Below are 56,563 nucleotides of genomic sequence, written 5' to 3' on the forward strand. Positions count from 1 at the left end.
AACTGGGACGCTGCCGCTTATACAGAGCTGTGCCAAAAATTCGGTCTGCCGGACAAAAAGCAGTACAAGGACTACTCCACCGGCATGAAGATGAAGCTGTGCATCGCCGTGGCGCTGGCACACCACCCGAAGCTGCTGCTGTTGGACGAAGCCACCAACGGGCTGGACCCGGTGGTGCGGGATGAGGTGACCGACCTGCTGCTGGACTTTGCCCGGGACGAAAACCACTCCATCCTCATCTCCTCCCACATCGTCAGCGACTTGGAAAAGCTGTGCGATACCATCGCCTTTCTGCACAAGGGCAGGCTGCTGCTCTGTGAGGAAAAGGACGCCTTGCGGGAGGAATACGCCCTGTGGCACGGCACGGCGGCGCAGCTGGCGGCACTGGATGCACAGGTGTACGGCAAGCGGGTCACCCCCTACGGAGTCGAAGCGCTTGTGCGCCGGGACGCAATGCCCGCCGGGGCAGAGCTTACCCCGGTAAGCATTGAGGAATTGTTTGTACTGATGGTGAAAGGGGAAGATGTGCAATGAAAGGTCTGCTATTAAAGGATGCCTATCAGATGTGGTGCTATATCAGATGGATCATTCTGGTGTCGGTAGCCATGATGCTGATGGGGACGTTTTTCATGAAGGATGGCTCTAATTTCTTTATGCTGTACGGCGGGCTTATGCTGGGGATGTCGCCCATGACATTGCTGGCGTACGACCAGAACAGCCGGTTCAGCGCTTACAGCGCCGCCCTGCCGGTGACAAAAGGACAGATCGTGGGCGGCAAATACCTCATCGGCTTGTGCGGTATGGTGCTGGCGGAGCTGCTGAGTATGGCAGCGCTGGCAGCAGCACAGCTGCTCTGGGGCACGGTGACGGTGCAGCTCACCGTGGCGACCCTGCTTCAGGTGGCGATGCTGACCCTGCTGGGCAACATTATTTTGCTGCCGCTGATCTACCGCTTTGGCTACCAGAAAGCCCGGTATGTGTACTACCTGTGCATCGGTCTGCTTGCAAGCGTTATGGGCTATTTCGTTTCTTCGGGGGACAATGCTTTAAACAGCCTCTTGCCTGCGCAGGGCTCGCTGCTGGTGCTGGTGGTCGTGCTGGCGGCAGCGCTGGCGCTGTATGCTCTCTCGTGGCGGCTGTCCGTTGCATGGTACGGAAAGGCAGAGCAGTAAAATGAAGAAAAGTCAGGTCGCAGGCATCCTGTTCGGTGTTGCCATGGGCGCTGCGTTCAGTGTGTCGCTGGGAACAGTGGGTTTTGTGCTGGGTGCCAGTTTTGCAAGTCTGGGCATAGTGATGTTCAAAGGGCTGGATGACCCGCCGGATAAAAAGTGATAAAAAAGCAAGTGCACCACCTCTACACCAAAAGCGTTGGCTTTTGACGGGGTGGTGCACTTGCTTTTTGCTTTTTATTCTGCGCTGTACGCGCTGCCCATGATCCACGGGTTGCTTGCGGAATATTTTGCGTGGTTGCGCAGGTATGTGACCCATGCACCGTAGCCGTTGCCGGCCGAGAGGTGCACGCCGTCCGGTGCGGCAATCATCTCTTTCAGGTTGCCCTCGCCGTCAGCCAGCGCCTCCCACAGGTCCAGATAAACGCAGCCCTTGCTTGCAGCCAGCTGTGCCAGCTGCTCGTTCACGCCGCGCAGCACGTCCGAGGCAAGCCCCGGCTTCTTTTCCGCTGCCGCAGGCCGTACCGGCGGAATGGACTGTACATAAATAATGCAGTCGTCCCCCAGCGTCTGGCGCAGCTCGTCCAGCATCTGGCCGTAGTAGGCCAGAAAACGGTCAGATGCGCCCAAGGTGGTCAAGGTATTGGTGCCCAGCAGGATATACAGCTTTTTGGGCTGCGCCGCTGCCAGCACATCCAGTGCCACCTCCTGCCCGCGGGTGGGGCTCTTGACGGCGGCGCGGTTGACGATGGCGTCCGGCCCTACACCCGTATAGCCGCAGATGAGTGCGCCGCTCAGATTGATCTGATAGTCCGAGAAGCCCACCGTCAGACTGTCGCCCAGAAAAGCGGCGTCCGAAAAGTAGCTCAGGTCTACCTGACCGCAGGTCGGCTGCCGGATGACACTGGCGTCATACGCCTTAATGGTATAGGCCCCGTCGGTCTGCCGGGCGGGGCCGAAGTTCTCCAGCTGCACCGCCTGCGCCGTGCTGCTGCCGTCGGCTGTACTTTCGCTGCCGCTGCCGGAAGCCGCCTCGCCCTGCATGGGCAGCGGTGCCAGAATGTTCTGCGCAATACCGCCTGCGCCGGTCTGCGGGGTACTGTCCTCTTCAACGGTTCCTTTTTCCAAGATGGCGGTCACCGCATAGGCGACCAGCAGAATGGCCACAATGACCCCCGCCAGCCGCAGCTTGCCGCCGATGCCCCCGCGCGTGCGCCGCCGGGGTGCCGAATGATACTCGTGTGAAATGCCCATATTCTCTGTCCAGCTTTCTGCATTTATCCCAACAGGCAGGTGCTTCTGCCCGGTATTTTTGGAGTGCGCACCCATTTTATCATATTTTTTTTGCCTGCGCAACCAATTGGGTCTTGCATACAACAGGCAAAACGGGTACAATAGGATTGCAGCTTATTTTGCACATTTTACAAAAAGCGAATACACAAGCTGCAAATATTTTTGTGTCAGTTGCGGCAGGCGGCTGTTTTGCCGTCCCGGTCCGTTGGCAGTGCAGGGCCGACAGACCACTTTACCGGACGGTGCGGAAAGCCGTTTGCCCGGCAGCGGACACATTTTATATGATCTGAAGGAGGTTTCCATGGCCAAGAATATCATCATTGGTCAGAGCGGCGGCCCTACCGCCGTGATCAACTCCAGCCTTGCGGGCGTATACAAAGCTGCCCGCAGTCTGGGTGCAGACAAGGTGTACGGCATGAAGTACGGCATTGAGGGTCTGCTCAAGGAAGAGTTGCTGGAGCTCAACGTCCTGCTGGATGACCGCATGAGCATTGAACTGCTCAAGCGCACCCCGTCCAGCTATCTGGGCAGCTGCCGCTTCAAGCTGCCCGACCCGGACACCGATGCCACCCCGTTCGTCAAGCTGTTCACCCTGTTTGACAAGTACGACATCTGCGCCGTGTTCTACATCGGCGGCAACGACTCGATGGACACCATCGCAAAGTTGTCCCGCTACGGGCAGCGGGTGGACAGCAGTGTGCGGTTCATCGGTGTGCCCAAGACTATCGACAACGATCTGTGCCTCACCGACCATACCCCCGGCTACGGCTCTGCCGCAAAGTACATTGCCACCATCTTGAAGGAAGTCATCCGCGACTCTTCGGTGTACAACATCCGCAGCGTGACGGTGGCCGAGATCATGGGCCGCCACGCAGGCTGGCTGGCTGGTGCGGCCTGTCTGGCAGGCGGCGAGGACTGTGAAGGCCCCGACCTGATCCTGCTGCCGGAAGTGCCCTTTGATCAGGACAAGTTCCTTGCCCGGGTGGACGAGCTGCAGCGGGTGAAGTCCAACGTTATCATCGCAGCCAGCGAGGGCGTAAAGACCGCAGACGGCACCTACCTGTGCGATCTGGTTTCCACCGCCGGGCAGCTGGACGCCTTTGGTCACAAGGCCATCCTCAGCGGCACCAGCCGCTATCTTTCCGAGCTCATCCACGACAAGCTGCAGTGCAAGAGCCGCGCCATCGAGTTTTCCACCCTGCAGCGCTGCGCCAGCCATCTGGCCAGCCGCACGGATGTGAACGAGGCCTACGCCGTTGGCGGTGCCGCTGCCGCTGCTGCCTTTGCGGGCGAGAGCGGCCGCATGATCGCCCTCAAGCGGGTCTCTAACTACCCGTACCAGTGCATCACCGAGTCTGTGGATGTGCAGCAGGTGGCAAATCTGGAAAAGAAGGTCCCGCTGGAATGGATCACCCCGGACGGGATGCAGGTGACCGAAGCCTTTGAGGAGTACGCCCGTCCGCTGATCCTGGACGAGGTGACCCCCGTGTATGTGAACGGTACCCCCCGCCACATCCGTCTGTGATCCATTTTTCCCTTCCGCGTCTGTTTTCGTGCGACTGCACGTTTTTATAGCCGAAACAGAAAAAACAAAAAAGGAGAAATCATCATGGGAAAAAACGCAATCGTCGGTCAGTCCGGCGGCCCCACCTCTGTCATCAATGCCAGTTTGGCGGGTGTCTTTGAAAGCTGCAAGAACCGCGGCGCAGACGTTGTGTACGGTATGTGCAACGGTGTTGCCGGTCTGCTGGAGGAGCGGGTGGTGGATCTTTCCACCCTGCTGACCGATGACTTGGACATCGAGCTGCTCAAGCGCACCCCGTCCAGCTTTCTGGGCAGCTGCCGCTACAAGCTGCCCGACTGGCGGGATGACGAGGCGGTGTACAAAAAGCTGTTCGCCATTCTGGAAAAGCTGAACATCGGCTACTTCTTCTACATCGGCGGCAACGACTCCATGGACACCATCGGCAAGCTGGCTGACTATGGCCAGCGCATTGGCAGCGACATCCGCTTTATGGGTGTGCCCAAGACCATCGACAACGACCTGATGGTCACCGACCACACCCCCGGCTACGGCTCTGCGGCCAAGTACATCGGCGTTGTGATGAAGGAGATCATCCGCGACGCCACCGTGTACGGCACCAAGTACGTTACCGTGGTGGAAATCATGGGCCGCAATGCCGGCTGGCTGACCGCCGCCGCCGCACTGGCCAAGAGTGACGATTGCGAGGGCGTGGACATGATCTGCCTGCCCGAGGTTCCCTTCAATGTAGAGCGCTTTGTGGAAAAGGTGCGTGTGATGCAGGAAAAGAAGCCCAGCATCGTCATTGCCGTTTCCGAGGGCGTAAAGCTGGAGGATGGCCGCTATGTCTGTGAGCTGGCGGATGATGTGCACGCAGTGGATGCTTTCGGTCACAAGGCGCTGACCGGTACCGCACGGTATCTGGCCAACGTGGTGGCCCGCAATCTGGACACCAAGACCCGCTGCATCGAGCTTTCCACCCTGCAGCGCTGCGCCGGTCACCTGACCAGCCGCACCGATATCACCGAGGCTTATCAGGTGGGCGGTGCCGCCGCCAAGGCAGCCTTTGAGGGCGTTACCGGTCAGATGGTTGCCCTGAAGCGCATCTCCAACAACCCCTACCAGTGCACCACCGAGCTGCATCCCATCAGCGAGGTCGCCAATCTGGAAAAGAAGGTTCCCCTGAGCTGGATGAACAACAACCACACCCAGATGACCGAGGACTTCTTGGACTACGCCCGTCCCCTGATTCAGGCCGAACTGACCCCGCTGTACATCGCCGGTCTGCCGCACCACATCTACATGAAGAACCAGAAGTGATCTTCTCCTGATTTTTTGTCAGGCTGAAAAGCCCTCCTGCCCGGACGCTGTAAAGCATACCCGGATGGGAGGGCTTTTGTGATTGTTGTATATATTTTTGCCCTCAGCCCAAATTATGGGTTGACAAACCGCGTTTTCAGTGGTAACATATACAGGCAGTCCACGCGACTGTGAAAATGAATATGGGCGTGTTCCCGAGTGGCCAATGGGGACAGACTGTAAATCTGCTGCTTTCAGCTTCGGTGGTTCGAATCCACCCGCGCCCACCAAACAAGAAAAATCCGAACCTGTTTCCGATTGGAGAAGGGTTCGGATTTTTCGTTTTCTTCGGGTACAACAACGAAGGCTCCCGTGGACGGCGTAAAACTCCGATACCTTGTCATAGACCGTAAGCCAATAACAAGATTTGGAGGATGCGATTATGAAGTACGATGCAAGAGCCTGCCATTTCAACATGGACACTGGATGTGTGGAGCTGCGGCTCCGGGATGGGAGAAAAATCTCCATCGACTGTACCGGGGTCGAGGATGCGCTGGATGTGACCATGGCCCAGCAGACTGAACTGGACTACCTCATCTACAACGACCCACTGGGCTATGCGGATTTGATTCTGAACGGTGACCCGGAGGAGTATTTGAAAAACGTAGCCGGGAGCCATGGGTTAGAAGATTAAGGGCAAAAAAAATAAGAGGTGCGCCCAACTGGACACACCTCGGCGAGATACATCTATGTAAGGCAGGGCGTTCCCTTTACCGGGAGCGTCCTGCTGTTTTTATGCGGCAACAGGCAATGCTTGTAGAGCTTCCTGCTCTTTCAGCCATTCCTCATATTCACGCTGGCCTTCCTCGCTGTTGAAAAACTCAACCATGGAGGGATAAAAGCAACGTGCAAGGGTCTTGATTGCTTCATCCGGGTAGCCGGATTTGTTTGACTTCTTCTTTTTGTTCAAATAGTATCCTCCGAAACTCAAAGTTCCATATCCTGACCACGCTTGCGGTTTCGCTGCGGCACATTCATGGTGTGCTCCTGCTTGGGGGCAAGAATCTTTTCCAGAAAGCCACGCACCAGTTCGGGCGCACGGTGGAGAGCATCCAGATAGGGTTTCACGTCGTACCACAGGTCGTGGTACTTGTTGCTCCAACGAACGGCCTCTTTCTTGGCGGTGGAAAGTTCTTCTTTCAGGCGGCGGTTCTCCACATCCATCATATAGCCGTGGTCGGCTTGCTTTTTCAGCTTGGAAAACTCTTCTTCGGTCAGCGAATAGTTGCCGAGAAAGGTGCGCTTACCAATATAATCCAGATCGCGCGCATGAATGAGGGCTTCTTTCGTGAGCGTGGCCTTTTTCTGCACAGCGGCAAGTTCCTTCTCCTTTTTGGAGAGGGCCTGACTGGTTTTAGCAAGCGATTGTGCCTGCTGGTCGGCTTGGGTGGTCAGGGTGTCCAGCCGTTCCTGCTCCCGCTGGACTTTGAACTGCGTGACGGTCAGGTGTTCTTCGGTGCTGCCACGCTCGCCGCGCTCCACATCGGTGTACCCGGCAGTACGCATATAGTTGAAGAAATCGTCTTGCAGGACGCTGTACGACTTCTTCAGGACTGGCTTGCCGTTCTTTTGCAGCACGGGCTTTCCAGCATCGTCCAGCAGGGGCTTGGAAGCCCACTTCTTGCTTCGGCTGACCTGCATGACGGTCTCCTTGACGGTGCCGACCAGTGCCTTATCCTTGCAGCGTTTCGACCAGAGGATCTGCTTTTCTACCACAGGTACATAGACCACGTGGAGATGGTAGTGGTAGACCTCCCGGCCCAGTGCTTCGGTCATGGCACGGTTGATCTCATCGGCGTGCATGACAGCCGAGAGGATATACTGCTCACCGCCCACGATCTGAACGGCTGCTTTGTAGGCATCCTCATAGAACTGCTTGGCGAACTCGTAGCCACCGTGATTGTCAAAATAGGCCGAGTTGACATCAAAAATCAGCTCACAGTAGTGGGTGGCATCCGGCTTCAAACCACGGGTGGAGATCGTGCCGTTGGTTTCCATCTGGGCGAACAGGTCGGTATAACTGGCGGCAGGCTTCTTGAAATGGACGTTCCATGCAACGCGCTGGGGGATAATATCGGGGTTCCGATAGCTGTCCTTTTCACGCTCATTGTGCTGCTGGGTGTTGCCAACGGCCTTGTCCGAAACGGCGAGATTTCGGACACTGGTGCGGTCAATGCCATCGTTTCTTGCCAAAGGGCATCCCTCCTTTCAAGGTTCATCGGGAGGTGACGGGGAACGAAGATGCACTTCTTTGGAAGTGTAATAACCCACTATAACACTTTCATCCCTATGGGCTGCAAAGTGTAGTGGGCTCTTCGAGGACTCTCCGAGGGGGAACGTCTCCTGCGGGAGAGCTAATCGAGTTCACGTTTGCGAAGCAATGAAAGCCCCAGTGGGGCTTTTAAGTGACCGAACGGTCTTGCGCCAGCAAGATGGAGGGGCCTCGCCCCGACAAGTTCGCACAATGCGAACTTGATTGCTCCGTACGCATCTGAAAAAATTGCGTACGGAGTTCAAATAACCTGTACGGTTCGTACGGTGTACAGGCGAGCAAAATACAAGCGATAAAACGCTTGATTTTCTTAAAATCTACCGTACAGGTGCGTACAAGTACAGACCGTACAGGTTGTACGAACTTCTTCCGTAAAAAATGCACTTTTTACGGGCAGGGGTGGACAAGCGGTTCGATGCCGACAAAACCCCGCACCCTGCGGCCACCGGGCAGGTAGATGTTGTTGGTGGCTTCAAGGTTATAGCGGCGGTCATTCTGGCGCAGCTCTGCGCTGAAACGGATGGCCGATACGCTGTGACAGGCGTTGTCCTCACACCACTGCTTATAAATGTCGTAGAACTCCTTGGAGCTGATGGAGTAGTCCGCCTTGAAGCGGAAGTAGCCCTCGGACTCCATAAAGTCGATGACATTGTTGCTGCTGCGCTTGATGGTGTCCACGTTGGCGGCGGCTCGTTCGCTGACCGTGAAGCGGAAATCGTTCTGCACCAGCCGGTGCAGCCCTTCCAGACACCAGAGCAGGATGCCCTCCAATTCGGCGCACATCTTTTCGACAAGGAAAGGGTCATCCGTGCGGTCGGCAGGCTTGTCCTTGGTGGTCAGGATGAGTTGGCGGCGAAAGAAACCGTCCGAATGGTCGTATAGCGAGGTCAGCGCACCGTTGCCGAAACAGAGGAACCGGGCGTAAATGTCCCGCTGGTAGCTCTGGACACCTTTGCGCTCCAAGTCCAGCTTGGCTTCGGCGGTCACGATGGTCTTAATATAATTCGTCTTGGGTAGGGCGTTCATATCCATATCATCGTCGATCATCAGCAGGCGGCGTTCCAGATCGGCACGGGCAAAGCGGTTGTTCTCCACTTTCTGGACGCTGCCGTTGCTGGCGGCATCTCCCATGAGCCGCTTGAGCACCAGCCCGATGCGGGACTTTCCCTCGCCGCCTTTGCCAACAATGAGCATCATCTTCTGTCCCTTGGTGCTGGGGATCAGGCAGTAGCCCAGATATTCTTGTAAGGTGGGGATGTCGGCATCGTCCAGCAGCTCGTGCAGAAAGGTCAGCCAGCGGTCCGGGCTGGCGACTTTCGGGTCATACCTCACAGGCAGGCGGTTCTGGCAGAACAGGCGGCTCTCCTGAAAAGAGCCGTCCGGCAGATGGTACACGCCGTTCTGGAGGTGGATGCAGTCCTGCTCGATGGGGAACGGGTCGGAAAAGGCCAGCAGCTTGATGGTCTCCAGAATGTTGGTGACCTTTTTGGACAGGCCGGAGGTGACATATTCCTCGATGTTCTCCAAGATGCGCTGCTTGATCTCACTTTCGTCCTCCACCGGTCCGTCCAGCGTGTACAGTGTTCCGTTGACGCATTTCAGCGGCCACTGTTCCAGAAAGGCACGTCCAAACTGGACTTCGTCAATTTTCTTGCCGTTGTACCAGTCCGGCCATAAGGGGTTGCGGGAAATGTTTTTCTTCATGTGGTGGTTCTCCTTTAGAAAAGTGAAGTGGTGGGTCTCACGGTGAGACCCACCACTTCGGGTGAATAAACTACTAGGCGCACTTTGCTAGAGCAAGGCGGTCGGTGCGCTCCTCTAGCATCAGCAGGTACGACCCGGACAGCAGCTGTGCGGCGGCAGCGGCCTTCTGCTGGGGCGTCCCAAATGCAACGCAGTCCGTCAGGTGCTCGATGGTCTCGGTCATGTGGAGGGCTTCCACGAACCGCTCGTCCAGCGGTTCTTCCGGGCTGGCGGGCTTGTAGCGCTTTTGCCAGTCGTGCAGCAGGTCAAGATAATCGGTCAGCACCCGCAGGCAGTAGGCGATGTCTGCCCACTGCTCGCCTGTCAAGCCGCGCTTGGGCGGCGGCAGGGCGATGGCATTGGCGGGCGGCTTATCCGGGTCAAGCCCGAAGTCACTTGCGAGCTTCTCGGCGGCTTGCTGGGGGTTCAGGTCGAACAGCTTGGCGGAAAGGTCGATGGCATCGCCGTTGGCTCCGCAGCCAAAGCAGTAATAATAGGTGTCGTTCAGCTTCATGCTGGGGTCGCTGTCAGAATGGAACGGACAGCACACCATGCCATGGCGGTCGGGCTCCATACCATACATTTCTCCCACCTGCCGAACGGTGATGGCGGACTTGACAGTTTGATACAGGCTCAAGGGCATTCCTCCTTTGTTTCGTGCGTTGCACCAGAGACCCCAAAGTGGGAACTCTGGTGTTTTTTGTTTCCTGCCTGAATATACGGGGAATTTTGCAGGAAAGGCGAAAAAGTGGCAGAACTGCAACGGAAAAAGAAAAATGCCCTTACTGGTTGCAGGGCTGCAACAGCAAGGGCAGAGAGGAAACCGTATATTGAACAAAACGGCAGAGCGTATTATAATGAGAAAAAACGCCAAAAGGAGGGCCGACCACATGGCACAGGAATATCTGCCCGCACCATCCAACATTCGTCTTGCGGACTTGATGAAAGAACGCAACATCAGCCAACCAGAACTTGCCAAGGAACTCGGCTGCTCCAAGAGCACCATCAACCGCTTTATCAGCGGTGCAAAGGGAACCCTGACCCATGAGCAGGTGCTGAAAATTGCAAGGCTGTTCAACGTATCCACGGATTTTCTGCTGGGAGAAACCAACATCCCCGACCGCAAGAACTATGATATTGCTGAACTGGGCTTGTCCGTAGAAGCCGCAAGGAATCTCTACACAGGGCGCGTCAATACAGAGGTAGTCAATCTGCTTCTGGAAAACGCTCGTTTCGCAGAGCTTACTTACCGCATAGCGCAGTATTTTGATGACACCTTTGCGTCTGGCATCGCGGCACAGAATGCCATGCTCACGACATTGAGCACCCTGCTACGCACAAAGGTCAAGACCCCGGAAGCAGCCAAAGCCGCAAAGGACATCAGCCTTCGGAGAAAGCCAGTGTATCAAGGCGACCTTGATGACATTGAAATGTACTTCATGGCAGCGGTCAAGGAGATCAAAAAGGGTATCGGGAGCCACTACGCCGAACAGGAAGCCATGAGCAAGAAAGTGGCAGAGAAGATGTTCACCGAATTGACCAAAGGGCAGGATGTGCAACACCCAACGATCACGGCAGAACAGCTGACAGATGCAATGTTGGACAGTGTTTCGGGCATGGAAGGAGCTACGCCGGAAGCACTGGAACAGCTGCGGAATGGTCTGCTGGGAATCTTGCAGTCTGCCGCAGAGCAGGAAAACGCCCATGAAGCAGACGAATGAACGGCTTTGTGCGCTGGCACAGAAAGGCGATGCAACTGCGCTGGACAGCCTGATCGACAACAACAAGTCCTTTATTGGCAAGGTGGCAAATGACCTTTTCCGCAGCATGAATCTGGCACAGGCTGGCCTGAACCTTGACACGGACGATTTGAAACAGGCGGGCAATCTGGGCTTATGGAAAGCTGTGCCGAAGTTCGATGCAGCGCGCGGCATGAAGTTCCTGACCTATGCGGCTCCTGCCATCCGCAACGCCATGATGGATATGGTTCGGGATGCCTTTACCGCTTTTGAACAGCGGATGGTAACGGAGGACAAGGATGGTATCTGTTACCAGCGTGTTTCGCTGGACGATGTTCTGCCGGGAGAGGAACAACTACGGCGCATTGAAGCCATAGCCGACCCCTACGCCATGCAGCCGCAGCGCATCCTAGAAGAACAGGAATCGCGCCGGGAACTGTACAGCGGTCTGCAATGCTTGACCGACCGGGAGCAGACCTATCTGCTGTACCGCTATGGCTTCACGGACGGTGAGGAACATCCGCTGATCGGCACAGCGATATACTTCCACCTGACAAAGAGCCGCGCCAAAAAGACCGAGGAACAGGCCATGGATAACCTGTGGCTGGAACTGCCGTGGTGGTTTGACTGAATGAAAAGAAAAAATCGTGATTGTGCTACAAGCTTTATGGGAATTTATGTGCAACTATACGATTTTGAGAAATTTTGTAGACGGATGAAACAAAATAGGATTAAATCTAAGTATCTAAGGAACGTTGATTTCACGGAGCCGCTGATTACCGACTGTAGGATTTGAGGAGGATGCCGTTTTATGAAAATTACACGAGATAAAATGTTTTTTTCAAAAGATCTTATTCATACAATGGCATATGTCGGAATGTTCGTGGCGGCAATTATATCGGTTGGAGCGTGTAAGTCTGGTATTTGGGTGGCTGCGATATTAGCATGGATTGTAGCAGGTATAATTATCGGATTGGCGATTATTTCTGACTATAAAAAGGCAGAACTTTTGAAAAATGGAACAAGAATCATCGGAAAGGTTACAGCAACAAAACGGGTACATATAAAATTTCATATGAGTACCTACCACCTTGCCGATGAGGATGTAATCTATCCATATGTGGTACATTATCAGTATAAAGTTAAAGGTGAAACCTATAATGGCAAGTCGCAGTGGTTTTGGTTCAATCCATATATTCCGAAAGGGGCACCAATAAAAATTCTAGTAGACCCAAAGAATCCGGCCCGAAGTACAGTTCTCAAACCAGAAAGCTAAAGATAGCTTTCAATCGAGGTAAAACAAAAAATTTGTCCTTATAGCGTGTTTATTTAAAAGAAGGTTGCGATTGTGCTACAAATTTTCAGGAAGTTTATGTGCATCTATACGATTTTGAAAAAATTTGTGGACAGATGAAATAAAGCAGGCTTAAAATTCGTTATTCAAACAGAGAAGCCAATAATCATGATACCATTGATGTGATTCTTATAACTGCAATCGATCAGAAAAATGTGACGTTCGGATAATTCAAATAGAGCTCTGATGAAGAGGTGATTAAAATGACGAAATCAAGTAAGAAATTGACTGCCTTTGGTATGGCTTTGATCGTAGCGATTCTTATAGGCGGTTTCCTGTTGCATCCGTGGGGGAGGACAAAATCGGAACTTACTGTAACAAAGGTGGATTTAAGCAATAATTCTATCTATGCAACTGCTCCCAATCAACTGTACGGTACAAATAATTACTATCTCATTCAGGGAGCTTCGAAATACTTAAAAGGAAATATTCAGCTATCGCAAATTGAAGAAGGCGAAAAGATTGCGGTAGTTTCCAATGGAAAGGTTTTATTATCTGACCCCTATCAGTTTGATACGATATACAGTATTCGATTACCATAATCCTATTTTCATGCCCTAAACAATGAAATGAATATAGATGCTTTTGAGAATATGAAGATATTATTATGAAAGAGATAATTGTTGAACCGCATATTAGAATTGGACAATTAAAATTAGGCATGACGTCAGATGAGCTAGAAAATGCTCTTCTACAAATGAAGAAACAGTGGTCGAATTCTTCTGATAAAGCAATGCAAATGGAGCGTTGTGCTGAAACTGGTGATCCTAATTTGATAACAGGACGATATATGGATAATGATTCGTTCTTTCTGGTGCAGTATCGGAACGGAAAAGCTACTGAAATCGGCATCCAGAGAGATTTGTCTAAAGTGGCATCAATAAAATTGTTCGGGATAGATATGTTTAATACAACCGCCGAGTGTATTATTGATAGCTTAATGAAAAAGGACAACGTTATTTGCAACGAAAAGGACTTGCAACTGGGAACGGAATATATTTTTCCCAAAATTGGAGTCCGACTCTGGATAGAGCGAGCATTTCATCCCAAACTGTTGAAAGACCCGCTATACATGGAAGAAATGCAGGCGGTATTAGAAGATGAATACCAGTATCAGTATTTTCAGATGGTTACCATAATAGGTTGAACTACTAACTAACCATGACATGAGCCCTCTATTTGCAACGACTGCAAGTAGAGGGCTGTTGTTTTGCCTTGGATATTTTAATTAAAGGTCAATCTTCCAGTCTGCCATGGTCGCAGCCAAGTGAAAGGTAGTGCTCAATCTCACCACCCAGCACAAGCTGAGCATACTCCAAGGGCTTGTTGTAGAGCAGCCAGTCCAGTTCCGCCCGCTGCGTTGGAGTATTGCCGTATTCGTCCTCAATAGCGATGCAGATAAACAAAACTGTGATTATGCAACAAATTTTCCATGAATTTATGTGCAGCTATACGATTTTGAAAAATTTTGTAGACAAACGAAATAAATTGGGCTTAAATTTCGTTATTCCAGTAAGAAACGCAAGAGATTTCTTTTAGAGTGTATATAGGAGATCCTTTTATGCTAGAGCAGTTTTTCAAATCACAAGTTGCAGCTGTTTCTGACCCCTGCCAGTGCAATCGCATCACGGATGCGCTGGCAGCTGCTGGAATCAAATTCTATTGCAAAACCAAAGATGTCAATCGGCGTAATACATTTGATCAGGCAAGAATTGGAACTTTGGGCATAAAGCCAAAGTATGTCACAGAGATATTTGTAGATAAAGAAAATGCAGATATGGCACTGCATATTGTACACACGCTAAAGTAAAGTCTGCGATATCATAGTTCTTACAGCGTGATATGTTTTCAGTTGACTGGAGAAAAACATGAAAAGAATTTGCATTGGACTTTTGACCGCACTAGGGTGTATTGCTGTAGCTACGGCGTTGATTGTTCGGCCATTTAGCAAAAAATCCATCCAGTCTTATGTACTGCGAAATCAGGATGAGCTGACAAACTATGCGCGGAAAGTGATAGAAGAACATCCAATGGGACCGCTAGAGTGGAATGGATGGAAAGTATATTATTACGCAGATGATATGGTGGAATTTTGTACAGGCTCTTTCGGGCTCATTCCGAGTACTACATATAAGGGCTTTTACTATTCTGAAGATGATGAACCACATGGCTTTCAAGATGTTCCGGTTGAGTTTGTAAAAAGTGGAAATGGATGGTCGTGGGCAGAATCAGAAGGTGATAATACACAATATACTGAACGAATTGCAGCACATTGGTATTGGTATGAAGCAAAATTTTAGAAGTCGGAGAACCTGAAGTTATGTTGTGCAATATGGAGAAATTTAATTATAAGTTTGGGAGTTGTTGATTTGCAACGCAAAATACGTTACAATAAGGCCGAGGTGATAACCATGGAAAAAACGATGACACTCAATCTTCGTGTCAACCCCACCGTTAAGCAGCAAGCCGAGGATGTGCTGAAGCAGCTCGGCATCCCGATGGCAACCGCCATTGATATGTACCTGCGCCAGATCACCCTGACTGGCGGCATTCCTTTCTCTCTATCCCTGCCGAAGGCTCCTGCGGCTCTGAACGCTGACACCATGACCGATGACCAGCTTCATGCAGCCTTGCAGGTGGGCATCAAGGAAATTCAGAACGGCGATACCGTGGATGCTGTAAGCGCATTCGCACAGTTCAGGGAACAGCACAGATGAAGCAGTATGACGTGAAAATTTCTCGTGCAGCCCTCAGTGATATGGAGCAGATTTACAGCTACATTGCTGACCGTCTGCTTGAACCTGATACGGCTATGGGGCAGTACAACCGCATTGCAGAAGCCATCCAGTCGCTGAACATCCTGCCGGAACGCTGTGCGCTGGTGGAAAGCGAGCCGGAGCGCACCCAAGGACTGCGGCAGATGCTGGTGGACAACTACTCGGTATTCTACATTGTGGGCGAGGATGCGGTGTCAGTGGCTCGTGTGCTGTACAGTGCATCTGACCTTGTGCGCCGCCTGCGGAGAATGAAGTGAAAGGGGTGTTTGCATGACTGCCGTAATCTACGCCCGCTATTCCAGCGACAACCAGCGTGAAGAATCTATCGAGGGGCAGATTCGGGAATGCACTGCCTATGCGGAAAAGAACGGCATTACCGTGGTCAAGCACTACATCGACCGCGCCCTTTCCGCAAAAACCGACAACCGCCCGGATTTCCAGCAGATGATCAAGGACAGCGAAAAGCGGTTGTTTGATATCGTGTTGGTCTGGAAGCTCGACCGCTTTGCCCGAAACCGTTACGATTCAGCGCACTATGAGTATCAGTTGGAACGAAATCATGTCAAGCTGGTATCTGCCACGGAGCCTATCTCTGACAGCCCTGCAGGTATCATGGTCAAGAGTATGCTCACGGGCATGGCTGAATACTACTCGACAGAGCTTTCTGAAAAAGTTGTGCGCGGCATGACCGAGAATGTTCTGAAGGGCAAGTACAACGGCGGCACGATTCCCATTGGTTTTAAGGTGGATGAGGAGAAGTTCTTTCAAGTCGATCCGCTGAAAGCTCCCTTTGTGGTAGAAGCCTTCCAGCGGTACAACGATGGCGCGACCATGAAAGAATTGATGAACTGGCTGAACGACAGCGGCGTGACCACCAACCGCAACCAGAAGTTTACCTACAACAGTGTTCAGACGCTGCTGACGAACAAACGGTACATCGGAGAAAACCACTTCAAGGACATTGTGATGCCCGACAGCATCCCGGCCATCGTGGACAAGGACTTGTTTGAAGAAGTGCAGCAAAAAATCAAGAAGAACAGCCGCGCTCCTGCCCGTCACAAGGCCGAGGACGATTACTTGCTCACCACCAAGCTGTTCTGCGGAATGTGCGGCGCGATGATGTTCGGCGAGTGCGGCACAGGCCGAAACAAAGTTGTCCATCATTATTATAAGTGTGCCACTGCGAAACGTTTCAAGACCTGCAAGAAAAAGACCGTCCGTAAGGAATGGCTGGAAGATTTGGTCGTGGCTGAAACCATGAAGCTGATTCAGGACGATGCCGTGATTGATGCCATCGTTGCGGAAGTGATGGAGTTGCAGGATCAGGAAAACACCACTCTCCCTTTGCTGGAAAAGCAGATGCGCGAGGTAGAGAATGGCATTGAAAATATGCTGAACGCCATTCAAGCAGGTGTGCTGACCAACTCCACCAAATCGCGTTTGGAAAAGCTGGAAGCCCAGCAGAAAGAACTTGAAGTTCGGATTGCCGAAGAAAAAATCGCTCGGCCTCGGTTGAGTGAAAATCAGGTTCGGTTCTGGCTGACCCGGTTCCGCAAGCTCGACCCGAACGTGAAAAGCCACCGGGAAACGCTTATCAATACATTCGTGAATGCTGTTTATCTCTATGATGAAAAAGTTTTGATTACATTCAACTACAAAGACGGCACAAAAACCATCACTTTCGATGAGATCGCCGCGAAAGATGCCCCAGAGGGCAATGGTTCGGATTTAGGTTGCTTCGCTCCACCAAAAAGCCTCAACGTATGCAAGTGCGCTGAGGTTTTTGTTTTGTAACAAGGCTAAACTCATAGCGCGGCTCGCGACGTCCACCCGCGCCCACCAAGGACTCCAGTATCCGAACCGGGTACTGGAGTTTCTGCTTTATCTGCCTTGAAAAAGGGACGCAAGGGTGGATTCGAACAGCAACAGCGACGATCGCTACCAGCCGCGACCCGGGTTCCTATTCTGCGCGGCTCGCGACATCCACCCTCACACATATTGCATCTGTCTCTGACCTGTGATACCATACAGGTAAGCAAAACGATACAGACGGAGGACTTTTTCCATGATCTACGATACCCTGAACAACCTGCCCAACTATCTGGGCGTAAGCGACAATCTGGACACCGTGATCGAGTACATCATGGCGCGGGATATCACCACCCTGCCTGCCGGGCGCACCCGCATCGATGGGGACAAGGCGGTGGTCACCGTGAGCACCGTCACGCCCCAGACGTCCGACAAGGCGCGGTTCCAGCGGCACGACAACCATATCACGTTGGAGACTGACTTGGACGGCAGTGAGCTGTTTGAGGTAAGCCTTGCGGAGCTGACCCCCACCAAGCCCACCGATGAGGCCGCCGACACCACTGTAGGCACCGCCGGTACCAGCATTGCCGGGATGCTGTGCGAGGGACGCTTTGCCCTGTATCTGGCCGGGGAACCGTATAAATCCGGTCTGAAGGCGCAGGGCTGCGGCAAGCTGAAAAAAGCCGTGTTCAGCATCGAGCTGGACCCGGATGAGGAAGAAACGGAAGAATAACTGAAAGGAGACTTTCTGTATGGGATTTTTTGCTGTACTGGCTGCAAGTCTGTTTGCCGTATTTATTTTTATTGTATTCGGCGGCTATTCGCTGCTGCTCTGGTGTCAGCAGTCCCTGTGGATGGTTGTTCCTCCCGCGCTGGTGCTGGCTGTTCTGGTCTGGACATTTTTGAAAATGGACGATAAGATCACCGCCCTGCAAAAGCGGGTGGATGAACTGGAAGCCGCACAAAAAAGCACGGAGAATCTTGAAAAATAATACAGCGCCGCCCTTCGCAGAAAAACCTCTCTGCAAAGGACGGCGCTGTTTTTTTGAACGCTTTCACGTTAGTCTGCCGGTGGCTACAGATTCAGCAGGACATTCACCCGGAAGAGGTGTTCCTCTGTCTCCAAGTGCAGACTGCCGTTGTATTTGTGCACCACCGTCTCGGCGGATACCAGCCCGATGCCGGTGCCCTCGTGCTTGGTGGAGTGCAGGATGCCCTGCTGCTTTTTCAGCACGCCGTCGTAATGGTTCTCTACCACAAGCCCCAGCATGGCGGGGCTGAGCATCTGCGCCATCACCTGCACCCGGCGCTGCTCCGGCGGCAGCTTCTGGCTGGCGTGCAGGGCGTTTTCCAGCAGATTGCCCAGAATGGTGCACAGGTCGGCCTCCGGCATGGGCAGCTGCCGGGGCAGTGCCAGCTTCCACTCCACAGGGACACCCTGCTGCCCGGCCGCGTGGTCGTAATATCCGGCCAGCGCATCCACGGCGGCGTTGGCGCACAGGCTGGGGCGGTGCTCACTGAGTTCGCTTTCATACTGGCGCAGATAGCTTTTCAGCTCCTCCAGCTGCCCGGTCTCAGTCAGTCCGGCGATCACATGCAGGTGCTGCCGGAAGTCGTGCCGCAGACGGCGGGTGTTGTCCAGATAGGTCTGTAACTCCATATATCGGCGGGATTCCATGGCCAGCAGCTGGTTTTCCCGGTCCAGCCGGGCGTTGCGGGCGAACTCCCGGGCAACGCGGTACATCTCGTACAGCAGCAGAAAGATGCCGAACAGCGAGATGGACACCGCCAGCACCGAGATAATCTTCAGTCGCCCGACCAGCACCACGGCGGGGTTCAGCGGCATACAGTATACCAGAAAAACGGCATAGAGGGCGGGCAGCGGCCATGCGGACTGCCAGAAGGCTTCGCCGCTGTATTCCCGCAGCAGCCACCGGCTCCATTGCACGGCGGTGAACCAGAACAGCACGGTGAGTACCGCTGCCAAGCCCAGCCGCAGCAGCGCCGTGGAGGCAAGGCAGACGGTCTGTGGGTTGGAGATCTCGGCCTGGGCGTTGAGTACCGTCGACAGCAGGGAACACACCGCCATCATCACGGCAGAGATGGAAAATAAAAAGGCGGTCTGGCTTACGGTCACTTCCGGCGTTACCCGCCAGCGCAGCAGCCAGAAGGAGACCAGCACGATGGCGGGCAGAAGAGAATTGCTGTTCTGCCCGAACACGGTGCAGAGCGCGGCGCAGCCGATGCACAGCAGGGTGATGCACCCGGCGGCGATGCAGGCAGTGCGCCTGGGGGTGCGCAGCTTTTCCCACAGGGATGCCAGACACAGAAAAGCGCTGGGGTACAGCAGTGCAAAATCCAGAAAATAACGGCCGAACAGGGCAAGATCCATGGCGGCTGCTCCTTTCCTCAATGCAGTTCCTGCCGCATGTGGCGGAACTGGTACTGTGTAAAGTGGGCAAGCAGGGTGCATTTATCCTTTTGCCGTACCGGCAGGCAGGTGCCGTCCAAGATCTCGATACAGTCCTCCCCGAACCGCAGCACCTTGTCCATGTTGATGATAACGCCCCGGTTGCAGCTCATAAAGTTTTCCCGCGCGGTAAGCTTTTCTTCGATCTGCGCAAAGCTGCACATGGCGCGGTACTCACCATCTTCAGTGGTGATCAGGACGTAGTGGTTCCGGGCAATGGCATACAGCACCTTGCACAGCGGCAGCTGAATGCTCTGGCGGGCAATGCGGATCTCCAGCTCCGGCTCCTTACAACGCAGCGCCCGCCGCAGCTCGGCGGCAAGGTGCTCGAATTTTTCCTCCTGATAGGGCTTGAGCAGGTAATCGAAGGGATGCACCGGAAAGGCATCCCATACATATTCCGGCGAGGAGGTCACGAATACGATCAGCACCTCCGGGTCGGCCTGCCGCAGCCGGCGGGCAGTCTCGATGCCGTTGGTGCCCGCCATGCAGATATCCAGAAACACCACGGCGTATAAGCCGGGCTCTGTTGCGGTGCGGAGAAAATCATCCCCGCAGGTAAACCATGTGCATTCGGCTTCGGGCAGTTGCTGTTGTAGCAGTTCCTCCAGCCGCTGGGCGTCTAGGGTCTGATCCTCTACGATGGCGATTGGCAGTGCCATCCATATACCCTCTTTCTCCATTCATTGTTCCTTTATTATAGCATACTGCGGCGGGAAGGGCATCTGCTTTTTTGCACAAAACGCTCCATTTTGCGCGTCGAGCGCCGCCCTGCGCACCCGCAGCGGGCGACTGCCAAAAAGTTTTGGTTGACAGATACGGCGAATCATGTTATTCTTTTGTTGATTTTGAGAGACACCGCCTTGCAGAGTCTTTTCAAAGCAATTTACTCGGGACCGCCCAAACGGGGCTAAGGCCATACGGACAGCCGGGTCCACTGCCGACCGGCGGCGCAAGCTGCCATTATTGATTGAGTTTGAAGCTCAAATTTTATAAGTTGGTTCCTTTACAACCATGAAATTGCGCAGCCTATGCGCAGACTTGTGAAACGGTCAATAAGAGTAGTAAAAGTGTAGTTGCTATATAGACTCTCATCACCCCGTCTTTTTGGATCGCAAATAACGCGCAGCACCGGCACTTACGGCTGGGTGCTTTATCAGCGCGGAAAAAGCTTTTCCAAGCGCAGGTCTGCATATTTGTGCAGTGCCTGCGCTTTTTTGTTGTGCAAAAAGAAGAACAGGGACGGAGGAAAAGATGAACGAGAACAAAGCGCGTTCCCGGCTGGATCAGCGCCGTGCGCCTATCTATGAGGCGCTGGAGCGGTTCCGGCAGATGCGGGTGGTGCCCTTTGATGTGCCCGGCCACAAGCGGGGCCGTGGCAACCCGGAGCTGACCGCTTTTCTGGGTCAGCAGTGCGTGGGCGTGGACGTGAACAGTATGAAGCCGCTGGATAACCTCTGCCACCCGGTGTCGGTCATCCGGGAAGCTGAGGAGCTTGCCGCCGATGCCTTTGGCGCAGCACACGCCTTTTTAATGGTGGGCGGCACCACCAGCAGTGTGCAGAGCATGGTGCTTACCGCCTGCAAGAGGGGCGATGAAATCATTCTGCCCCGCAATGTGCACCGCAGCGTGCTGAACGCGCTGGTGCTGTGCGGCGCTGTGCCGGTGTATGTGAACCCGGAGGTGGATAAGCGTCTGGGCATCTCGCTGGGCATGAAGAGGGAGCAGGTGGCAAAGGCCATCAAGGAGCACCCCAATGCCGTGGCCGTGCTGGTGAATAACCCCACCTACTACGGCATCTGCTCCGATCTGCGTGCCATCGTAAAAATGGCGCACGATGCCGGAATGCTCTGCCTTGCGGATGAAGCCCACGGCACCCACTTCTACTTTGGCGGCGGTCTGCCGGTGTCTGCCATGGCGGCAGGCGCGGATATGGCCTCGGTGTCCATGCACAAGAGCGGCGGCAGCTTGACCCAGTCCAGCCTGCTGCTCATCGGCCCCAATGTGCATCCGGGCTATGTGCGCCAGATCATCAACCTGACCCAGACCACCTCCGGCAGCTATCTGTTGATGTCCAGTCTGGATATTTCCCGCCGCAATCTGGCGCTGCGGGGACGGCAGGTGTTCCATCAGGTGGCAGACATGGCCGAGTACGCCCGCGAGGAGATCAATGCCGTAGGCGGCTACTATGCCTTTGGCAAGGAGCTGTGCAACGGCGATTCCGTCTTTGATTTCGACACCACCAAGCTCAGCGTCCATACGCTGGATATCGGTCTGGCCGGCATCGAGGTCTACGACATCCTGCGGGACGAGTATGACATTCAGATCGAGTTCGGCGACATTGGCAACATCCTTGCCTACCTGTCCATCGGCGACCGCCCGCAGGAGGTGGAGCGTCTGGTCAGTGCTCTGGCCGAGATCAAGCGCCGCTACCGCACCGATGGCTCGGGTCTGCTGAGCCAGGAATACATCGACCCCGTGGTGGCTGCCAGCCCGCAGGAGGCCTTCTATGCCCCCAAAAAGAGCCTGCCCCTGCGGGAGACCGAGGGCATGGTGTGCAGCGAGTTCGTCATGTGCTATCCCCCGGGCATCCCCATCCTTGCACCTGGCGAGCGCATCACCAAGGAGATTTTGAACTACATCGAGTACGCCAAGGCCAAGGGCTGCAGCATGACCGGCCCGGAGGACCCCGAAATTTTGCACCTGAATGTTCTGGCATAAGGAGGGAAAGAGATGGAATTTTGGTTTTCAGAGTTTCACACCCCGGATGTGAAGCACAGCATCCGTGTGAATAAGCAGCTCTACTCCAAGCAGAGCGATTACCAGCGTATTGATATCTTTGAGACCCCGGAGTTCGGCCGAGTGCTCACGCTGGACGGCAACGTGATGCTGACCGAGCGCGACGAATTCATCTACGACGAAATGATCGTCCATGTGCCCATGGCGGTGCACAAGGAGGCCAAGGATATTCTGGTCATCGGCGCCGGAGACGGCGGCGTGGTGCGGGAGCTGACCCGCTATGATCGTGTGGAGCGCATCGACCTTGTGGAGATGGACCCGCAGGTGGTGGAAGCCTGCCGCGCCTACCTGCCCGGCAATGCCTGCCGTATGGATGACCGCCGGGTGCATATCTATTTTGAGAACGCCCTGAAGTATATCCGCCGCTGCGAGGAAGAGTACGACCTGATCATCGTGGACTCCTCTGACCCCTTCGGCCCTTCCGAGGGTCTGTTCACCCGCGAGTTCTACGGCAGCTGCTTCAACGCCCTGAAAGAGGATGGCATTATGGTCAACCAGCAGGGCAGTCCCTTCTACGCCGAGGACGCCAGCGCCATGCAGCGCAGCCATAAGCGCATCGCATCCACCTTCCCCATCAGCCGGGTGTATCAGGCACATATCCCTACCTTTGCGGCGGGCTACTGGCTGTTCGGCTTTGCAAGTAAAAAATATCATCCCATCGATGATCTGGACGCAGAGTCGTGGAAAACGCTGAATATGCGCACCCGCTACTACACCACAAAACTGCATATCGGAGCATTCTACCTGCCGGCTTTTCTGGAGGAGATGCTGCGGGAAGTGGAGGAACACTGATGCACCCCAACGTTGAGACCTTTATCGGCTGCGACAGCAGCTACCGCGCCGCCAGCATCGTGCTGTACGGTGCGCCTTACGATTCCACCACCAGCTACCGCCCCGGCGCACGGTTCGGCCCAGCGGCTATCCGGCACGAGAGCTACGGTCTGGAGACCTACAGCCCCTACCAGAACGCCGACTTGACCGATTTTGACGTGTTCGACAGCGGCGATCTGGAGCTCTGCTTCGGCTCCAGCGAGCTGGCACTGGCCGATATCGAGGCCCGGGCAGAGGAGATCTTGAAGGACGGCAAGTTCCCGCTGCTGCTGGGCGGCGAGCATCTGGTCACGCTGGGCGCGGTGCGGGCTGCGGTGAAGAAATACCCCGACCTGCACATCGTCCATTTTGACGCCCACGCCGACCTGCGGGACGACTATCTGGGCGCAAAGCTCAGCCATGCCTGCGTGCTGCGCCGCTGCCACGAGCTGGTAGGGGATGGCCGCATCCATCAGTTCTGCATCCGCAGCGGCGACCGGGCAGAGTTCGAGTTTGCTGCCCAGCACACCGAGATGCACAAGTTCGATTTTACCGGCCTTGCCGAGCTGACCGCACAGCTGTGCGAGAGCAAGGTGCCGGTGTACCTGACCATCGATCTGGACTGCCTTGATCCTTCCTGCTTCCCGGGTACCGGTACCCCGGAGGCTGGTGGCGTAAGCTTTTTGCAGCTGCTGGATGCTATCCGCACCGTGACAAAAGCCAACATCATCGGCGCAGACCTGAACGAACTGGCTCCTACGCTGGACACCACCGGCGTTTCCACCGCCACTGCCTGCAAGGTGCTGCGCGAGACCCTGATCGCGCTGGACAAGGGCTGGCCGGGATTTCAGGTATAAATACGAACCTACCATTTACAGATAAAGGAGTAAATCGACATGAGCAAAGTTCTGATCATCGGCTGCGGCGGCGTGGCCTCTGTTGCCATCCACAAGTGCTGCCAGGTGCCTGAAGTGTTCACCGAGATCTGCATCGCCAGCCGTACCAAGGCAAAGTGCGATAAGCTGGCTGCCGAGCTGGCTCCCACCACCGCCACCAAGATCACCACCGCACAGGTGGACGCAGACAAGGTGGAAGAGGTCATCGCTCTCATCAAGGCGTACCAGCCCGATCTGGTAATGAACATCGCCCTGCCTTATCAGGATCTGACCATCATGGACGCCTGCCTTGCCTGCGGCGTCAACTACATGGACACCGCCAACTACGAGCCCGAGAACACCGACGACCCGGAGTGGCGCGCCATCTACGAGAAGCGCTGCAAGGAGGCCGGCTTCTCTGCCTACTTTGATTACAGCTGGCAGTGGGCTTACGCCAAAAAGTTCGAGGAGGCCGGTCTGACCGCCCTGCTGGGCAGCGGCTTCGACCCGGGCGTGACCCAGGCTTACTGTGCCTACGCCAAAAAGCATGAGTTCGATACCATTGATACGATCGACATTCTGGACTGCAACGGCGGTGACCACGGCTACGCCTTCGCCACCAACTTTAACCCCGAGATCAATCTGCGCGAGGTGTCCGCCCCCGGCAGCTACTGGGAGAACGGCCACTGGGTAGAAATCCCCGCTATGAGCATCAAGCGGGAGTACAACTTCGATCAGGTGGGCGACAAGGATATGTATCTGCTGCACCACGAGGAGATCGAGTCTCTGGCAAAGAACATCCCGGAGGCAAAGCGCATCCGCTTCTTCATGACCTTTGGCCAGAGCTATCTGGACCACATGCGCTGTCTGGAGGACGTGGGCATGCTGTCCACCACCCCTGTCAACTTCAACGGACAGGAGATCGTGCCTATCCAGTTCCTCAAGGCTCTGCTGCCGGACCCCGCCAGCCTTGGCCCCCGTACCAAGGGCAAGACCAACATCGGCTGCATCTTTACCGGCAAAAAGGACGGCAAGGACAAGACTTACTACATCTACAACGTCTGCGACCATCAGGAGTGCTACAAAGAGGTGGGCTCTCAGGCCATCAGCTACACCACCGGCGTGCCGGCTATGTGCGGCGCCCTGATGCTGCTCACCGGCAAGTGGACCACCAAGGGCGTGCACACTGTCGAGGAGTTTGATCCCGATCCGTATCTGGATGCACTGGACAAGTACGGCCTGCCCCGCTCCGAGAGCCACAACCCGGCTCTGGTGGACTGATGCGGGTGCGCGACAGCCGCCCGCCCTTTGCGGGGCTGGCAAACCTGTCCGAGGAGCAGCTGCACCGCCTGCCCACCCCCTGCTATCTGCTGGACGAAGCCCAACTGTGCCGCAACGGTGAGATCCTGCTGGGCGTGCAGCAGCGCACCGGCTGCCGCATTCTGCTGGCGCAGAAGGCTTTTTCCAACTTTAACGTCTACCCGGTGCTGGCACCCTATCTGGCCGGTACCGAGGCCAGCGGCCTGTACGAGAGCCGTTTGGGCAGGGAAGAGCTGCCGGAGAAGGAAAACCATGTGTTCTGCGCGGCCTACCGGGCAGACGAGTTTGAGGAATTGCTGCAATACGCCGACCACATCGTGTTCAACTCGCCCAGCCAGCTGGCAAAGTTCGGCCCGGCGGCAAAGGCGGCAGGCAAAAGCATCGGTCTGCGCATCAACCCGGAGTGCTCCACGCAGGAGGGACACGAAATCTATGACCCCTGCGCTCCCGGCAGCCGTCTGGGCACTACCCGCGTCCAGTGGGATGCCGCAGTAGCCGCGCACCCGGAGCTGCCCGCTCTGCTGGACGGTCTGCACTTCCACACCCTCTGCGAGCAGGACGCGGACGCGCTGGCGGTGACGCTGGCAGCGGTGGAGGAAAAGTTTGCCGACCTGCTGCCCAGAATGCAGTGGCTCAATTTCGGCGGGGGACACCACATCACCCGCCCGGGCTATGCCCTTGCTACGCTGGAAAGCTGCATCCTGTCGGTGCGGCAGAAGTACGGCGTACAGGTGTATCTGGAGCCCGGCGAGGCTTGGGCGCTGAACGCGGGCTATCTGGTCACCACCGTGCTGGACACCCTGCGCAATGGGGACACCGACCTTGCCATTCTGGATATGTCCGCAGCCTGCCACACCCCGGACGTCATCGAGATGCCCTACCGCCCGCCGCTGCTGGATGCCGGTGAGGCAGGGGAGAAGGCACACACTGTCCGGCTGGGCGGTCCCACCTGCCTTGCGGGGGATATCATCGGGGATTACAGCTTTGACGCACCCCTTGCCGAGGGGGATAAGCTCATCTTCGGCGATATGGCCATCTACACCACCTGCAAGAACAACACCTTCAACGGCATGCCCCTGCCGCCCATCTGGCTGCTGGGTGCAGACGGCAATTGCCGGGAGCTGGTGCACTTCGGCTATCAGGACTTCAAAATGCGCTTGGGCGCACAGTAAAATAAAAAGCGTTTGTCACAGCCTGCGGGCTGCGACAAACGCTTTTTTCATGAAAGGGGTCGTTAAGGTGAACGGCAGATAAAACAAAAAGCACCACACATCTCTGTGTAGTGCTTTTCTTTCTGGTGGAGATTACCGGGCTGTTGTAATCACGGTGACCCTCTTGCAGTCCATGCACGGCGCTCTCCCGGTTGAGCAAAACCCTCACTCGGTTGGCCTTAACGAAAAAAGCACCACACGTTTCCGTGTAGTGCTTTGGTTCTGGTGGAGATTACCGGGATCGAACCGGTGACCTCTTGCATGCCATGCAAGCGCTCTCCCAGCTGAGCTAAACCCCCAGATGTCTTGTTTTGTGCCTGACGACGTGTGTAATTATACCAGCCACAGGGGCGCTTGTCAACAGTTTTTTGAAAATTTTTTGCAGCAAAAAATCCCCGCAGGGCGTGTGCCCGGCGGGGATCGGAAAGCGGGGGAATGCTCTTTTTGAAAAAACTACGCCTTAGCGTGCCTGACGGTCAAAGATCTGCGGGGCCACGCGGCACAGCAGCACAGCAGCCACCATGGTGAGCAGGGTCTCGGGCAGCATATAACTGCCGTTGTAGGTCAGGCTGTAAGTCCATGCGGCCAGACCATCATTCAGGTTGCCCCACACCAGCACGCCGGACAAAAAGCTGCACATAAAGCGCAGGAAACCGGCGGCAAAGGTGCCCACGGCTACGCCCACGGTGCGGTTCTTGAAGGGGCGGGCGAACAGCTCGGCCAGACCCAGTGCCATAAAGGCCAGCACATAGTCCAGCAGCACCTCGCCGAGGAAGTAGAGGAAGGTGGAAGCGGGAGGAGGGTAGAAGCCCATGATCATTTGCAGGCAGGAGTTCACGAAACCGGTGAACAGGCCCCACTTTGCGCCGTGGCGGAAGGACACCAGCACAAAGGGCAGCATGCTCAGCAGGGTAATGCTGCCGCCGTTGGGCATGGTGAAGAACTTGATGTTGGAAAGCACCGTGCCAATGGCGATCATCAGGGCGCATTCCACCAGAATACGGGTCTTGGAATAGGTTTTGGACATGATGAAAAGATTCCTCTCTCATAGTAGTACACAAAAACAAAATGCGCCTGCTGGCAGCAGACGCATGGAGGTTTGTTGAACGTACCGGACAGTTCCGCAAACTCCCTACGCCGGCATTGCCCGGATCAGGTAAAGGGTACTCCGCGCGATGCGGATCTCAGCCTTACGGCACCCCTGTTTTTATGTCCGCCCACAGTATACGCGCCGGGGGACAAAAAGTCAAGCCCGCAGACATATTCCGCCCCGGCAGCGCGTATGTTATACCATTGCAAAGCTGGAACGCAGGGAGGCGGGATATGAAAGCCGATCCAGAACAGCGCGCCGTGCAGCTGGGCGAATACATTGCTGCCCACAACGCCACGGTGCGGGCAGCGGCGGCTGCGTTCGGGTGCAGCAAGTCCACCGTGCACAAGGATGTTGCCGTGCGGCTGCGCAGCATCAGCCCTGCGCTGTACGGGCAGGTGCGTGCCGTGCTGGCCCGCAACAAGGCCGAGCGCCACCTGCGGGGCGGTGCTGCCACCCGGCGCAGATACAGCCACCGCTAAAGCCAAAAAAGACCACTGCCCTGCGCAGCGGTCTTTTTTGACTGGGACGGAACCCTCTCAGGCGCTTGCGCGCCAGCTCCCCCGAAGGGGGAGCTTCATCAATGCAAACCGGAAGATGCAAAAAGCTCCCCCTTCGGGGGAGCTGGCAAAGCCGTAAGGCTTTGACTGAGAGGGTTTTCAAGCGGCTGCTTTCATCCCCCGGTGTGGAACTGCTGCAGCGCGCCCTTTTCCAGTCGGCTTACCTGTGCCTGACTGATGCCGATCTCCTGCGCTACCTCCATCTGCGTTTTGCCGCGCAGATACCGCAGCTCCATGATGCGCTTTTCCCGGGGGGAGAGGGCGGCTACCGTATCGCGGAACTGCAACCCGCTGATCCAGCTCTCCTCGCTGTCCGGGTCGCGCACCTGATCAATAACATACATGGCATCGCCGCCATCGGTGTACACCGGCTCGTCAAGGCTGAGCGGTTCTACCACCGATTCCAGCGCGGCGGTCACCTCGCGCCGGGCAAGCCCCGCTGCGGCGGCGATCTCGTCCATGGTGGGCTCGCGCCCCAGCTGCTTTTCCAGCGTTTCCCGCGCCTGCATGGCACGGTAGGCGGTGTCCCGCAGGGTGCGGCTTACCCGCAGGGCGTTGTTGTCCCGCAGAAAACGCCGGATCTCCCCGATGATCATGGGCACGCCGTAGGTAGAGAACCGCACCGGCTGCGCGGGGTCAAAGTTGTCGATGGCCTTGATCAGCCCGATGCACCCCACCTGAAACAGATCGTCCAGATTCTCGCCCCGCTGGGCAAACCGCTGCACCACACTGAGCACCAGCCGCAAATTGCCCTCCACCATCCGCGCCCGGGCAGCCTTGTCCCCGGCGTGGGCAAGGGTGAGCAGCTGCCGCTTTTCCGCCTCGGTCAGCACAGGCAGCTGCCCCGTGTTCACACCGCATAGCTCCACCTTGTTGTACATCCAAACGCCCCCGGTCTTTTAGCTTTACCGGAAGTATGGCTCTGTGCGCCGGGCGCTATGCGTGGAAAAAATTGAGCGCCCCTCCGCAAAAGAGGGGCGCTTTGTAGACAAAGCTGTAATTTTATGGTATGCTGTGACTGGCGGCGCAAGCCGTCCATCAGGCGCTGTGCCCACAAACGCAGGCGGCTACCTTCTCTGTTGGCAAACTGACGCTCGTTTCCATTGCGGAACGACCCAGAACGACCCGGGAGGAGGTTCAATCAGATTGAGCAGCACTTCCCGGAGTTTTAACGAAGGGGGGTGAGCAGGACATGACGATCTCCGAAATCATCGCAGCGTTGTCGCTTGCCGTCAACGTTGTCCGCGCAGTGTTCGACATTGCATGGAAGATTACCATGGAACGCAAGAATGCAAAAAAAGATTGACCGCCAACGCTTCCCCAAGCAACGGTCAATCTTGACTCGTCAATGAGGAGCTAGCCGTTTGCAGGGCCAGCGCCTCTTGTGTTTTCATTATACACGTTCCCACGCGGAATGTCAAGCGCTGTTACTCGCTCTCCAGCCGGGCTTTCAGGGTGTGGATGATGCGCTTTTCCAGCCGGGAAATATAACTCTGGCTGATGCCAAGGGCATCGGCGGCTTCCTTCTGGGTGCGCTCCACGCCGTCGGTAAGGCCGAAACGCAGTTCCATGATCTGCCGCTCCCGTGCCGAGAGCGCCGCCACGGCGCTGCGCAGTACCGCGCGCTCAGCGTCCTGCTCCAGCTGCTGGCTTACGGCGTTGGCATCGCTGCCAAGGATGTCCGAGAGCAGCAGCTCGTTGCCGTCGCCGTCCACGTTCAAAGGCTCGTCGATACTGGTTTCCTGCCGGCGGTTGGAGCTTTTGCGCAGGTACATCAAGATCTCGTTGCCGATGCAGCGGCTGGCGTAGGTGGCAAGCTTGATGCTGCGGGCAGGGGTGAAGGTGTTTACCGCCTTGATCAGCCCAATGGTACCGATGCTTACCAAGTCCTCGGCGGGCACCCCGCTGTTCTCGTACTTTTTTGCCAGATACACCACCAGCCGCAGGTTGTGGGTGATCAGCTCCTCGCGGGCGGCGGCGTCCCCGGCAGCCATGCGGTCAAGCAGGGCTTTTTCCTGCTCGGGGCTCAGGGGCGGGGGCAGGCTTGGCCCGCCCGCCAGATAATGCACCGCGCCGCAGTAGCGCAAACGCCCCCACAGCCGCCGCCAGACTTGCCGTAAAAACTGCAACATGGAAATCCCTCCTGTGCACTGTTAATTATATGTATAATAGAGGAAACTCCCTCAGGCAAAGCCTAGGGGCTTTGCCAGCTCCTTTTGGGAGGGAGCCTCTGGCGCTGCCGGAAACTTGCTCTTTACACCTGATGCTTTAGCAATGGGGCTAACGGCGTGCGCTCTCTCAGTCAAGCCCTGTCGGGCTTGCCAGATTCCCCCTTTTGTCGCTGCGCGACATCTTCCCCCGGAGTGGGGGAAGTCTTTCCTCAAGGGGAGAGCCAAGAGCACTGCCGGAAACTTTTTCATTGCTCCTAAAGCTTTAGCAACGGACTTTAAAACTTGGCTCTCCCTCCGGGAGAGCTGGCGCGGGAGCGCCTGAGAGGGCGGAAAACTCCTACACCCCCGCCTCCTCCGCTACGTCATCCCCCAACAGCAGCGTCCACGCGCCGGTGGGGGCATCCGGCGCGCAAAAGGCCGCCAGCAGGCCGGGCACACGGTGCTGCCCACAGCATAGCACAGCGGGTACGGCCGGCAGCAGGCAGTGGCCGGTAACGGCGGCGCAGGGCACAAACTGCACCCCCAGCCCCGGGGGCGGGGCAGCACCGGCGGCAAACCAGCTGTCTAAGGTTTCCCGCAGCGGCGCGGGCAACCGACTGCGCACCGGCGGATACTGCACCAGCACCACCCGCCGCCCGGCAAGAGGGTCTTGCAGGGTAAAGCCGGTGTCATGGTAGGCCTGCACGGGCACAGCCGCTCCCGCAAGGTGAAGCACGGCGGCAAAGCAGCCCCGCTGCGGGCGGCCAAACACCGCCAGCAGCCCGCGCAGCAGCGCATACACCCCGGCGCAGCACAGCAAAAGCCGCCCCGGGCGCACCGGCAGCAGCACGTTCAGGTTATTGGCCTGTACCCCGGGCAGCACCACCGCGCCGCACAGCAGGCCGTTCAGCGCCGCGTACCACCCGCACAGCCGGGCAAAGCTGCGCGCGCCGGGCACGCCGTAGCACACCGCCACCACCCCGCAGCAGCTGGCTATTTTATATAGTATCGCCAGCGGGGCGGGCCACGGCGGCGCCAGCAGGGCAAGGGTGCTTGCCGCAGCCGCTGCGCTGCCCACGCACAGCCGCAGCCCGGTGCAGCTGCGCCCGCACAAAAGCCCCGCGCCCAGCAGCAGCGCGGCGGCTGCAGCAAAGTTTACCAGCAGCAATTCGTCCACAAAAACAACTGTTTTCATTGTGCAGCACCGCCTTATGGTTCTGGTAATTCTATTTTTCACAAATTTGCGAAAAAACTTGTCACACCAGAAAAACCCGCATGAACAGTGCACATTTGCTACAAAAGCGGGGACGAGGTTTCACAGTTTTTACACTTTTTTCAAAAAAGTACTTGAACATTTCTGGAAAGTGTGGTATATTATTGCCATCCTAGCAAGGATTGAACCGGAAACACCGGTTCGAAAATATTTTTTCTATTTTTGAAGGGAGTAATTCATTATGATGATGCCTGCAAATTTCTCTGCTGTGTCTGAGAACGAGATGACCTACGTTATGGGCGGTAGCGTTGCTGACTACCTGGCACCCGCTATGGGCGCTGCTCAGTGGCAGAACTTCCACAAGAACCTGATTACCATCGTTGGTAACAAGTACGTTCAGGGCTTCCTGGACAACACCGTTGGCGCTGTGTTCAGCGGCACCTGGACCCCCGGCAACGGCCTGACCGGCTTCGGCGGCCAGTTCAGCAACATCTGGAAGAAGAACTACACCGATAATGTGACCGGTGAGTCCACTGGCGCTCAGAAGTTCGGCTACGGCGCTCTGGGCGTTGTGAACAGCATCCTGAACGTTGCTGGCAACCTGGCTGCTATCTACAACCTGGGCTTCGGCACCGCTAAGAACATCGTCAACGAGGGCAAGTTCAACTTCCCCGCCGGTGTCTAATTCTCAGACAATGCTTGCGTGACTGTGCCCTAGAGGTGCAGGGAACATACTAGCATAATAACACCCCCGTGGGCTTATGCCTGCGGGGGTGTTTTTTTACCCCTTCCGTCTCGCGGCGCTCGCCAGCTCCCCCAAGGGGGCGCCTTTTGACAATGCCGGAAAGTTTGCCATAACCGCAAAAGCTTCCCCCTGAGAGGGCGCATTTCCCACGTTCACACTTCTTTTACCAGTCTGTTACTTTCCGTTTTGTGCTGTTTGTGGTATACTATGGTCAACATGGGTCACCATGGCAACATTGAAACAGACAGGATGTGAAATCCTCTTATGAAAGATGGTTTTTTAAAGGCAGCTGCCTTTTCGCCCGCGCTGCGGGTGGCAGACTGCACCTATAACGCGCAGCAGGTGCTGGCGCAGTTGCAAGCTGCCGCGCAGCGCGGGGTAAAGCTGGCGGTATTCCCGGAGTTTTGCCTTACCGGCTACACCTGCGGCGATTTGTTTTTGCAGCGCACCTTGCAGCAGGGCGCACTGGATGCGCTGGAGTGGCTGCTTGCGCAGACCCGCACGCTGGATACCGTAGCGCTGGTGGGCTTGCCGCTGCTGGTGCACGGCAAGCTGTACAACTGCGCCGCCGTGCTGTGCCGGGGGCAGCTGCTGGGCATCGTGTCCAAGACCTACCTGCCAAACTACGGCGAGTTTTACGAAAAGCGGCAGTTCACCTCTGGCAGCACCGAGGTGCAGACGGTGACCGTCTGCGGGCAGCAGGTGCCCTTTGGCACGTCGCTGCTGTTCCGCTGCCGCCAGATGCCCAGCTTTGTGCTGGGTGTGGAGCTGTGCGAGGATTTGTGGAGCGCGCTGCCGCCTTCCACCTTCCATGCGCTGGCGGGCGCTACCGTCATCGCAAACCTTTCTGCCAGCGATGAGACCGTGGGCAAAGCCGAGTACCGCCGCGCACTGGTGGCAAACCAGTCTGCCCGGCTGCTGTGCGGCTACCTGTACGCCTCGGCAGGGCACGGCGAAAGCACCACCGACATGGTGTTTGCCGGGCACGACCTCATCGCCGAGGACGGCAGCATCCTTGCCGAGACTGCGCCCTTTGCGGGCGACCACGCTGAGACCGAGCTGGATTGCCAGCGCATGGAAGCCGAGCGTGCCCGCAACACCAGCTTTGAGCACACTGCCGAGGGCTATGTCACGGTGGAATTTGACCTGACACCGGAGGAAACGGTGCTCACCCGCCGCATCGACCCCGCCCCCTTTGTGCCCGGCGACCCGCAGCGCCGCGCTGCCCGGTGCGAGCTGATTTTAAAAATGCAGGCCGACGGCCTTGCCAAGCGGCTGGAACATGCCCACGCAAAAACAGCGGTCATTGGTATTTCCGGCGGCTTGGACAGCTGCCTTGCCCTGCTGGTGGCAGTGCGCGCCATGAAGCAGCTGCACCGCCCCGCCGCCGATGTGCTGGCGGTGACCATGCCCTGCTTTGGCACTACCAAGCGCACCCGCAGCAACGCCGAGATTTTGTGCGAGGAGCTGGGCGTAAGCTTTCAGGAAATTCGCATCGCCGACACCGTGCGCAGCCACTTTGCGGATATCGGACAGGACGAGACTGTGCTGGACGTTACCTTTGAAAACGGGCAGGCGCGTGTGCGCACGCTGGAGCTGATGGACCTTGCCAACCGCACCGGCGGTCTTGTGGTGGGCACGGGCGACCTTTCGGAGCTGGCGCTGGGCTGGGCAACCTACAACGGCGACCACATGAGCATGTACGGCGTGAATGCCGGTGTGCCCAAAACGCTGGTGCGCTATCTGGTGCAGTACGAAGCCGAAGCCGCCGCCACCGCCGCTTTGCACGATGTGCTGCTGGATATTCTGGCTACCCCGGTCTCGCCGGAGCTGCTGCCCGCCAAGGACGGCAAAATTGCACAGATCACCGAGGATTTAGTGGGTCCCTACGAGCTGCACGATTTTTACCTGTATTATGTGCTGCGTTGCGGCTTTGGCCCGGCAAAGATCTACCGGCTGGCAAAGGCTGCCTTTGCGGGCAGGGCAGAGTACACGGACGCAGTGCTGTACAAGTGGCTGCGCAACTTCTATTGGCGCTTTTTTGCCCAGCAGTTCAAGCGCAGCTGCCTGCCGGACGGCCCCAAGGTGGGCAGCGTGACCCTTTCGCCCCGGGGTGACTGGCGCATGCCCAGCGATGCCTGCGCCACCCTCTGGCTGGCTGAGCTGGAGCAGCTCAAGCCCGGGGAGCAGTAAGCCATGAAGAAGAAAAAGCTTTTGACCAATATCCTGTTTGCGGTGGTGGTGCTGACCATAGCAGCGGTGCTGCTGGCCGTGCGCAGCCATAACGCCACAGGAGGAAAACTGACTGCCCAGCTGATCTACGGCGATAGCAACACCGTGCTGGACATTCCGCTGGAAAAGGACGAGACTTACAGTGTGGACACCGGTTATTATACGGTGCATATAGAGGTAAAGGACGGCAGAGCGCGGTTTGTTGAATCGCCCTGCCCGGATCACATCTGCGAGGGCTTTGGCTGGCTGTCGGCGGAGGATCAGACCGCCACCTGCCTGCCCGCCCGCGCCGTGCTGACCATCGTTCCGGTGGGCTAAAAAAGGAGTATTCTCATGTTGGACGAAAACGAGCATTCCCGCAAGGAGGACGGTCGTTCCCTGCACCGTCTTTTGCACAAGGCTGAGCAGCAGGACGCCACTGTGGTGGTGGACAGCGCCGCGTTTTTCTCGGAGCTGCCGCCGGAGCAATCCGCGCCGCCCCGCCGCCCGCAGCAAAACACCCCCCGCAGCACTGCTGGCGGGGAGAATGGGGCGTACCTGCCCCCGAAACGAGGGAAGATCTTGCTGACCGTACAGGCAATTTTAAGCGTTCTGGTGCTGGTGCAGCTCTGGCGCACCCAGATGCTGCCGGTGCTGTATCTGGTGGTGCTGGCGGCGCTGCTGGCGCTGCTGTGGCTGCTGGTCAAGCGCTGTCAGGAGTACAAAACTGCAGGCACCGTGTCCCGGGTGTTCTCGGTGGTGCTGTGCGCCGCCATGGCAATGGGCTGCGTGTGGGCGCAGCAGGGCCTTGCAGCGCTGGGCAATATGACCAATGGTTTTTTGAGCAACGCCGAGGCGAATAAGATCACAAAAGAGCCTTTTGTGGTGTACCTGAGCGGCGTGGATACCCGCGGTGATCTGACTGATAAAGCACGAAGCGATGTGAATATCATTGCCGCCGTGAACCCCGTTACCAAGCAGGTGGTGCTGATCAACACCCCGCGCGATTACTATGTGGACCTTGCCGGTACAAATAGCAAGGATAAGCTGACCCACGCCGGGCTTTACGGCGTGCAGACCAGCATGGACACCCTTGGCAACCTGTACGGGGTGGACGTGCAGCACTACATTCGCATCAATTTTGCAGGGTTCATCAACGTTATTGATGCACTGGGCGGCGTGGACGTGTACTCCGATCAGGCGTTCACCTCAGTAGGCAGCCCCGGCTACTACGACCCCACCACCTTTGTGGAGGGGTGGAACCATCTGGACGGCAAGGCTGCGCTGGCCTTTGCCCGCGAGCGCCACGCCTTTAAGACCGGCGATGTGCAGCGCGGCATCAACCAGATGAAGGTGATCGATGCCATGCTGAACAAGATCAAGTCCCCGGCGCTGCTGATGGGCTTTACCAAGATTCTGGATGCTGTTTCCGACAGCTTTGTTACCAGCCTTTCCCAGAACCAGATCAGCGCACTGGTGCGCATGCAGCTGAGCGATTTTGCCGAGTGGAATATTGAAAGATATACCGTTACCGGCACCTCCGGCAGCAGTACCAAGTGCTACTCTGCCAAGGGGCAGAAGCTCTACGTCATGAAGCCGGATGAAAATTCTGTGGCAAAGGCCAAAGAGATGATCGCGGCTGTGCTGGGTGGCGAGGGCACGGTAAGCTCCACCACCCAGACCCCGGAAAAGACGGATGTGTACACCCCCACCACTGACCCCGATGCCGCTGTCTCGGTGCCCGAAACGCCTGCTGACAGCGTGATCGTGGAAGAACCTGCGGAAAGCGTGCCGGAGCAGCCCGCCGAACAACCGGCAGAGCAGCCCACCGAGCAGCCCGCGGAGACGCCCGCCGAGCAGCCTGCTGCTACCGAGATACCCCAGCCGGAGACCACCCCCGCCGAGGGCGGCAGCACCGAGACGCCCGCCGTCAGTCTGCCCACACAGGAGCAGGTAGAGCAGGCCGCAGGCTCGCTGTACAGCGCTGCCTCCACCGTACTGGACGCCATCCTTGGCGCAGGTGGGAACTGAGCAGTCCCTTTTGCGTGAAAAGGCATCCCGGGAAAATCCGCAGATTTTCCCGGGATGCAATTTAAAATAATTATTCCGCCAAGCAACAAAAAGGCCACTGCACAAATACTGTGCGGTGGTCTTTTTGCGTTACAACAACAAAAAACGCTGCCTGCACGCAGCAGACAGCGCAAACACACAAAAGGGAAAACGAGATAGACCGTAAGCCGGGTTCTGTATTAAACGACGATCTGTCTAGGCCTGCCATTGCTGACAGGCTCGTGCCGCCTTCGGGACACGCGAGCAGCGCTGTACGTCCCATATAGGCGTTGCTTCCGGTAGGGTTTACAAAGCCGCATGGTCACCCATGCGCTGGTGAGCTCTTACCTCGCCGTTTCATCCTTACCGCATTGCTGCGGCGGTTTGTTTTCTGTTGCACTTTCCCTAAGGTCACCCTCGGCTGCCGTTAGCAGTTACCGTGCTCTGTGAGGCCCGGACTTTCCTCAGAGCGGTCAAAGCCGCCCCGCCGCCGTATGTTCCACTCGTTTTCCGTTCCTCATGATACCATAAAAAAGTAAGATTTGCAAGTGAAACGGATTTTTGTTATAATATCATTTGTATTTTTTGCGGATTTTGCAGGGGAGGGGCAGGCCATGCAGCTGTATTTTGCCGTGCCAGATACGGCCACCACCCACGATGGGGTGCTGGTGCGCAGCTTTCTGCGCCAGTGTGCCGTCTCTACGGACCTTGCCCGGGCAGTCAAGTTCCGGGGCGGCGGCTTTTTTGCGGACGGCGAGCCCGTGCTGGCAAACCGGCGCATCTTCCCCGGGCAGGTGCTTTCCTTTGCCCTGCCGCCGGAGGGGGATGGCGTGACCCCGCAGCCGGAAATTCCGGTCAAGGTGGTCTACGAGGACGCCTTTGCGGTGGTGCTGGAAAAGCCGCCGCAGCTGGCGGTGCACCCCACCCTGAACTACCCCGGTGGTACGCTGGCAAACGGCTACGCCGCGTGGGCGGCAGAACACGGCCACAGCCCGGTGTTCCGTCCGGTGAACCGCATTGATAAGGACACCAGCGGCCTTGTGCTGGCGGCGAAAAACGCCTATGCAGCGCCACTCTTGGCGGGCGGAGTGGCAAAGCTGTACTATGCCATTGCGCAGGGTGCGCTGCCGCTGGGGGAAGGGGTCATCGATGCACCCATCGGCCGCCGGAGCGACAGCATCATCGGGCGCTGCGTTACCCCCGAGGGCAAGCCCAGCCGCACGGAGTATACTATTATAAAGGAAGAAAACGGCCTTAGCCTTGCGGCCTGCGTGCCGGTGACCGGCCGTACCCACCAGATCCGGGTGCATTTTGCGTCTATTGGCCATCCGCTTGCCGGAGACGACCTTTACGGCGGCAGCCGGGAGCGCATTGGCCGGCAGGCGCTGCACTGCGCCAGACAAAGCTTTACGGTGCCTGTATACACCCCGCTGCCGGACGGTATCCGGGTAGAAATGCCCTTGCAGCTGCGCACCGTCACGGTGGAAAGCCCGCTGCCGCCGGATATGGAAGGACTTTTTTCGTGAAAACTGCGTGAAAAAGTAGCCAAATTTTATGTAAGCGCTTGTTTCAAACCGTGCAAAGTGTATAATAAAAAGAGAGCGTATTGTGTACAGGCCCTGTTGGCCTTTTGAACAGGGGAACGTACACCATCTAGCTGCTGTGTTCCGGGCCGAAAAAATGCCCTGCAGCGGCGCAGGAAGGAGAAAATCCCGTTGACTGAAGATAAAACAAAGGAGCAGCAGCCCGCTGTGCAGCCGGTACGGCAGCCCCGCCGCCAGAAGCTGCGCTCGCTGTGGGCGCAGTTCCAGTGCCGGGGTGTGCTGCGGCGGCACAGGCTGCGGCGCAAGCGCCAGCACCGCCGGGAAACGTTGTGGCGTAAGCTGCTGCATAACCCCGTAGCGCCCATAGTGGGCGAGACGCTGTACGCCGTAGGCTTTTCTGCCGAGTATGCCGTGGTCCGCACAGGACGCCGCTTGCAGCACGGCTTGCAGCGTCTGCTGCGGGCGGGCAAAGATTTGCTGAAAAATATCGCATCCATGGCCTTTCCAGGGGCGGCGCAGCTGCTGCGGGATCTGTTCGGCCCGGTAGTGCTTGCCCTGCGGGGCACCGGGGCGCTGCTGCGCCACGCACATCGGGTGCGCAAGGAAAATGGCTTTGGCGCTGCGCTGCGCGCAAGCGGGCATTTCCTTGCCCATGGTATCGCTGATAACATCCGTCTTGTGCCCCGCATGGCTATGTATGTGCTGCCGGTGGCAGCGCTGGCTGTTATGGTGACTGTGTTCCAGACTACCATCCGCCAGCCCTACGCCTTGCAGGTACAGGTGGATGACAAGACCGTGGGCTATGTGGCCAACGAAGAGGTGTTTAACTCTGCGCTGGAGGCCGTGCAGCAGCGTATCAATTATTCCGGTGCAGAACAGGCGCGCTTTACCGTGGAGCCTACTTATTCCGTGACCATCGCCCATGACGTGATGGACGAAAATGACGTGGCTGATGCTATCCTCAAAACCTCCAGCGACCAGATCAGCGAGGGCACGGCTTTGTATCTGGACGGTGAGCTGACCGCCGTGTGTGCGGACGGCAGCAGCCTGCAACGATATATCAGCAGCCTGCTGGAACCCTACGAGAACCCCGATGACCCCAACACCACCGTGGGCTTCAACAAGGATGTCACGCTGGAAAACGGCATCTACTTCAACGAGAGCTTCCAGGAGGAAGCCGAGGTGGAGCAGCTGCTCTCCGGTGTGCAGCAGGCACAAAAATCCTATACGGTGCAGAACGGCGACACCATCTGGTCTATCGCTCAGAAAAACGGCCTGACCGTGAAGGAACTGTGCGAAATGAACACCGGCTTTACCGCCAACGGCGAAAACGGCCTGACACAGGATTCCAAGATCCTGCCCGGCGATGCACTGACCGTGGTGCGGGAGGAGGAAACGCTGGAGGTGCGCATCACCAAGGTGGAAAGCTGGGAGGAAGAGATCGCCTACACCACCGAGACCACCAAATCCAAGGAGCTGAACTCCGGTACCAAGCGCGTTACCCAGAAGGGTGAGAACGGCATCCGCACCGTGACGGCACAGCGGGTGTACGATGCAAACGGCAATCAGCTTTCCCAGCAGATTCTGAGCACCGTAGTGACCAAGGAGCCTGTGACCGAAAAAGTTACGGTGGGCACCAAAAAGGTGTCCTCCGGTGCATCCTATATCACCGGTAGAGGTCAGTTCATCTGGCCGGTGCCCGGCTACCGGAATTGTTCCCGCTGGTACGGCGGCAGCCACAAGGGCGTGGATATCTGCGCCGCCGCCGGTACGCCTATCTATGCTTCGGCAGGCGGTACGGTGACCAAGGCCGGCTACAACCGCGCCGGTGCAGGCAACGGCTACGGCAACTCCATCATCATCAGCCACGGCAACGGCTACACCACCTTGTACGCCCACTGCCTGTCGCTGGTGGTGCACGCCGGTCAGTCGGTCAAGCAGGGTCAGCTCATCGGCTATGTGGGCAGCACCGGACGTTCCAGCGGCAACCACTGTCACTTCGAGATCCGGCGCAACGGCTCTTACATCGCACCGCAGAACGTGTTCAACCGCAGCAAATATCGGTAAATAGCAGCAAGGGCTTTTCCACAGGGGAAAGCCCCTCTGCTGTATCATGAATAAAAAGGAGAGATCATCTATGTCTACCCCTCACATCAGCGCAGAAATGGGCGATTTCGCCAAGACAGTCCTTATGCCGGGTGACCCCCTGCGTGCCAAGTTTATTGCCGACACCTTTTTGCAGGATGTCCGGCAGGTGACCGGCGTGCGCGGGATGCTGGGCTTTACCGGCACCTACGAAGGCCGTCCCATCAGCGTGATGGGCAGCGGTATGGGTATGCCCTCCATCGGCATCTACTCCTACGAGCTGTTCAGCTTCTACGGCGTGGAGAACATTATCCGCATTGGTTCTGCCGGCAGCTATACCGAAAAGGCTAAGCTGTTTGACACCGTGTTGGCTACCGGTGCTGTGAGCGAGAGCAACTACGCCCGGGTGCAGAGCGGCTTTACCGGCAACATCACCCTGCCCAGTGCAGCTTTGAACGAAAAGCTGCGTGTCTCCGCTGCAAAGCAGGGCATCCCCCTGATCGAGGGCAACATCCACTCCTCGGATGTGTTCTACCGCCAGCCCTCGGACGCAAAGCCCACCTACTGGGAAAAGCTGCGGGACGAGGACGGCTGCCTGTGCGTGGAGATGGAAAGCTTTGCCCTGTTTGCCAACGCGCAGGTACTGGGCAAGAACGCCGCCTGCCTGCTGACCATCTCGGACAGCTTTGTGGCCCCCGGCATCACCACCGCCGAGGAGCGCCAGAAGAGCTTTACCGATATGATGAAGGTCGCTCTGGGCGCAGAGTACTGATCGCATAATTTTCCAGCGCGGCTGCCGCCCCAAGGCACAGCCGCGCTGTTTTTGCCCATAAAAGGAGGAAACAGCATGACAAAACTGACCATGGAAGAAAAGCAGCAGCTGATTCGCATGGCACTGGCCGCGCGGGAAAAAGCCTATGCGCCTTACAGTGATTTTATGGTGGGCGCTGCACTGCGCGCTGCGGATGGCCGCATCTTTACCGGCTGCAACGTGGAGAACGCCGCCTTTACCCCCACCAGCTGCGCCGAGCGCACCGCCCTGTTCAAGGCAGTGGCGGAGGGCGTGACCGAGTTTACGGATATCGCCGTGGTGGGCAGCCGTCGGGGCGAAGTGAACCGGCAGATCACCTCGCCCTGCGGGGTGTGCCGTCAGGCATTGTTCGAGTTCGGCGGGCCGGAACTGAACGTCATTATGGCAAAGACCCCGGAGGATTTCATTGAGCGCAGCATGGACGAACTGCTGCCCTTCGGCTTTGGCCCCTCCAACGTGGCGGGCAACAGCGCCGTGGAAGGGGAGTAAGTGTTCTTCTTTGAAAAACAGCGCAAGCAGGGATAAATTGGTGAATAAGCATTGCTTTTTTATAAATTATACAAGGGATTTGTAAAGAATTTGTAATCGGAAATTGCTTGCATCTGTCACTTCCACCCGCTATACTTGAGCCAGTAAATGTGCCAGAGCGCACATTCCATTCATTTGACGCAATTTTTTAAATAAAAGGAGAGTTTCTTATGAAGATTTCTCGTCGTAACTTTCTGGCTGTGGCCGGTGCTGCTGCCGCTGCCGCTGCTCTGACCGCCTGCGGCGGTTCTTCCGCTTCTTCTACCAGCACTGCTTCTTCCGCAGCTGCCAGCTCTGCCGCCGCTTCCGGCGCAGCAGACGGCGCTGAGAAGATCGCCAAGGTCGCTCTGACCTGCGATACTGGCACGATCGATGATGAGAGCTTCAACCAGGCTTGCTGGGCTGCTGTTTCCAGCTACATGGGCGACAACTGCCAGTACTACATCCCCGATTCTGATGCTTCCGATGAGGATCGCGAGACCATGATCCGTCAGGCTGTCAACGATGGCGCTGATGTTATCGTCTGCGTGGGCTACCTGTACGGTGCCTCTCTGGCATGGGCTGCTGAGCAGTACCCCGACGTCAAGCTCATCGCTATCGATGTGACCCAGGGCGATATCGGTACCGACAGCATCCCCGCCAACTGCTACTGCATCACCTTCAAGGAGGAGCAGGCAGGCTATCTGGCAGGCTACGCCGTTGTTAAGGACGGCTACACCAAGCTGGGCTTCCTGGGCGGCATGGCTGTGCCCGCCGTTATCCGTTACGGCTACGGCTATGTGCAGGGCGCTGACGCTGCTGCAAAGGAGCTGGGCACCAACATTGACATCAACTACTTCTACGGCGGCCAGTTCTACGGCGATGCCAACATCACCTCCCGTATGGAGGGCTGGTATGCCAACGGCACTCAGATCGTCTTTGCCTGCGGCGGCGGCATCTACACCTCCGCTGTCGAGGCTGCTCTGAAGAACAACGGCTACGTTGTGGGCGTTGACGTTGACCAGAACTACATCGGCGCGAACGGCGTGGAAAAGGACGGCTACGCTTACAACCCGTTCATCACCTCCGCTATGAAGGGTCTGTCTGAGTCTGTCAGCACCGCTCTGGGTGACATCGAGGCCGGCGAGTGGAGCAACATCGCTGCTACCAACGGCAACTTCGGTCTGGAGGACGGCGACTACATCGGCCTGCCCACTGCTGATGACAGCTGGAACTTCAAGACCTTCACCAAGGACGAGTACGAGGCTGTGAAGGACAAGATCGCTTCCGGCGAGATCGTTGTGGACAACAGCTCCGATGACGCTACCAAGCCCACCGTCAGCGAGTTCACCAAGGTCAACTACATCCAGTAATCGCTATCCCGGAATTACTCCCGTAATAGGGGCGGGGTGCTCATGCAGGGGCACCCCGCCCTTTTTGTATGTCTGTGTAAGAGAAACAGGGAGCAAATCATGCAGATCGTACAAAAGTAACACTTTTGCTTGTGCTTTTTGACAAAAAATCAAAAAGCCGTGTGCAAACCGCAAAAAATCAGGTATAATGGTTTGTAGTATAGAAAAGGTGTCGTTACGGCACGAAAGGAGAGTGAGCAGATTGGCAGAGGATTATGTGATCGAGATGCTCCACATTACCAAGGAATTCCCCGGTATCAAGGCAAACGATGATATCACCCTGCAACTGCGCAAGGGCGAGGTACACGCCCTTCTGGGCGAGAACGGCGCGGGCAAAAGTACGCTGATGAGCGTGCTGTTCGGCCTGTATCAGCCGGAGCAGGGCAAGATCCTGAAAAACGGCAAGGAGGTTGCCATCCGCAACCCCAACGATGCCAACGCACTGGGCATCGGCATGGTGCACCAGCACTTCAAGCTGGTGGAATGCTTCAGCGTGCTGGACAACATCATTCTGGGCGTGGAGCCCAACAAGATGGGCTTTTTGCAGAAGGCCGAGGCACGCAAAAAGGTGATGGCGCTGAGTGAAAAGTACGGCCTGCGGGTGGACCCGGATGCACTCATCAGCGATATCTCGGTGGGCATGCAGCAGCGCGTAGAGATTTTGAAGATGCTGTACCGCGACAACGAGATCCTGATCTTTGACGAGCCCACCGCTGTGCTGACCCCGCAGGAGATCGACGAACTGATGGAGATCATGCGCGGGTTCAAGAAGGAGGGCAAGTCCATCCTGTTCATCACCCATAAGCTCAACGAGATCATGGCTGTGGCCGACCGCTGCACCGTGCTGCGCAAGGGCAAATATATGGGCACGGTGGATATCAAGGACACTACCAAGGAAGATCTTTCCCGCCGCATGGTGGGCCGCGACGTGCAGCTGCAGGTAGAAAAGCAGCCCGCGCACCCCGGCGAGACCGTGCTGGACGTGGAGAACGTTACCATTCACAACGACCAGCGCAAGAAGGACGTGGTGAAGGACGTGTCCTTTAAGGTGCACGCAGGCGAGATCGTCTGTCTGGCGGGCATCGAGGGCAACGGCCAGACCGAGTTCATCTACGGCCTGACCGGCCTGAGCAAGGTGAACGGTGGCAAGCTGGTGTTGGACGGCAAGGATATCACCCACGAGAGCATCCGCCAGCGCTCCAAGGACGGCATGGGTCACATCCCGGAGGACCGCCACAAGCACGGTCTGGTGCTGGATTTCAGTCTGGAAAACAACATCGTGCTGCAGCGCTACTGGCAGCCGGAGTTCCAGAAGGGCGGCTTTATCCGTGCCGATAAGGTGCGCGAGTACTCCGACCGGCTGATCAAACAGTACGACGTGCGCAGCGGTCAGGGCAGTGTGACCACCGTGCGCAGTATGTCCGGCGGCAACCAGCAGAAGGCGATCATCGCCCGCGAGATCGACCGCGACCCCAAGCTGCTGGTGGCAGTGCAGCCCACCCGTGGCCTGGATGTGGGTGCTATTGAGTACATCCACCGTCAGATCGTGGCCGAGCGCGACAGGGGCAAGGCCGTGCTGCTGGTCAGCTTGGAGCTGGACGAGGTGATGAACCTTTCTGACCGCATCCTTGTAATGTACGAGGGCGAGATCGTGGGCGAGTTTGACCCCAAGACCACCACCGTGCAGGAGCTGGGTCTGTATATGGCAGGCGCCCGCAAGCAGGGAAAGGAGGAGCAGTAACACATGAATAAGAAAAAACTTTCCCACAGCGGCAGCCTGCAAAGTTCTGTTACCAGCGTGCTGGCTGCACTGCTGTGCATCCTGATTGGTTTGCTGGTGGGCTTTCTGGTGCTGGTGGCCATCAACCCCGCACACGCATGGGGCGATGGTTTTGTGCGCATCATCAAGGGCGGCTTCCACGATGCCCCCTACGGCGTGGGCAAGGAGCTGGCCAATGCCGCACCCCTGATCATGACCGGCTTGTCCGTGGCGTTTGCCTTCAAGACCGGCCTGTTCAACATCGGTGCAGCCGGTCAGTATACGCTGGGCGCTTACGGCGCACTGTACTGCGCCATTATGCTCAAGCTGCCTTGGTTCGTCTGCCTGCTGGCAGCAGCCGTGCTGGGCGGCCTGTGGGGTGCGATCCCCGGCTTTTTCAAGGCCTATTTCAACATCAACGAGGTCATTACCTCCATCATGTTCAACTGGATCGGCCTGTATCTGGTAAATGAGCTCATCTACCAGAACGGCACCGGCCCCATGTACGACGTGCGAAACACCCGTACCTTGAACCTGAGCAAGAATGCCGATTTTGCCCAGTCCCTGATCCCGGACTTCGGCCTGAACAAGCTGTTCCAGACCAACAGCACCACCATTGCTATCTTCTTGGCGGCAGCGGTGGCCGTGCTGATCTGGGTGGTGCTGAACAAGACTACCTTCGGCTACGAGCTCAAGGCCGTTGGCCTGAACAAGAACGCCGCCCGCTATGCCGGTATCAACGAGAAGAAGAACATCATCCTCTCCATGGCCATTGCCGGTGCGCTGGCGGGCTTCGGCGCGGGTCTGTTCTTTCTGTCCAACGTGTCCCAGTGGAACCCGCTGAACTCCACCAGCCTGCCGGGCATGGGCTTCAACGGTATCTCGGTGGCACTGCTGGCAAGCTCCAACCCCATCGGTACCGTGTTCTCTGCGCTGTTCATCTCCCATATCTCGGTCGGCGGCTCCTTCCTGTCCACCAAATTTTACCCCACTGAGATCTCGGATCTGATCAGCGGCATCATCATCTACCTGTGCGCATTCTCCATGCTGTTCCGCGGCAAGATCCAGAGCCTGCTGTTCCGGAATGCCGAAAAGACCAACGTGAACGCAGAGCCTGCGCCTGCCGCAGAAAAGACCAAAAAGGAGGGCAAGTAATATGCTGCTTCTGATTAAATATACCCTGCTGTACGGTATCGTGCTGATGCTGGTGGCACTGGGCGGTATGTTCAGCGAACACTCCGGCATCATCAACATTGCGCTGGAGGGCATCATGGTCATCGGCGGTGTGGCCGGTGTGCTTACCCTGACTATGCTGCCTGCAAGCCTGTCGCCCTTCCTTGTGGTGCTCATTTCCATTCTGGTGGCGGCACTGGCGGGCGTGGTTTACAGTCTGCTGCTGGCCTTTGCCTCCATCAACCTGAAGGCAGACCAGACCATCGGCGGCACGGCACTAAACCTGCTGGCCACCGCCATTGCCGTGGTCATCTCCAAGTACTTCAGCGAGAGCGGCAGCGCCAAGCTGAACTACTCCAACAAGCCCTTCCTGTTCAGCATCGGCGGGCTGGAGCTCAGCGTGTTCGTGCCGTTGGGGCTGATTTTGCTGGTAGTCAGCTACATCGTGCTGTATAAGACCCGCTTCGGCCTGCGTCTGCGTGCCTGCGGCGAGCATCCGCAGGCTGCGGACTCGGTGGGCATCAACGTCTACAAAATGCGTTACGCCGGTGTCATCCTTTCCGGTGCGCTGGGCGCCATCGGCGGTCTGGCCTATATCGTGCCCCCGGTGCAGACCTGGAACTTTGAAGTCGGCGTGGCCGGTGCAGGCTTTCTGGCACTGGCAGTTATGATCTTTGGTCAGTGGAAGCCCTTCCACATCTTTGGCGCGGCCATGTTCTTTGCCGTGTTCAAGAGCCTTGCCAACATCGCAGACTCCACCTTCCTCGCACAGCTGCACTGGTCCAGCAACATCTATAATATGATGCCCTTCGTGGCCTCCATGGTCATTCTGGCCTTTACCTCAAAGAACAGCATGGCACCCAAGGCCGAGGGTATCCCCTACGACAAGGGCTCCCGTTAAGCGCTTTTGCTAAAAATCCATAAAATCAGGGCATCCGCAGCCATCAACGTGCTGCGGATGCCTTTTTTGTACGGGAGATGGCACATTTTATCCATGTATTTGCCGGTAGAAAATAGCATTTTTGCTTGTAAAATACAACGAGATATGTTATCATTAAAGAACAAATGTGTATCTATAGGAACCCGGTGTACATTTCTTGCACTGCGGAAAAACAAGAAAGGTGAGTTTCTCTATTATGGACGAAAAAACAACTATGGGACAGTCGCTCCGGAACATGGAGGACGAAGAGACCATTGATCTGATGGAACTGGCGCGCCTGCTGTGGGCGCATGCTGTGCAGATCGTGGCAGCAGCTGTTGCGGCAGCGCTGATCTGCCTGCTGGTGTGTATGTTTGCGCTTACACCCAAGTATCAGGCTTCCATCAACATGATCGTGAACACCCGGCAGGACACGACCACTACTTTCACCAGTGATAACTTCAACTCGGCTAAGAACCTGATCAGCACCTATGCGGTCATCATCAAGGGCAACACCGTGCTGAACGAGGTCATTGATGAGCTGGATCTGGACATGACCTACGCCGAGCTGTACGACATGGTGGATGTTGCCGATGTGGACGCTACCCAGATCATGAAGATCACGGTCACCGATACGGATGCAGAGCGTGCGGGCGAGATCGCCCAGACGATCTCCGAAATCGTGCCCGACGTGCTGGTGGAAAAGGTGGAAGCCGGTTCCTGCAAGACGGTGAGCGATGTGTCTATCAACCCCAACAAGGTGTTCCCCCAGACCAAGAAGTACGTTGTGCTGGCCGGTCTGCTGGGCGCTGTGGTGGTGTGCGGCGTGCTGGTGCTGGCACACCTGCTGCACGATACCATTGTGGATGACGAAGATGTTCAGAAGAAGCTCGGCCTGCCCGTGCTGGGCCTGATCCCGGAGGTGTAAGACGATGTGGAATCTGTTTAACAAAAAGAACAAAACTGACGGCGAGCACCGTACCCTGCAGCTGATCACCGATAAGGGGATGCCCTTTGGCTATGTGGAGGCCTACAAGTCTCTGCGCACCAATCTGGACTTTATGGCGGGCTCCATGGACGTGCACACGCTGGTCATCACCAGTACCGTGCCGGAGGAATCCAAGAGCAATGTGGCGGTCAATCTGGCGATGACGATGGCCGAAAGCGGCAAAAAGGTGGCTCTGGTGGATTGCGACCTGCGCAAGCCGGTGCTGCACCGCTATCTGAAGGCCGGTCACAACGTAAAGGGCGTTTCCAACGTGCTGTCCAACCAGTGCACGCTGGACGAGGCTTTGCAGGAGCTGAAGGAAATGAACATGACCTTCCTGCCCGCAGGCACCCCGCCGCCGAACCCCTCCGAGATGCTGAGCCAGCCGCAGATGCAGGCTATGGTGGATACTCTGCGCCAGAAGTTCGATTTTGTCATCTTTGATGCACCCCCGGTGTCGGTGGTCACCGATGCAGCCGTCATCGGCCGCTATGTGGATGGCTCCATCTTTGTAGTGCGCTCCGACTACGCCCCCACCGATGCGGTGCGCGGCGCAGTGAAAAAGCTGCAGGATGCCGGTGTCCGGGTGCTGGGCAGCGTGCTGACCCGATACGACATGAAGAAGGCACTCAAGGGCTCCAGCTACGCATACAGCTATGCTTACAACTACAACTATGCCTACGGCAAGCAGGATGCCACTGCCGGTAAATAATAAGGAAGCATTGTTATGACCGATCTGCATTGTCACATTCTGCCCGGCATGGATGACGGCGCAAAGGATACGGCAGTCTCGCTGGAGCTGCTGCGCAGGGAATATGAGGATGGTGTGCGCAACATCGCGTTCACCAGCCACTTCAACAGCGAACGCACCACGGTAGAAGCCTTTACGGAAAAGCGGCAGACTGCCTTTGAACAGCTGACCGCCGCACTGGAAGGGCAGCCTATGCAGTTTGATTTCAAGCTGGGAGCAGAGGTGTTCTTCTCTCCCGGTCTGTGCGAGCTGGACACCCGGGCGCTGTGCATGGGGGACACCGCCTATCTGCTGCTGGAGTTTCCCACCACCCACAAGCCGCATTTTATTCGGCAGACCCTGTACAATTTGCAGCAGCAGGGCATCGTGCCGTTGATCGCGCATATCGAGCGCTACCCCTATGTGCTGGAGGATCCCACTCTATTGTACGACTGGGTAGCCGCCGGTGCCTATGCACAGATCAACGTGGGCACCCTGCTGGAACCCAAGCTCTGCAAAAAGCTGTGCAAGTTCATCCAGTGGGGACTGGTTCATGTCATCTCCACCGATACCCATTCCCCGGACAAGCGCCCGCCACACATGGCACAGGGCGTGCAGCAGCTGGAAAAGCTGCTGGGTAAGGAAACTGCCGCCCGCATCGTGCACAACGGCGATGAGTTGTTCCACGATCAGGAGCTGGACGCTGTGACCCTGCATCAGCCCAAAAAGTTTTTGGGTAGATGGGTCTGATCCTATTACAAGGAGAAAACTGCCCGGGCGGAGGAGTACTCTGCCCGGGCAGCGGATTTTGGTATGAAGAAAAATAAGGTCCTGAAAATCGTATTGATCGTGCTGGGTGCGCTGGTGGTTCTGCTGGCAGCAGCAGTCCTTGGGGTGCTGTTCTATCTCCACAGTATGGCAGCCGGTCTGCCGGAAACCCTGCCGGATGCCCCGGCGGACAGTACACAGCTCACCCTAACGGATGAAGATCTGGATAAGCTGCTCAGCGGCGAGATCACGCTGGAAGAACTGACCGACGAAGCCGCTGCGTCCAACAGTGGGGAACAGGAAGCATCAGCCAGTGCTCCGCAGGAGGACGCGGGCGCTGCTTCGGCCCCGGAAGGTTCTTCTGCTTCTTCGGGGAGCGCTGCCTCCCGGACGGAGAGCAGCAGCACAGCGTCCTCCTGCAAGCAGGAGACTGCCGGTGCAGCCAATTCCGGTACAGAAAAACCGGCGTCCTCTTCCAGTAAACAGGAAGCCGCTTATGAAAAAGAGGTCAAGGCGTTGCTGCAGCAGCTGTACAGCGTTAAGGCGCGTGCCGAGGCAGAACTGAACAGCTGCATTGCCGGAGCAAAAGCAGAGTTCAAGTCGCTGCCGGAGTCTCAGCAGACACAGGCACGCAAGGTCTCCATCGTACTGGCAAGAAGCGGCAGACTGTATGCGATGCAGGCGTCCTACGATAAGGAAGTGGCGAGCATCGTCAGCCAGATGCGCGCCATTCTGACCGCCAACGGCCAGAGCACCGCATTGGCAGATCAGGCGATGGCCTCCTATAAAGCACAGAAGAGCGCCATGTACTCCCAGCTGACCGCAAAACTGTACTCCTGACCCGCAAAACGACCCATGACCACCCGCAACTGTTTCTCCGAGCACTGACTGTACCGGAAAAAGGCTGCGGGTGGCTTTGTTTTGCCGTTTTTGCTGCAATATGGAGAAAAATACTAACGGTATGGATGGATGGTTCCGGGGCAGAGACACTGCTTTTTGCACCGACAGGGGAGGGCAGATTGTACGCACCAACGGAACAATCAACCCAAAAGCCGAAGAAGTAGCACTTTTACCTACAAATATACAGAAAATTTGTATAAAGTATAATATTTCGCTCATGCTTTGCTAAAATGAAGTGAATTATTTTCATGTAAATTGACAAAATCCGTGGTTATCCTTATAATATATAGAGTGTTTCTCGGGTATGGACGATGGTGTTTATGCGACCGCAAGATGCCATCGTTTTATTATTCGCTTTTTCTGTCCGTGTGCCAAGGACAGACGTCCGCTATGTGTGAGGCTGGCAGACTGCGGGAAAGTATGGCTCGGCCTGAGAGCAAAAATAGTAATTCATTGATAGGATTGGAGTGGCATCAAACGATGGCAAAGTACATCATCAAGCGTGTCGCAATGGGTATCTTCAGTATCTTCATTGTGGCCACGGTTACCTTTTTTGTCATGAACCTGGTCCCCGGTGGCCCGTTCGTGGCAGAAAAGTCCATCAGTGCCGCTGCTCAGCAGGCTCTGGCCGAAAAGTATGGCCTGGATAAGCCGCTGGGTGTGCAGTACGTCAACTACATGGAGAGCCTTCTGCACGGCGATCTGGGTCTGAGCCTGCGTCAGCGCGGACGTACCGTGAACCAGATCATCGCCAGCAAGCTGCCGGTGTCCTGCCGTCTGGCAGGCATTGCAGTGGTTGTGGCTCTGTGCGTGGGCATCCCGCTGGGCTGCATTTCCGCTTACAACCGCGGCAAGTGGCTGGATAACGTTATTATCGTGTTTGCTACCTGTGGCATCGCGATCCCCAGCTTTATTTCCAGCGTGCTGCTATTGTACCAGTTTGGTATGAAAATGAAGGTGCTGCCCACCGTTGGTCTGAACAGCGCAGCCGCCTATATCATGCCGGTCACTGCACTGGCCATCTATCCCTCGGCTTATATCACCCGTCTGATGCGCTCCAGCCTGCTGGACGTTATGGGTCAGGACTATATGCGCACTGCCCGCGCAAAGGGCGTGTCCCAGTTCATGATCCTGTTCAAGCACGCACTGCGCAACGCCATTCTGCCTGTCATCACCTACGTCGGCCCCATGCTGGCCAGCCTGATGACCGGTTCTTTCGTGGTGGAAAAAATCTTCTCCGTGCCCGGTCTGGGCCGCGACTTCGTGTCTGCGATCACCAACCGTGACTACACCATGATCATGGGCACCACCATCCTGCTGTCCAGCATGGTCATCATTGCAAACGTGATCGTGGATATCCTTTATAAGATCATCGACCCGCGCATCAAGCTGCAGTAAGAGAAAGGAGCGATTTTCATGGAAAACATTAAAAAGAATCCGCTCAGCCTGCAGCTCAACGCGGAGGATTTTCTGCCCGCCAGCAATGAGGAAAAGCAGAGCCTGGTGGTCATGCGCGAAAGCGTCAACTTCTGGAAGGACGGTATCCGCCGCCTGAAGAAGAACAAGATCGCCATGGTCAGCTTTGTGTTCATCATTGCCATTGCCATCTTTGCCTACCTGCTGCCCGCCGTCTGGCCTTACAGCTACTCCGAGCAGATGAAGGGCAGCAACAACCTGAAGCCCTTTGAGTACTCTGCTTCCGAGCAGGCACGTATCGACGCAGGCGAAAAGGTGTTCCCGCACATTCTGGGCACCGACCGTATGGGCCGTGACTTCGCTGTGCGTATCATGATGGGCACCCGCGTCAGCCTGTCTGTCGGTCTGATCGCTTCTGTGCTGGTGCTGATCATCGGCGCCACCTATGGTGCGGTTGCGGCCTTTGCCGGCGGCTGGGTGGACAATATCATGATGCGTATTACAGATATTCTGTACACCATCCCCGATATTCTGCTGATCATCCTGCTGGGCATGGCTCTGAAAGATCCGCTGGATGCACTGGCTACCAAGCCCGGCTTCAAGTGGATGCAGACCCTTGGCCCCAACATGATCTCCATCTTCATCATCTTTGCTCTGTTGTACTGGGTCGGCATGGCGCGTATCGTCCGCAGCCAGATCCTGATCCTGAAGGAGAGCGAGTACGTTACCGCTGCCCGCGCACTGGGCGCATCCAGCGGCCGTATCATCAAAAAGCATCTGCTCACCAACTGCATCGGTACTCTGATCGTTACCACCACCCTGCAGATCCCGGCTTCCATCTTTACCGAGAGCTACCTGAGCTTCATCGGTCTGGGCGTTGCAGCCCCGCTGCCTTCTCTGGGTTCTCTGGCTACCGATGCCGTCAAGGGCATGAACACCTACCCCCATCTGCTGATCGCCCCCGCACTGATGATCAGCGTGATGATCCTTGTGTTCAACCTGTTCGGCGATGGCCTGCGCGATGCCTTTGACCCGAAGCTGAAGAATTGATGAGGTGAACAGAAATGAGCGAGAAAATTCTTGATATCAAAGATGAACGCCTTTCTTTCTTCACCCCTGCGGGCGAAGTAAAGGCACTGAACGGCGTTTCCTTTACCATGAATCAGGGCGACGTTCTGGGCGTTGTGGGTGAGTCCGGCTCCGGTAAGTCGGTCACCGCCTACTCCATTATGGGCCTGACCGCTTACCCCGGCAAGCTGGTGGGCGGCAAGGTGTGGTTCAACGGCCACGAGATCGAGAACATGAAGGAGAAGGACTTTCGCAAGATCCGCGGCAACGAGGTCTCCATCATCTTCCAGGATCCCATGACCAGCCTGAACCCCGTGTACACCATCGGCAACCAGATCGTGGAGGTCATCCGCCTGCACACCGATAAGAACAAGGCCGATGCATGGGCACGCGCCAAGGAGCTGCTGGAGCTGGTTGGCATCAATGAGCCTGAGAAGCGCTTGAAGCAGTACCCCCACGAGCTGTCCGGCGGTATGCGCCAGCGCGTGATGATCGCGATTGCACTGGCCTGTGAGCCCAAGCTGCTGATCGCTGACGAGCCCACCACCGCACTGGACGTGACCATTCAGGCACAGATCCTTGAGCTGATGCAGGATCTGCGCAAGAAGCTGGGCATGAGCATCATCATGATCACCCACGATCTGGGCGTTGTGGCTTCCATGTGCGAGAAGATCGCCGTCATGTACGCCGGCCACATTGTGGAGTACGGCACCACCGACGAGATCTTCTACCAGCCGGGTCATGAGTACACCAAGGGTCTGATCAACTCCATCCCCAAGCTGAACACCGCAGAGCACGAGCGCCTTGTGCCCATCGAGGGCACCCCTGTGGACCTGCTGAATCCGCCGGCCGGCTGCCCCTTTGCGCCCCGCTGCAAGAACTGCATGAAGATTTGTCTGAGCAAGATGCCCCCGCGCACCGAGCTCAGCGATACCCATTATACCTACTGCTGGCTGCAGCAGAAGGCTGCATTTGAGAAAGGGGAAAAGGCAGAATGAGTGAACACAAGACGCTGGTCGAAGTCCAGCACCTGCAGCAGTATTTCCCCGCCGGCGGTGTGGGCAAGAACCGCAAGTACGTTCAGGCTGTGGATGACGTAAGCTTTGCCATCCGCAAGGGCGAGACCCTTGGTCTGGTAGGTGAATCCGGCTGTGGCAAGACCACCACCGGCCGCACCCTGCTGCGCCTGTACGAGCCCACCGGCGGTAAGATCTACTATGACGGCAACCTGCTGTTCGATAAGGACAACAAGATCGCAGTGGATATGCTGCCCTACCGCCGCCGTATGCAGATCGTTTTTCAGGATCCCTACGCAAGTCTGGATCCCCGCATGACCATTGGCGACATCGTGGGTGAGGGCATTGACATCCATCATCTGGCTGAGAACGAAAAGGACCGCCACGATAAGATCATCGCCCTGCTGGAGCGCGTTGGTCTGAACAGCGAGCACGCAAACCGCTACTGCCACGAGTTCTCCGGCGGTCAGCGTCAGCGCGTGGGCATTGCCCGTGCACTGGCCGTGAACCCCGAGTTCATCGTTTGTGACGAGCCCGTTTCCGCACTGGACGTTTCCATTCAGGCACAGGTCGTCAATATGTTTGAGGATCTGCAGCAGGAGATGGGTCTGACCTACCTGTTCATCGCCCATGACCTGAGCGTTGTCAAGCACATCTCCAACCGCATCGGCGTGATGTATCTGGGCAAGATGGTGGAGCTGGCCGACAGCTACGAGCTGATCACCCACAGCATCCACCCCTACACCCGCAGCCTGATCTCCGCAATTCCGGTGGCAGACCCCATTACGGCTCGCCAGTCCAAGCGTATCGTGCTGCAGGGCGATGTGCCCAGCCCCCTGAACCCGCCGTCCGGCTGCCGTTTCCGCACCCGCTGCCCCTATGCAGACGAGCAGTGCGCCAACGAGGTGCCCGAGTTCAAGGAGGTCTCCACCGGCCACTGGGCAGCATGCCATCACCTTGACCGCGTGAAGTGAGAACACTTTACTCTAGTAAAAGATGAAAACAATTCAACTGTGCGCTGAAATGTTGTCACAAAATGGTTACAGTCTTGCAAAGAGGCTTGTAACCAAAGTGTAAACGCATTATAATCATTCGTGTTCCTCCGGTGTACATTTGCACCGGATCGAATATAGAGGCGGCTGGGGGAACCTGGCACACTCAAATTTGATATAAGGGAAGGATATTATTATGAAACGCATTTCTCGTCGTAATTTCCTCAAGGTTGCAGGCGTGGGTGCCGCTGCTCTGGGTCTGGCAGCCTGTGGCGGCAGCAAGTCCGGTTCTACCGCAACCTCCGGCACTGCTTCTTCCGCTGCTGGCTCTTCTACCGGCAGTGTCAACACCGCTGGCTTCACCGTCGAGTACGGCCCCAACCCCGAGACTCTGGATCCCTCTTTGAACAGCGCTGTTGATGGCGCCAACACCATCATCACCATCTTCGAGCCCCTGCTGATCATCAACGAGAACAACGAAGTTATTGGCGGCCAGGCTGAGAGCTGGGAAGAAAGCGAGGATGGCCTGACCTGGACCTTCACCATGCGTGACGGTTTGAAGTGGAGCGATGGCACCGACCTGACCGCTAAGGACTTTGAGTACACCTTCAAGCGTATGGTCAACCCCGACACCGCAGCTCCCTACGCAGCAACCTGCCTGGGCATGATCGATGGTTTTGACGCAGCACAGGCCGGTGATACCGATGCTCTGAACGTCAAGGCAAGCGACGACGGCAAGACCCTGACCATCGTGCTGTCCTATCCCTGCTCCTACTTCGACAAGATGGCTGCTTTCGCATCCATGAGCCCTGTGCAGCAGGCTACCGTTGAGGCCAACGGCGATGCATGGTGCACCTCCGCTGAGACCTTCGTCTCCAACGGCCCCTACATGATCACCGAGTGGACTCCCTCCGAGCGTATCGTTCTGTCCAAGAACCCCAACTATGTTGGCGGCTGGGATAGCTCCAAGATCGTTTCCGACAGCATCACCCTGCTGCTGCTGGAGGACTCTTCCGCTGCCTTCGCTGCTTACAACAGCGGCGAGGCTGTCCTGATCAAGGACGTGCCCACCGACGAGATCCCCAGCCTGACCAAGGCAGAGGACGGCGGCGACTTCTATGTTGACACCATTCTGGGCACCTACTACGTCAGCATGAACCTGCAGCGCGATGCTTTCCAGGATGTCAAGGTCCGCAAGGCTCTGGCTCTGGCTATCGACCGCGACTACGTTGCCAACACCATCATGCAGGGCACCTACTCTGCTGCTTCCAACATTGTCGGCCCTGGCATCGTGGACGCGCAGGGCTACTTCTACGACAACGCAAACGGCGGTTCTCCCTACATTGCTGATGACTACGAGGCAAATATGGCCGAGGCTAAGAAGCTGCTGGAAGAGGCTGGCTACCCCAATGGCGAGGGCTACCCCACCATCGAGTACAGCACCAACGATTCCGGCTACCATGTGCCTCTGGCAGAGTACCTGCAGCAGACTTGGGGCGATCTGGGCATTACCCTGACCATCAACAAGATGGAGTGGTCCTCCTTCACCCCCGCTCGTCGTGCAGGTGAGTACGATGTTGCCCGTAACGGCTGGGTCATGGACTACAACGATCCTTCCAACATGATCGAGTTGTTCTCCACCGACAACGGCAACAACGATGGTAAGTACTCCAACGCTGACTTCGATGCTGCTATGGAGGCTTCCAAGGTTGCTGATGTCACCGAGCACTTTGCACAGCTGCATAAGGCTGAGGACATCCTGATGGAGGATATGGGCTGCATCCCCGTTGCTTACTACAACGACTTCTGGCTGCAGACCGCTTCTCTGAAGGGCACCTGGCACAGCCCCTACGGCTACTGGTACCTGCAGTACGGCTACATCGAGGAATGATCTCCTCCCTGTGCTGTGCAGCGTAAGCTGAACCGTATACTATA

56 protein-coding genes, 2 tRNA genes, 1 other RNA gene, 1 pseudogene and 1 riboswitch (1 of these 61 only partly in view) are annotated in these 56,563 nt (G+C 56.7%); of the genes and pseudogenes, 46 read left to right on the plus strand and 14 right to left on the minus strand.

The genetic code is table 11. The features are described from left to right. The 3 genes in view from MTP36_RS05985 to MTP36_RS05995 are tightly spaced (at most 1 nt apart) and all read left to right on the plus strand, a layout consistent with a single transcriptional unit that may run on beyond the window. Positions 1-534, plus strand: partial view of an ABC transporter ATP-binding protein gene (locus MTP36_RS05985; protein WP_249254125.1) — the 3' portion only. The gene continues 312 nt to the left of window position 1, outside the view; only the last 534 of its 846 coding nucleotides appear in the window; its start codon lies off the left edge, out of view; the stop codon is at positions 532-534. Next, the gene (locus tag MTP36_RS05990; protein ID WP_249254127.1) at positions 531-1,172 is read left to right on the plus strand and encodes an ABC-2 transporter permease; all 642 of its coding nucleotides are present in this window, start codon (positions 531-533) and stop codon (positions 1,170-1,172) included. Before MTP36_RS05985 ends, MTP36_RS05990 begins: the two co-directional genes overlap by 4 nt. A 1-nt stretch (position 1,173) precedes the next feature. Next, a complete protein-coding gene (locus MTP36_RS05995) occupies positions 1,174-1,332 on the plus strand; it encodes a hypothetical protein (RefSeq protein WP_249254129.1) in 159 nt (52 codons plus the stop codon). A gap of 74 nt (positions 1,333-1,406) precedes the next feature. Here the strand turns inward: MTP36_RS05995 and MTP36_RS06000 are convergent, their stop codons facing one another. Next, entirely contained in the window at positions 1,407-2,423 is a 1,017-nt protein-coding gene (locus MTP36_RS06000; RefSeq protein ID WP_249254130.1) for a GDSL-type esterase/lipase family protein, read from the minus strand. A gap of 340 nt (positions 2,424-2,763) precedes the next feature. On the opposite strand from MTP36_RS06000, the gene MTP36_RS06005 reads away from it, so the two are divergent. The 4 genes from MTP36_RS06005 (at position 2,764) to MTP36_RS06020 (ending at position 5,977) form a co-directional block, all read left to right on the plus strand. Then, a complete protein-coding gene (locus tag MTP36_RS06005; RefSeq protein ID WP_097779579.1) occupies positions 2,764-3,987 on the plus strand; it encodes a 6-phosphofructokinase in 1,224 nt (407 codons plus the stop codon). A gap of 84 nt (positions 3,988-4,071) precedes the next feature. Beyond that, the gene (locus MTP36_RS06010; protein ID WP_055185834.1) at positions 4,072-5,304 is read left to right on the plus strand and encodes a 6-phosphofructokinase; all 1,233 of its coding nucleotides are present in this window, start codon (positions 4,072-4,074) and stop codon (positions 5,302-5,304) included. Positions 5,305-5,488: 184 nt separating this feature from the next. Further along, positions 5,489-5,573: transfer RNA gene (locus tag MTP36_RS06015), tRNA-Tyr, on the plus strand. A gap of 152 nt (positions 5,574-5,725) precedes the next feature. After that, positions 5,726-5,977 (plus strand): DUF6061 family protein, encoded by a 252-nt coding sequence (locus MTP36_RS06020; RefSeq protein ID WP_097776512.1) that lies wholly within the window; start codon positions 5,726-5,728, stop codon positions 5,975-5,977. Positions 5,978-6,076: 99 nt separating this feature from the next. Here the strand turns inward: MTP36_RS06020 and MTP36_RS06025 are convergent, their stop codons facing one another. The 4 genes from MTP36_RS06025 to MTP36_RS06040 all read right to left on the minus strand — a co-directional run bounded on the left by MTP36_RS06025 (position 6,077) and on the right by MTP36_RS06040 (position 10,001). Next, positions 6,077-6,253, minus strand: coding sequence for a hypothetical protein (locus MTP36_RS06025; protein ID WP_223387700.1), 177 nt, complete (start codon positions 6,251-6,253; stop codon positions 6,077-6,079). Positions 6,254-6,270: 17 nt separating this feature from the next. Continuing rightward, the gene (locus MTP36_RS06030) at positions 6,271-7,536 is read right to left on the minus strand and encodes a plasmid recombination protein (RefSeq protein ID WP_249254131.1); all 1,266 of its coding nucleotides are present in this window, start codon (positions 7,534-7,536) and stop codon (positions 6,271-6,273) included. A 466-nt stretch (positions 7,537-8,002) separates the two neighbouring features. Continuing rightward, positions 8,003-9,319 carry a DNA primase family protein gene (locus MTP36_RS06035; protein WP_249254132.1) on the minus strand — a complete coding sequence of 439 codons (1,317 nt, stop codon included), beginning with the start codon at positions 9,317-9,319 and terminating at the stop codon, positions 8,003-8,005. Between the two features lie 73 nt (positions 9,320-9,392). Further along, positions 9,393-10,001, minus strand: a complete 609-nt coding sequence (locus tag MTP36_RS06040; RefSeq protein ID WP_249254133.1) for a CHC2 zinc finger domain-containing protein — start codon at positions 9,999-10,001, stop codon at positions 9,393-9,395. Positions 10,002-10,248: 247 nt separating this feature from the next. Between MTP36_RS06040 and MTP36_RS06045 the strand changes: the two genes are divergently transcribed. The 5 genes from MTP36_RS06045 to MTP36_RS06065 all read left to right on the plus strand — a co-directional run bounded on the left by MTP36_RS06045 (position 10,249) and on the right by MTP36_RS06065 (position 13,598). After that, on the plus strand, positions 10,249-11,079 hold the full coding sequence (locus MTP36_RS06045; RefSeq protein WP_117506299.1) for a helix-turn-helix domain-containing protein: 831 nt from the start codon (positions 10,249-10,251) through the stop codon (positions 11,077-11,079). Further along, the gene (locus MTP36_RS06050; RefSeq protein WP_249254134.1) at positions 11,063-11,728 is read left to right on the plus strand and encodes a sigma-70 family RNA polymerase sigma factor; all 666 of its coding nucleotides are present in this window, start codon (positions 11,063-11,065) and stop codon (positions 11,726-11,728) included. The genes MTP36_RS06045 and MTP36_RS06050 overlap by 17 nt, the downstream gene beginning before the upstream one ends. Before the next feature lie 180 nt (positions 11,729-11,908). Beyond that, positions 11,909-12,373, plus strand: coding sequence for a DUF3592 domain-containing protein (locus MTP36_RS06055; RefSeq protein ID WP_249254135.1), 465 nt, complete (start codon positions 11,909-11,911; stop codon positions 12,371-12,373). Between the two features lie 281 nt (positions 12,374-12,654). Further along, positions 12,655-12,993, plus strand: coding sequence for a hypothetical protein (locus MTP36_RS06060; protein WP_156065922.1), 339 nt, complete (start codon positions 12,655-12,657; stop codon positions 12,991-12,993). Between the two features lie 65 nt (positions 12,994-13,058). Then, positions 13,059-13,598: a hypothetical protein gene (locus MTP36_RS06065; RefSeq protein WP_249254136.1), complete on the plus strand. Its 540-nt coding sequence runs from the start codon at positions 13,059-13,061 to the stop codon at positions 13,596-13,598. A gap of 88 nt (positions 13,599-13,686) precedes the next feature. On the opposite strand, the pseudogene MTP36_RS06070 reads toward MTP36_RS06065, so the two are convergent. Further along, positions 13,687-13,863: pseudogene (locus MTP36_RS06070) on the minus strand (DUF6061 family protein); the annotation flags it as partial. Positions 13,864-14,012: 149 nt separating this feature from the next. Here MTP36_RS06070 and MTP36_RS06075 point away from each other — a divergent pair. The 7 genes from MTP36_RS06075 (at position 14,013) to MTP36_RS06105 (ending at position 18,029) form a co-directional block, all read left to right on the plus strand. Then, the gene (locus tag MTP36_RS06075) at positions 14,013-14,261 is read left to right on the plus strand and encodes a hypothetical protein (protein WP_249254137.1); all 249 of its coding nucleotides are present in this window, start codon (positions 14,013-14,015) and stop codon (positions 14,259-14,261) included. Positions 14,262-14,319: 58 nt separating this feature from the next. Further along, a complete protein-coding gene (locus MTP36_RS06080) occupies positions 14,320-14,751 on the plus strand; it encodes a hypothetical protein (protein ID WP_143405465.1) in 432 nt (143 codons plus the stop codon). Between the two features lie 123 nt (positions 14,752-14,874). Further along, the gene (locus MTP36_RS06085) at positions 14,875-15,168 is read left to right on the plus strand and encodes a type II toxin-antitoxin system RelB/DinJ family antitoxin (RefSeq protein ID WP_442900266.1); all 294 of its coding nucleotides are present in this window, start codon (positions 14,875-14,877) and stop codon (positions 15,166-15,168) included. Next, entirely contained in the window at positions 15,165-15,485 is a 321-nt protein-coding gene (locus MTP36_RS06090) for a type II toxin-antitoxin system RelE/ParE family toxin (RefSeq protein WP_249254140.1), read from the plus strand. The genes MTP36_RS06085 and MTP36_RS06090 overlap by 4 nt, the downstream gene beginning before the upstream one ends. Before the next feature lie 13 nt (positions 15,486-15,498). Further along, positions 15,499-17,022 carry a recombinase family protein gene (locus MTP36_RS06095; protein ID WP_249254141.1) on the plus strand — a complete coding sequence of 508 codons (1,524 nt, stop codon included), beginning with the start codon at positions 15,499-15,501 and terminating at the stop codon, positions 17,020-17,022. Positions 17,023-17,293: 271 nt separating this feature from the next. Beyond that, positions 17,294-17,770 carry a YhcH/YjgK/YiaL family protein gene (locus tag MTP36_RS06100; RefSeq protein WP_249254142.1) on the plus strand — a complete coding sequence of 159 codons (477 nt, stop codon included), beginning with the start codon at positions 17,294-17,296 and terminating at the stop codon, positions 17,768-17,770. A gap of 19 nt (positions 17,771-17,789) precedes the next feature. Continuing rightward, the gene (locus tag MTP36_RS06105) at positions 17,790-18,029 is read left to right on the plus strand and encodes a DUF4315 family protein (protein ID WP_249254143.1); all 240 of its coding nucleotides are present in this window, start codon (positions 17,790-17,792) and stop codon (positions 18,027-18,029) included. 83 nt (positions 18,030-18,112) lie between these two features. On the opposite strand, the gene MTP36_RS06110 is transcribed toward MTP36_RS06105, so the two are convergent. Further along, on the minus strand, positions 18,113-19,429 hold the full coding sequence (locus tag MTP36_RS06110) for a sensor histidine kinase (protein ID WP_249254144.1): 1,317 nt from the start codon (positions 19,427-19,429) through the stop codon (positions 18,113-18,115). Positions 19,430-19,446: 17 nt separating this feature from the next. Next, positions 19,447-20,169, minus strand: a complete 723-nt coding sequence (locus tag MTP36_RS06115; RefSeq protein WP_249254145.1) for a LytR/AlgR family response regulator transcription factor — start codon at positions 20,167-20,169, stop codon at positions 19,447-19,449. Positions 20,170-20,761: 592 nt separating this feature from the next. Between MTP36_RS06115 and MTP36_RS06120 the strand changes: the two genes are divergently transcribed. The 5 genes from MTP36_RS06120 to MTP36_RS06140 are packed head-to-tail and all read left to right on the plus strand — an operon-like array spanning position 20,762 to position 26,483. Next, a complete protein-coding gene (locus MTP36_RS06120) occupies positions 20,762-22,228 on the plus strand; it encodes an aminotransferase class I/II-fold pyridoxal phosphate-dependent enzyme (protein WP_097779594.1) in 1,467 nt (488 codons plus the stop codon). Between the two features lie 12 nt (positions 22,229-22,240). Continuing rightward, positions 22,241-23,098, plus strand: coding sequence for a polyamine aminopropyltransferase (gene speE, locus MTP36_RS06125; RefSeq protein ID WP_249254146.1), 858 nt, complete (start codon positions 22,241-22,243; stop codon positions 23,096-23,098). Beyond that, positions 23,098-23,973: an agmatinase gene (gene speB, locus MTP36_RS06130; RefSeq protein ID WP_005923188.1), complete on the plus strand. Its 876-nt coding sequence runs from the start codon at positions 23,098-23,100 to the stop codon at positions 23,971-23,973. The genes speE and speB overlap by 1 nt, the downstream gene beginning before the upstream one ends. A 39-nt stretch (positions 23,974-24,012) precedes the next feature. After that, positions 24,013-25,272, plus strand: coding sequence for a saccharopine dehydrogenase family protein (locus MTP36_RS06135; protein ID WP_015537820.1), 1,260 nt, complete (start codon positions 24,013-24,015; stop codon positions 25,270-25,272). Next, the gene (locus tag MTP36_RS06140; RefSeq protein ID WP_249254147.1) at positions 25,272-26,483 is read left to right on the plus strand and encodes a carboxynorspermidine decarboxylase; all 1,212 of its coding nucleotides are present in this window, start codon (positions 25,272-25,274) and stop codon (positions 26,481-26,483) included. Before MTP36_RS06135 ends, MTP36_RS06140 begins: the two co-directional genes overlap by 1 nt. A 262-nt stretch (positions 26,484-26,745) precedes the next feature. Here the strand turns inward: MTP36_RS06140 and MTP36_RS06145 are convergent. Together MTP36_RS06145 and thiT are read right to left on the minus strand one after the other, a co-directional pair. Then, positions 26,746-26,821: transfer RNA gene (locus MTP36_RS06145), tRNA-Ala, on the minus strand. 161 nt (positions 26,822-26,982) lie between these two features. Next, positions 26,983-27,549 carry an energy-coupled thiamine transporter ThiT gene (gene thiT / locus MTP36_RS06150; RefSeq protein WP_097783562.1) on the minus strand — a complete coding sequence of 189 codons (567 nt, stop codon included), beginning with the start codon at positions 27,547-27,549 and terminating at the stop codon, positions 26,983-26,985. An 85-nt stretch (positions 27,550-27,634) separates the two neighbouring features. Continuing rightward, positions 27,635-27,735: riboswitch (TPP riboswitch) on the minus strand. A 110-nt stretch (positions 27,736-27,845) separates the two neighbouring features. On the opposite strand from thiT, the gene MTP36_RS06155 reads away from it, so the two are divergent. Beyond that, a complete protein-coding gene (locus MTP36_RS06155) occupies positions 27,846-28,094 on the plus strand; it encodes a sporulation transcriptional regulator SpoIIID (protein ID WP_249254148.1) in 249 nt (82 codons plus the stop codon). A 191-nt stretch (positions 28,095-28,285) separates the two neighbouring features. Here the strand turns inward: MTP36_RS06155 and sigG are convergent, their stop codons facing one another. The 3 genes from sigG to MTP36_RS06170 form a co-directional block, all read right to left on the minus strand. Further along, the gene (sigG, locus tag MTP36_RS06160) at positions 28,286-29,053 is read right to left on the minus strand and encodes an RNA polymerase sporulation sigma factor SigG (RefSeq protein ID WP_005923200.1); all 768 of its coding nucleotides are present in this window, start codon (positions 29,051-29,053) and stop codon (positions 28,286-28,288) included. A 546-nt stretch (positions 29,054-29,599) separates the two neighbouring features. Beyond that, the gene (gene sigK / locus MTP36_RS06165; protein WP_249254149.1) at positions 29,600-30,304 is read right to left on the minus strand and encodes an RNA polymerase sporulation sigma factor SigK; all 705 of its coding nucleotides are present in this window, start codon (positions 30,302-30,304) and stop codon (positions 29,600-29,602) included. A 376-nt stretch (positions 30,305-30,680) separates the two neighbouring features. Next, positions 30,681-31,517 (minus strand): sigma-E processing peptidase SpoIIGA, encoded by an 837-nt coding sequence (locus MTP36_RS06170; protein WP_249254150.1) that lies wholly within the window; start codon positions 31,515-31,517, stop codon positions 30,681-30,683. Positions 31,518-31,776: 259 nt separating this feature from the next. Here MTP36_RS06170 and MTP36_RS06175 point away from each other — a divergent pair, with 259 nt between their 5' ends. From MTP36_RS06175 to MTP36_RS06190, 4 genes are all read left to right on the plus strand, one after another. Then, positions 31,777-32,220, plus strand: a complete 444-nt coding sequence (locus MTP36_RS06175) for a hypothetical protein (protein WP_055184907.1) — start codon at positions 31,777-31,779, stop codon at positions 32,218-32,220. A 324-nt stretch (positions 32,221-32,544) separates the two neighbouring features. Further along, positions 32,545-34,473 (plus strand): NAD(+) synthase, encoded by a 1,929-nt coding sequence (locus tag MTP36_RS06180; RefSeq protein WP_249254151.1) that lies wholly within the window; start codon positions 32,545-32,547, stop codon positions 34,471-34,473. 3 nt (positions 34,474-34,476) lie between these two features. Beyond that, entirely contained in the window at positions 34,477-34,830 is a 354-nt protein-coding gene (locus MTP36_RS06185) for a NusG domain II-containing protein (protein ID WP_249254153.1), read from the plus strand. 15 nt (positions 34,831-34,845) lie between these two features. Continuing rightward, entirely contained in the window at positions 34,846-36,522 is a 1,677-nt protein-coding gene (locus MTP36_RS06190) for an LCP family protein (protein WP_249254154.1), read from the plus strand. Positions 36,523-36,708: 186 nt separating this feature from the next. Here the strand turns inward: MTP36_RS06190 and rnpB are convergent. Beyond that, an RNA gene (gene rnpB / locus MTP36_RS06195) (RNase P RNA component class A) lies at positions 36,709-37,046 on the minus strand. A 108-nt stretch (positions 37,047-37,154) separates the two neighbouring features. Here rnpB and MTP36_RS06200 point away from each other — a divergent pair. The 17 genes from MTP36_RS06200 (at position 37,155) to MTP36_RS06280 (ending at position 56,519) form a co-directional block, all read left to right on the plus strand. Beyond that, positions 37,155-38,066: an RluA family pseudouridine synthase gene (locus MTP36_RS06200; protein ID WP_249254155.1), complete on the plus strand. Its 912-nt coding sequence runs from the start codon at positions 37,155-37,157 to the stop codon at positions 38,064-38,066. 189 nt (positions 38,067-38,255) lie between these two features. Beyond that, the gene (locus MTP36_RS06205; protein ID WP_249254157.1) at positions 38,256-40,151 is read left to right on the plus strand and encodes a M23 family metallopeptidase; all 1,896 of its coding nucleotides are present in this window, start codon (positions 38,256-38,258) and stop codon (positions 40,149-40,151) included. A 70-nt stretch (positions 40,152-40,221) separates the two neighbouring features. After that, a complete protein-coding gene (gene deoD / locus MTP36_RS06210) occupies positions 40,222-40,941 on the plus strand; it encodes a purine-nucleoside phosphorylase (RefSeq protein ID WP_113991971.1) in 720 nt (239 codons plus the stop codon). A 75-nt stretch (positions 40,942-41,016) separates the two neighbouring features. Next, entirely contained in the window at positions 41,017-41,469 is a 453-nt protein-coding gene (gene cdd / locus MTP36_RS06215; RefSeq protein WP_249254158.1) for a cytidine deaminase, read from the plus strand. Positions 41,470-41,678: 209 nt separating this feature from the next. Further along, the gene (locus tag MTP36_RS06220; protein WP_249254159.1) at positions 41,679-42,860 is read left to right on the plus strand and encodes a BMP family lipoprotein; all 1,182 of its coding nucleotides are present in this window, start codon (positions 41,679-41,681) and stop codon (positions 42,858-42,860) included. Positions 42,861-43,125: 265 nt separating this feature from the next. Next, entirely contained in the window at positions 43,126-44,640 is a 1,515-nt protein-coding gene (locus MTP36_RS06225; protein WP_249254405.1) for an ABC transporter ATP-binding protein, read from the plus strand. A gap of 3 nt (positions 44,641-44,643) precedes the next feature. Continuing rightward, complete coding sequence (locus tag MTP36_RS06230; protein ID WP_055184922.1) at positions 44,644-45,813, plus strand: ABC transporter permease; 1,170 nt, start codon at positions 44,644-44,646, stop codon at positions 45,811-45,813. Between the two features lies 1 nt (position 45,814). Beyond that, on the plus strand, positions 45,815-46,732 hold the full coding sequence (locus MTP36_RS06235) for an ABC transporter permease (RefSeq protein ID WP_097779607.1): 918 nt from the start codon (positions 45,815-45,817) through the stop codon (positions 46,730-46,732). Positions 46,733-46,967: 235 nt separating this feature from the next. Further along, positions 46,968-47,678 carry a YveK family protein gene (locus tag MTP36_RS06240; RefSeq protein WP_249254160.1) on the plus strand — a complete coding sequence of 237 codons (711 nt, stop codon included), beginning with the start codon at positions 46,968-46,970 and terminating at the stop codon, positions 47,676-47,678. Positions 47,679-47,682: 4 nt separating this feature from the next. Beyond that, entirely contained in the window at positions 47,683-48,450 is a 768-nt protein-coding gene (locus MTP36_RS06245) for a CpsD/CapB family tyrosine-protein kinase (protein WP_249254161.1), read from the plus strand. A gap of 15 nt (positions 48,451-48,465) precedes the next feature. Then, positions 48,466-49,218, plus strand: a complete 753-nt coding sequence (locus MTP36_RS06250) for a tyrosine-protein phosphatase (RefSeq protein WP_249254162.1) — start codon at positions 48,466-48,468, stop codon at positions 49,216-49,218. 63 nt (positions 49,219-49,281) lie between these two features. Then, entirely contained in the window at positions 49,282-50,076 is a 795-nt protein-coding gene (locus MTP36_RS06255) for a hypothetical protein (protein ID WP_249254163.1), read from the plus strand. 540 nt (positions 50,077-50,616) lie between these two features. Beyond that, the gene (locus MTP36_RS06260) at positions 50,617-51,534 is read left to right on the plus strand and encodes an ABC transporter permease (protein ID WP_055184934.1); all 918 of its coding nucleotides are present in this window, start codon (positions 50,617-50,619) and stop codon (positions 51,532-51,534) included. 18 nt (positions 51,535-51,552) lie between these two features. Beyond that, positions 51,553-52,602 (plus strand): ABC transporter permease, encoded by a 1,050-nt coding sequence (locus tag MTP36_RS06265; protein WP_113621166.1) that lies wholly within the window; start codon positions 51,553-51,555, stop codon positions 52,600-52,602. A 14-nt stretch (positions 52,603-52,616) separates the two neighbouring features. Then, the gene (locus tag MTP36_RS06270; RefSeq protein WP_097779612.1) at positions 52,617-53,618 is read left to right on the plus strand and encodes an ABC transporter ATP-binding protein; all 1,002 of its coding nucleotides are present in this window, start codon (positions 52,617-52,619) and stop codon (positions 53,616-53,618) included. Next, the gene (locus tag MTP36_RS06275; protein WP_005923266.1) at positions 53,615-54,610 is read left to right on the plus strand and encodes an ABC transporter ATP-binding protein; all 996 of its coding nucleotides are present in this window, start codon (positions 53,615-53,617) and stop codon (positions 54,608-54,610) included. Before MTP36_RS06270 ends, MTP36_RS06275 begins: the two co-directional genes overlap by 4 nt. 214 nt (positions 54,611-54,824) lie before the next feature. Next, complete coding sequence (locus MTP36_RS06280) at positions 54,825-56,519, plus strand: peptide ABC transporter substrate-binding protein (RefSeq protein WP_249254164.1); 1,695 nt, start codon at positions 54,825-54,827, stop codon at positions 56,517-56,519. Positions 56,520-56,563 lie beyond the last annotated feature (44 nt).

The organism is Faecalibacterium sp. I4-1-79 (assembly GCF_023347235.1).
Classification (GTDB): domain Bacteria; phylum Bacillota; class Clostridia; order Oscillospirales; family Ruminococcaceae; genus Faecalibacterium; species Faecalibacterium tardum.

Coding starts and splice junctions, on each gene's coding strand:
- MTP36_RS06060 (WP_156065922.1), top strand. CDS start 12,655: ATGACGAAATCAAGTAAGAAATTGACTGCCTTTGGTATGGCTTTGATC.
- MTP36_RS06175 (WP_055184907.1), top strand. CDS start 31,777: ATGATGATGCCTGCAAATTTCTCTGCTGTGTCTGAGAACGAGATGACC.
- MTP36_RS06170 (WP_249254150.1), bottom strand. CDS start 31,517: ATGAAAACAGTTGTTTTTGTGGACGAATTGCTGCTGGTAAACTTTGCT.
- MTP36_RS06245 (WP_249254161.1), top strand. CDS start 47,683: ATGTGGAATCTGTTTAACAAAAAGAACAAAACTGACGGCGAGCACCGT.
- MTP36_RS06275 (WP_005923266.1), top strand. CDS start 53,615: ATGAGTGAACACAAGACGCTGGTCGAAGTCCAGCACCTGCAGCAGTAT.
- MTP36_RS06105 (WP_249254143.1), top strand. CDS start 17,790: ATGGGATTTTTTGCTGTACTGGCTGCAAGTCTGTTTGCCGTATTTATT.
- MTP36_RS06000 (WP_249254130.1), bottom strand. CDS start 2,423: ATGGGCATTTCACACGAGTATCATTCGGCACCCCGGCGGCGCACGCGC.
- MTP36_RS06235 (WP_097779607.1), top strand. CDS start 45,815: ATGCTGCTTCTGATTAAATATACCCTGCTGTACGGTATCGTGCTGATG.
- MTP36_RS06180 (WP_249254151.1), top strand. CDS start 32,545: ATGAAAGATGGTTTTTTAAAGGCAGCTGCCTTTTCGCCCGCGCTGCGG.
- MTP36_RS06155 (WP_249254148.1), top strand. CDS start 27,846: ATGAAAGCCGATCCAGAACAGCGCGCCGTGCAGCTGGGCGAATACATT.
- MTP36_RS06055 (WP_249254135.1), top strand. CDS start 11,909: ATGAAAATTACACGAGATAAAATGTTTTTTTCAAAAGATCTTATTCAT.
- MTP36_RS06225 (WP_249254405.1), top strand. CDS start 43,126: ATGCTCCACATTACCAAGGAATTCCCCGGTATCAAGGCAAACGATGAT.
- speB (WP_005923188.1), top strand. CDS start 23,098: ATGCACCCCAACGTTGAGACCTTTATCGGCTGCGACAGCAGCTACCGC.
- sigG (WP_005923200.1), bottom strand. CDS start 29,053: ATGTACAACAAGGTGGAGCTATGCGGTGTGAACACGGGGCAGCTGCCT.
- MTP36_RS06100 (WP_249254142.1), top strand. CDS start 17,294: ATGATCTACGATACCCTGAACAACCTGCCCAACTATCTGGGCGTAAGC.
- MTP36_RS06085 (WP_442900266.1), top strand. CDS start 14,875: ATGACACTCAATCTTCGTGTCAACCCCACCGTTAAGCAGCAAGCCGAG.
- MTP36_RS06255 (WP_249254163.1), top strand. CDS start 49,282: ATGAAGAAAAATAAGGTCCTGAAAATCGTATTGATCGTGCTGGGTGCG.
- MTP36_RS06040 (WP_249254133.1), bottom strand. CDS start 10,001: ATGCCCTTGAGCCTGTATCAAACTGTCAAGTCCGCCATCACCGTTCGG.
- MTP36_RS06045 (WP_117506299.1), top strand. CDS start 10,249: ATGGCACAGGAATATCTGCCCGCACCATCCAACATTCGTCTTGCGGAC.
- MTP36_RS06265 (WP_113621166.1), top strand. CDS start 51,553: ATGGAAAACATTAAAAAGAATCCGCTCAGCCTGCAGCTCAACGCGGAG.
- MTP36_RS06110 (WP_249254144.1), bottom strand. CDS start 19,429: ATGGATCTTGCCCTGTTCGGCCGTTATTTTCTGGATTTTGCACTGCTG.
- speE (WP_249254146.1), top strand. CDS start 22,241: ATGGAATTTTGGTTTTCAGAGTTTCACACCCCGGATGTGAAGCACAGC.
- MTP36_RS06020 (WP_097776512.1), top strand. CDS start 5,726: ATGAAGTACGATGCAAGAGCCTGCCATTTCAACATGGACACTGGATGT.
- MTP36_RS06185 (WP_249254153.1), top strand. CDS start 34,477: ATGAAGAAGAAAAAGCTTTTGACCAATATCCTGTTTGCGGTGGTGGTG.
- sigK (WP_249254149.1), bottom strand. CDS start 30,304: ATGTTGCAGTTTTTACGGCAAGTCTGGCGGCGGCTGTGGGGGCGTTTG.
- MTP36_RS06230 (WP_055184922.1), top strand. CDS start 44,644: ATGAATAAGAAAAAACTTTCCCACAGCGGCAGCCTGCAAAGTTCTGTT.
- MTP36_RS06035 (WP_249254132.1), bottom strand. CDS start 9,319: ATGAAGAAAAACATTTCCCGCAACCCCTTATGGCCGGACTGGTACAAC.
- MTP36_RS06120 (WP_097779594.1), top strand. CDS start 20,762: ATGAACGAGAACAAAGCGCGTTCCCGGCTGGATCAGCGCCGTGCGCCT.
- MTP36_RS06200 (WP_249254155.1), top strand. CDS start 37,155: ATGCAGCTGTATTTTGCCGTGCCAGATACGGCCACCACCCACGATGGG.
- MTP36_RS06090 (WP_249254140.1), top strand. CDS start 15,165: ATGAAGCAGTATGACGTGAAAATTTCTCGTGCAGCCCTCAGTGATATG.
- cdd (WP_249254158.1), top strand. CDS start 41,017: ATGACAAAACTGACCATGGAAGAAAAGCAGCAGCTGATTCGCATGGCA.
- MTP36_RS06075 (WP_249254137.1), top strand. CDS start 14,013: ATGCTAGAGCAGTTTTTCAAATCACAAGTTGCAGCTGTTTCTGACCCC.
- MTP36_RS06260 (WP_055184934.1), top strand. CDS start 50,617: ATGGCAAAGTACATCATCAAGCGTGTCGCAATGGGTATCTTCAGTATC.
- MTP36_RS06005 (WP_097779579.1), top strand. CDS start 2,764: ATGGCCAAGAATATCATCATTGGTCAGAGCGGCGGCCCTACCGCCGTG.
- MTP36_RS06250 (WP_249254162.1), top strand. CDS start 48,466: ATGACCGATCTGCATTGTCACATTCTGCCCGGCATGGATGACGGCGCA.
- MTP36_RS06080 (WP_143405465.1), top strand. CDS start 14,320: ATGAAAAGAATTTGCATTGGACTTTTGACCGCACTAGGGTGTATTGCT.
- MTP36_RS06280 (WP_249254164.1), top strand. CDS start 54,825: ATGAAACGCATTTCTCGTCGTAATTTCCTCAAGGTTGCAGGCGTGGGT.
- MTP36_RS06220 (WP_249254159.1), top strand. CDS start 41,679: ATGAAGATTTCTCGTCGTAACTTTCTGGCTGTGGCCGGTGCTGCTGCC.
- MTP36_RS06270 (WP_097779612.1), top strand. CDS start 52,617: ATGAGCGAGAAAATTCTTGATATCAAAGATGAACGCCTTTCTTTCTTC.
- thiT (WP_097783562.1), bottom strand. CDS start 27,549: ATGTCCAAAACCTATTCCAAGACCCGTATTCTGGTGGAATGCGCCCTG.
- MTP36_RS06115 (WP_249254145.1), bottom strand. CDS start 20,169: ATGGCACTGCCAATCGCCATCGTAGAGGATCAGACCCTAGACGCCCAG.
- MTP36_RS06190 (WP_249254154.1), top strand. CDS start 34,846: ATGTTGGACGAAAACGAGCATTCCCGCAAGGAGGACGGTCGTTCCCTG.
- MTP36_RS05990 (WP_249254127.1), top strand. CDS start 531: ATGAAAGGTCTGCTATTAAAGGATGCCTATCAGATGTGGTGCTATATC.
- MTP36_RS06050 (WP_249254134.1), top strand. CDS start 11,063: ATGAAGCAGACGAATGAACGGCTTTGTGCGCTGGCACAGAAAGGCGAT.
- deoD (WP_113991971.1), top strand. CDS start 40,222: ATGTCTACCCCTCACATCAGCGCAGAAATGGGCGATTTCGCCAAGACA.
- MTP36_RS06240 (WP_249254160.1), top strand. CDS start 46,968: ATGGACGAAAAAACAACTATGGGACAGTCGCTCCGGAACATGGAGGAC.
- MTP36_RS06135 (WP_015537820.1), top strand. CDS start 24,013: ATGAGCAAAGTTCTGATCATCGGCTGCGGCGGCGTGGCCTCTGTTGCC.
- MTP36_RS06095 (WP_249254141.1), top strand. CDS start 15,499: ATGACTGCCGTAATCTACGCCCGCTATTCCAGCGACAACCAGCGTGAA.
- MTP36_RS06065 (WP_249254136.1), top strand. CDS start 13,059: ATGAAAGAGATAATTGTTGAACCGCATATTAGAATTGGACAATTAAAA.
- MTP36_RS05995 (WP_249254129.1), top strand. CDS start 1,174: ATGAAGAAAAGTCAGGTCGCAGGCATCCTGTTCGGTGTTGCCATGGGC.
- MTP36_RS06140 (WP_249254147.1), top strand. CDS start 25,272: ATGCGGGTGCGCGACAGCCGCCCGCCCTTTGCGGGGCTGGCAAACCTG.
- MTP36_RS06010 (WP_055185834.1), top strand. CDS start 4,072: ATGGGAAAAAACGCAATCGTCGGTCAGTCCGGCGGCCCCACCTCTGTC.